Source organism: Collinsella aerofaciens, assembly GCF_040920445.1.
In the GTDB taxonomy this organism is placed as follows: domain Bacteria; phylum Actinomycetota; class Coriobacteriia; order Coriobacteriales; family Coriobacteriaceae; genus Collinsella; species Collinsella aerofaciens_BH.
Window position 1 is genome coordinate 1 of record NZ_JBCOTQ010000004.1, and the last position, 57,671, is coordinate 57,671.

The 57,671-nt window shown below is 59.0% G+C and carries 51 protein-coding genes, 1 pseudogene and 1 riboswitch (1 of these 53 running past the window's edge); of the genes and pseudogenes, 26 read left to right on the top strand and 26 right to left on the bottom strand.

Going from position 1 to position 57,671, the window contains the following annotated elements:
• The first annotated feature begins 252 nt into the window (after nt 1-252).
• On the top strand, nt 253-2,934 hold the full coding sequence (locus AB5405_RS00915) for a DEAD/DEAH box helicase (RefSeq protein WP_368137265.1): 2,682 nt from the start codon (nt 253-255) through the stop codon (nt 2,932-2,934).
• 74 nt (nt 2,935-3,008) lie between these two features.
• On the opposite strand, the gene AB5405_RS00920 is transcribed toward AB5405_RS00915, so the two are convergent.
• The 4 genes from AB5405_RS00920 to AB5405_RS00935 all read right to left on the bottom strand — a co-directional run bounded on the left by AB5405_RS00920 (nt 3,009) and on the right by AB5405_RS00935 (nt 6,071).
• The gene (locus AB5405_RS00920; protein ID WP_368137267.1) at nt 3,009-4,766 is read right to left on the bottom strand and encodes a DUF2130 domain-containing protein; all 1,758 of its coding nucleotides are present in this window, start codon (nt 4,764-4,766) and stop codon (nt 3,009-3,011) included.
• A gap of 138 nt (nt 4,767-4,904) precedes the next feature.
• Nucleotides 4,905-5,450, bottom strand: a complete 546-nt coding sequence (locus tag AB5405_RS00925) for a metallophosphoesterase (protein WP_368137269.1) — start codon at nt 5,448-5,450, stop codon at nt 4,905-4,907.
• A gap of 66 nt (nt 5,451-5,516) precedes the next feature.
• A complete protein-coding gene (locus AB5405_RS00930) occupies nt 5,517-5,696 on the bottom strand; it encodes a hypothetical protein (RefSeq protein WP_368137270.1) in 180 nt (59 codons plus the stop codon).
• An 18-nt stretch (nt 5,697-5,714) separates the two neighbouring features.
• The gene (locus AB5405_RS00935; protein WP_368137271.1) at nt 5,715-6,071 is read right to left on the bottom strand and encodes an HIRAN domain-containing protein; all 357 of its coding nucleotides are present in this window, start codon (nt 6,069-6,071) and stop codon (nt 5,715-5,717) included.
• A 121-nt stretch (nt 6,072-6,192) separates the two neighbouring features.
• On the opposite strand from AB5405_RS00935, the gene AB5405_RS00940 reads away from it, so the two are divergent.
• Complete coding sequence (locus AB5405_RS00940) at nt 6,193-6,324, top strand: hypothetical protein (RefSeq protein WP_275950430.1); 132 nt, start codon at nt 6,193-6,195, stop codon at nt 6,322-6,324.
• A gap of 139 nt (nt 6,325-6,463) precedes the next feature.
• On the opposite strand, the gene AB5405_RS00945 is transcribed toward AB5405_RS00940, so the two are convergent.
• Both AB5405_RS00945 and AB5405_RS00950 read right to left on the bottom strand, forming a co-directional pair.
• Entirely contained in the window at nt 6,464-7,843 is a 1,380-nt protein-coding gene (locus tag AB5405_RS00945; protein ID WP_368137272.1) for an aldehyde dehydrogenase, read from the bottom strand.
• A gap of 8 nt (nt 7,844-7,851) precedes the next feature.
• Nucleotides 7,852-9,072 carry an iron-containing alcohol dehydrogenase gene (locus AB5405_RS00950; protein WP_368137273.1) on the bottom strand — a complete coding sequence of 407 codons (1,221 nt, stop codon included), beginning with the start codon at nt 9,070-9,072 and terminating at the stop codon, nt 7,852-7,854.
• A gap of 256 nt (nt 9,073-9,328) precedes the next feature.
• On the opposite strand from AB5405_RS00950, the gene AB5405_RS00955 reads away from it, so the two are divergent.
• Complete coding sequence (locus AB5405_RS00955) at nt 9,329-9,889, top strand: ferritin family protein (RefSeq protein WP_022094328.1); 561 nt, start codon at nt 9,329-9,331, stop codon at nt 9,887-9,889.
• A 241-nt stretch (nt 9,890-10,130) separates the two neighbouring features.
• Here the strand turns inward: AB5405_RS00955 and AB5405_RS00960 are convergent, their stop codons facing one another.
• Together AB5405_RS00960 and pdxR are read right to left on the bottom strand one after the other, a co-directional pair.
• Complete coding sequence (locus AB5405_RS00960; protein ID WP_368137274.1) at nt 10,131-11,012, bottom strand: putative endonuclease domain-containing protein; 882 nt, start codon at nt 11,010-11,012, stop codon at nt 10,131-10,133.
• Between the two features lie 536 nt (nt 11,013-11,548).
• Nucleotides 11,549-12,988 carry a MocR-like pyridoxine biosynthesis transcription factor PdxR gene (gene pdxR, locus AB5405_RS00965; RefSeq protein WP_347478229.1) on the bottom strand — a complete coding sequence of 480 codons (1,440 nt, stop codon included), beginning with the start codon at nt 12,986-12,988 and terminating at the stop codon, nt 11,549-11,551.
• A 145-nt stretch (nt 12,989-13,133) separates the two neighbouring features.
• Here pdxR and pdxS point away from each other — a divergent pair, with 145 nt between their 5' ends.
• A complete protein-coding gene (gene pdxS / locus AB5405_RS00970) occupies nt 13,134-14,024 on the top strand; it encodes a pyridoxal 5'-phosphate synthase lyase subunit PdxS (protein WP_022094325.1) in 891 nt (296 codons plus the stop codon).
• Between the two features lie 20 nt (nt 14,025-14,044).
• Nucleotides 14,045-14,632: a pyridoxal 5'-phosphate synthase glutaminase subunit PdxT gene (gene pdxT / locus AB5405_RS00975; RefSeq protein WP_347478228.1), complete on the top strand. Its 588-nt coding sequence runs from the start codon at nt 14,045-14,047 to the stop codon at nt 14,630-14,632.
• A gap of 346 nt (nt 14,633-14,978) precedes the next feature.
• On the opposite strand, the gene AB5405_RS00980 is transcribed toward pdxT, so the two are convergent.
• Entirely contained in the window at nt 14,979-15,890 is a 912-nt protein-coding gene (locus AB5405_RS00980) for a hypothetical protein (protein ID WP_347478227.1), read from the bottom strand.
• A gap of 152 nt (nt 15,891-16,042) precedes the next feature.
• Complete coding sequence (locus AB5405_RS00985; protein WP_347478226.1) at nt 16,043-17,455, bottom strand: MFS transporter; 1,413 nt, start codon at nt 17,453-17,455, stop codon at nt 16,043-16,045.
• Nucleotides 17,456-17,659: 204 nt separating this feature from the next.
• Between AB5405_RS00985 and AB5405_RS00990 the strand changes: the two genes are divergently transcribed.
• Nucleotides 17,660-18,070 (top strand): peptide deformylase, encoded by a 411-nt coding sequence (locus AB5405_RS00990; RefSeq protein WP_368137275.1) that lies wholly within the window; start codon nt 17,660-17,662, stop codon nt 18,068-18,070.
• Nucleotides 18,071-18,144: 74 nt separating this feature from the next.
• Here AB5405_RS00990 and AB5405_RS00995 read toward each other — a convergent pair whose 3' ends face one another.
• Together AB5405_RS00995 and AB5405_RS01000 are read right to left on the bottom strand one after the other, a co-directional pair.
• On the bottom strand, nt 18,145-19,665 hold the full coding sequence (locus AB5405_RS00995) for an aminotransferase class I/II-fold pyridoxal phosphate-dependent enzyme (protein ID WP_303246687.1): 1,521 nt from the start codon (nt 19,663-19,665) through the stop codon (nt 18,145-18,147).
• 162 nt (nt 19,666-19,827) lie between these two features.
• Nucleotides 19,828-20,685, bottom strand: a complete 858-nt coding sequence (locus tag AB5405_RS01000; RefSeq protein ID WP_368137276.1) for a LysR family transcriptional regulator — start codon at nt 20,683-20,685, stop codon at nt 19,828-19,830.
• A 118-nt stretch (nt 20,686-20,803) separates the two neighbouring features.
• On the opposite strand from AB5405_RS01000, the gene AB5405_RS01005 reads away from it, so the two are divergent.
• Both AB5405_RS01005 and AB5405_RS01010 read left to right on the top strand, forming a co-directional pair.
• Nucleotides 20,804-21,715 (top strand): DMT family transporter, encoded by a 912-nt coding sequence (locus tag AB5405_RS01005; RefSeq protein WP_368137278.1) that lies wholly within the window; start codon nt 20,804-20,806, stop codon nt 21,713-21,715.
• Between the two features lie 139 nt (nt 21,716-21,854).
• Nucleotides 21,855-24,104, top strand: coding sequence for a KUP/HAK/KT family potassium transporter (locus AB5405_RS01010; RefSeq protein WP_368137279.1), 2,250 nt, complete (start codon nt 21,855-21,857; stop codon nt 24,102-24,104).
• 81 nt (nt 24,105-24,185) lie between these two features.
• Here AB5405_RS01010 and bsh read toward each other — a convergent pair whose 3' ends face one another.
• Entirely contained in the window at nt 24,186-25,151 is a 966-nt protein-coding gene (bsh, locus tag AB5405_RS01015; protein WP_138341130.1) for a choloylglycine hydrolase, read from the bottom strand.
• 244 nt (nt 25,152-25,395) lie between these two features.
• Nucleotides 25,396-25,815, bottom strand: coding sequence for a peptide deformylase (locus tag AB5405_RS01020; RefSeq protein ID WP_161115313.1), 420 nt, complete (start codon nt 25,813-25,815; stop codon nt 25,396-25,398).
• A gap of 193 nt (nt 25,816-26,008) precedes the next feature.
• Between AB5405_RS01020 and AB5405_RS01025 the strand changes: the two genes are divergently transcribed.
• Together AB5405_RS01025 and AB5405_RS01030 are read left to right on the top strand one after the other, a co-directional pair.
• Nucleotides 26,009-27,319 (top strand): NCS2 family permease, encoded by a 1,311-nt coding sequence (locus AB5405_RS01025; protein ID WP_022094378.1) that lies wholly within the window; start codon nt 26,009-26,011, stop codon nt 27,317-27,319.
• A gap of 137 nt (nt 27,320-27,456) precedes the next feature.
• Entirely contained in the window at nt 27,457-28,122 is a 666-nt protein-coding gene (locus AB5405_RS01030; protein WP_368137281.1) for an alpha/beta hydrolase, read from the top strand.
• A 237-nt stretch (nt 28,123-28,359) separates the two neighbouring features.
• Here AB5405_RS01030 and AB5405_RS01035 read toward each other — a convergent pair whose 3' ends face one another.
• The 3 genes from AB5405_RS01035 to AB5405_RS01045 all read right to left on the bottom strand — a co-directional run bounded on the left by AB5405_RS01035 (nt 28,360) and on the right by AB5405_RS01045 (nt 31,464).
• A complete protein-coding gene (locus AB5405_RS01035) occupies nt 28,360-29,493 on the bottom strand; it encodes a 5-methyltetrahydropteroyltriglutamate--homocysteine S-methyltransferase (protein WP_368137282.1) in 1,134 nt (377 codons plus the stop codon).
• 155 nt (nt 29,494-29,648) lie between these two features.
• Nucleotides 29,649-30,545, bottom strand: coding sequence for a LysR family transcriptional regulator (locus AB5405_RS01040; protein WP_055286633.1), 897 nt, complete (start codon nt 30,543-30,545; stop codon nt 29,649-29,651).
• A 10-nt stretch (nt 30,546-30,555) separates the two neighbouring features.
• A complete protein-coding gene (locus AB5405_RS01045) occupies nt 30,556-31,464 on the bottom strand; it encodes an HAD-IIB family hydrolase (protein ID WP_368137283.1) in 909 nt (302 codons plus the stop codon).
• Nucleotides 31,465-31,557: 93 nt separating this feature from the next.
• Nucleotides 31,558-31,668, top strand: a riboswitch (TPP riboswitch).
• A gap of 51 nt (nt 31,669-31,719) precedes the next feature.
• Here AB5405_RS01045 and thiM point away from each other — a divergent pair.
• From thiM to AB5405_RS01060, 3 genes are read left to right on the top strand one after another with little or no spacing between them, the layout of a single operon-like run.
• Nucleotides 31,720-32,559, top strand: a complete 840-nt coding sequence (gene thiM / locus AB5405_RS01050) for a hydroxyethylthiazole kinase (RefSeq protein WP_055310018.1) — start codon at nt 31,720-31,722, stop codon at nt 32,557-32,559.
• A 3-nt stretch (nt 32,560-32,562) separates the two neighbouring features.
• Nucleotides 32,563-32,904 (top strand): thiamine-binding protein, encoded by a 342-nt coding sequence (locus tag AB5405_RS01055; RefSeq protein WP_225093307.1) that lies wholly within the window; start codon nt 32,563-32,565, stop codon nt 32,902-32,904.
• A complete protein-coding gene (locus AB5405_RS01060) occupies nt 32,901-33,596 on the top strand; it encodes a thiamine phosphate synthase (RefSeq protein WP_006234517.1) in 696 nt (231 codons plus the stop codon). Before AB5405_RS01055 ends, AB5405_RS01060 begins: the two co-directional genes overlap by 4 nt.
• Before the next feature lie 112 nt (nt 33,597-33,708).
• On the opposite strand, the gene AB5405_RS01065 is transcribed toward AB5405_RS01060, so the two are convergent.
• Nucleotides 33,709-34,578, bottom strand: a complete 870-nt coding sequence (locus tag AB5405_RS01065; protein ID WP_192919522.1) for a patatin-like phospholipase family protein — start codon at nt 34,576-34,578, stop codon at nt 33,709-33,711.
• A gap of 128 nt (nt 34,579-34,706) precedes the next feature.
• Between AB5405_RS01065 and AB5405_RS01070 the strand changes: the two genes are divergently transcribed.
• From AB5405_RS01070 to AB5405_RS01100, 7 genes are all read left to right on the top strand, one after another.
• Complete coding sequence (locus AB5405_RS01070) at nt 34,707-35,003, top strand: EAL domain-containing protein (RefSeq protein WP_161115307.1); 297 nt, start codon at nt 34,707-34,709, stop codon at nt 35,001-35,003.
• 127 nt (nt 35,004-35,130) lie between these two features.
• The gene (locus AB5405_RS01075) at nt 35,131-36,660 is read left to right on the top strand and encodes a diguanylate cyclase domain-containing protein (protein WP_368137284.1); all 1,530 of its coding nucleotides are present in this window, start codon (nt 35,131-35,133) and stop codon (nt 36,658-36,660) included.
• Nucleotides 36,661-36,771: 111 nt separating this feature from the next.
• Nucleotides 36,772-37,395, top strand: coding sequence for a flavodoxin family protein (locus AB5405_RS01080; RefSeq protein WP_161115305.1), 624 nt, complete (start codon nt 36,772-36,774; stop codon nt 37,393-37,395).
• A gap of 17 nt (nt 37,396-37,412) precedes the next feature.
• Nucleotides 37,413-37,754 (top strand): arsenate reductase family protein, encoded by a 342-nt coding sequence (locus AB5405_RS01085; protein WP_055252194.1) that lies wholly within the window; start codon nt 37,413-37,415, stop codon nt 37,752-37,754.
• An 86-nt stretch (nt 37,755-37,840) separates the two neighbouring features.
• Complete coding sequence (locus tag AB5405_RS01090) at nt 37,841-38,971, top strand: CobW family GTP-binding protein (protein ID WP_368137285.1); 1,131 nt, start codon at nt 37,841-37,843, stop codon at nt 38,969-38,971.
• Between the two features lie 95 nt (nt 38,972-39,066).
• Complete coding sequence (locus tag AB5405_RS01095) at nt 39,067-39,666, top strand: tRNA (cytidine(34)-2'-O)-methyltransferase (protein ID WP_055252196.1); 600 nt, start codon at nt 39,067-39,069, stop codon at nt 39,664-39,666.
• Between the two features lie 144 nt (nt 39,667-39,810).
• Entirely contained in the window at nt 39,811-40,911 is a 1,101-nt protein-coding gene (locus AB5405_RS01100) for a DUF8462 domain-containing protein (protein ID WP_118388455.1), read from the top strand.
• Nucleotides 40,912-40,951: 40 nt separating this feature from the next.
• Here the strand turns inward: AB5405_RS01100 and AB5405_RS01105 are convergent, their stop codons facing one another.
• From AB5405_RS01105 to AB5405_RS01120, 4 genes are all read right to left on the bottom strand, one after another.
• A complete protein-coding gene (locus tag AB5405_RS01105) occupies nt 40,952-43,447 on the bottom strand; it encodes an excinuclease ABC subunit UvrA (RefSeq protein ID WP_368137286.1) in 2,496 nt (831 codons plus the stop codon).
• 19 nt (nt 43,448-43,466) lie between these two features.
• The gene (locus tag AB5405_RS01110) at nt 43,467-44,576 is read right to left on the bottom strand and encodes a DUF8462 domain-containing protein (protein ID WP_368137287.1); all 1,110 of its coding nucleotides are present in this window, start codon (nt 44,574-44,576) and stop codon (nt 43,467-43,469) included.
• A gap of 93 nt (nt 44,577-44,669) precedes the next feature.
• Entirely contained in the window at nt 44,670-46,673 is a 2,004-nt protein-coding gene (locus AB5405_RS01115; RefSeq protein WP_368137288.1) for a GTP-binding protein, read from the bottom strand.
• A gap of 254 nt (nt 46,674-46,927) precedes the next feature.
• On the bottom strand, nt 46,928-47,416 hold the full coding sequence (locus AB5405_RS01120; RefSeq protein WP_368137289.1) for a GNAT family N-acetyltransferase: 489 nt from the start codon (nt 47,414-47,416) through the stop codon (nt 46,928-46,930).
• 77 nt (nt 47,417-47,493) lie between these two features.
• Between AB5405_RS01120 and AB5405_RS01125 the strand changes: the two genes are divergently transcribed.
• Complete coding sequence (locus tag AB5405_RS01125) at nt 47,494-47,790, top strand: hypothetical protein (protein WP_055310006.1); 297 nt, start codon at nt 47,494-47,496, stop codon at nt 47,788-47,790.
• A 48-nt stretch (nt 47,791-47,838) separates the two neighbouring features.
• Here AB5405_RS01125 and AB5405_RS01130 read toward each other — a convergent pair whose 3' ends face one another.
• A complete protein-coding gene (locus tag AB5405_RS01130) occupies nt 47,839-48,543 on the bottom strand; it encodes a class I SAM-dependent methyltransferase (RefSeq protein ID WP_368137290.1) in 705 nt (234 codons plus the stop codon).
• A 246-nt stretch (nt 48,544-48,789) separates the two neighbouring features.
• Here AB5405_RS01130 and AB5405_RS01135 point away from each other — a divergent pair, with 246 nt between their 5' ends.
• From AB5405_RS01135 to AB5405_RS01145, 3 genes are read left to right on the top strand one after another with little or no spacing between them, the layout of a single operon-like run.
• On the top strand, nt 48,790-49,635 hold the full coding sequence (locus tag AB5405_RS01135) for a transporter substrate-binding domain-containing protein (RefSeq protein WP_368137291.1): 846 nt from the start codon (nt 48,790-48,792) through the stop codon (nt 49,633-49,635).
• A gap of 12 nt (nt 49,636-49,647) precedes the next feature.
• Complete coding sequence (locus AB5405_RS01140) at nt 49,648-52,731, top strand: mechanosensitive ion channel domain-containing protein (RefSeq protein WP_368137292.1); 3,084 nt, start codon at nt 49,648-49,650, stop codon at nt 52,729-52,731.
• Nucleotides 52,732-52,791: 60 nt separating this feature from the next.
• Nucleotides 52,792-53,190 (top strand): hypothetical protein, encoded by a 399-nt coding sequence (locus AB5405_RS01145; protein WP_368137293.1) that lies wholly within the window; start codon nt 52,792-52,794, stop codon nt 53,188-53,190.
• Nucleotides 53,191-53,378: 188 nt separating this feature from the next.
• Here the strand turns inward: AB5405_RS01145 and AB5405_RS01150 are convergent, their stop codons facing one another.
• Both AB5405_RS01150 and AB5405_RS01155 read right to left on the bottom strand, forming a co-directional pair.
• A complete protein-coding gene (locus AB5405_RS01150; RefSeq protein WP_368137294.1) occupies nt 53,379-54,314 on the bottom strand; it encodes a LysR family transcriptional regulator in 936 nt (311 codons plus the stop codon).
• 544 nt (nt 54,315-54,858) lie between these two features.
• Nucleotides 54,859-55,562, bottom strand: a pseudogene (locus tag AB5405_RS01155) (class I SAM-dependent methyltransferase).
• A gap of 440 nt (nt 55,563-56,002) precedes the next feature.
• Between AB5405_RS01155 and AB5405_RS01160 the strand changes: the two are divergent.
• The gene (locus AB5405_RS01160; RefSeq protein WP_368137295.1) at nt 56,003-56,404 is read left to right on the top strand and encodes a hypothetical protein; all 402 of its coding nucleotides are present in this window, start codon (nt 56,003-56,005) and stop codon (nt 56,402-56,404) included.
• A gap of 128 nt (nt 56,405-56,532) precedes the next feature.
• Here the strand turns inward: AB5405_RS01160 and AB5405_RS01165 are convergent, their stop codons facing one another.
• Entirely contained in the window at nt 56,533-57,348 is an 816-nt protein-coding gene (locus AB5405_RS01165; protein WP_368137297.1) for a putative RNA methyltransferase, read from the bottom strand.
• Nucleotides 57,349-57,526: 178 nt separating this feature from the next.
• On the opposite strand from AB5405_RS01165, the gene AB5405_RS01170 reads away from it, so the two are divergent.
• Nucleotides 57,527-57,671, top strand: the 5' portion of a protein-coding gene (locus AB5405_RS01170) for an MATE family efflux transporter (RefSeq protein WP_368137298.1). The gene runs 1,238 nt beyond the window's last position; 145 of the gene's 1,383 nt are visible here — the first part of the coding sequence; its start codon is at nt 57,527-57,529; the stop codon falls past the right edge of the window.

A 57,671-nucleotide genomic window follows, 5' to 3' on the forward strand; every position in this document is an offset into this window, starting at 1 on the left:
GCGACGCGGAAATCGCGCGCCGTTGCCGCGCCCCGCAGTGCCCGCTTCCCCCGAGAACAATTATCAGTGCAGGTAGAGCCCTTGCACAAAAGCCATGTGCTCGCGATATTGCAAAAAGTCTACTCACTTAGCTGGCGACCGCACCAAACAGCTGGGCAGAACGCCCATTTCCTGCATTTTCTCGCGCGCTGGCACCCCGCGCCGCCGCTACGCCATAATAGTTGGCGGACAAACGCGAGAGAAAGCAAACACATGGCACAGACCACGACAGATACCACCGCCAGCACCGTCTCCGGCGCCGGGGCTGCCAGCTCATTCTCGGGCGGCACGGGAACCGAAGCCGAGTTTGGCTCGCTCGGTGCGCTCTCCCCCACCTGGTGGGAGCCCGAGGATGGCAGTGAGCCCGAACCATGGCTCACGCCTGATCAGGCCTTCGAACGCTTCTTTGAATGGACGAGCGACCGCGGCATTGAGCTGTGGGATCACCAAGAAGAGGCCCTCATGGACCTGGCAGCCGGCGATCACGTCATTTTAGGCACACCGACCGGATCGGGTAAATCGCTCGTCGCGCTGGGCATGCTCTTTATGGGTATGGCGCAGGGTAAGCGCTGTTATTACACGGCCCCCATCAAGGCTCTGGTCAGCGAGAAGTTTTTCGACCTTGTGCAGGTGCTCGGCCGCGATAACGTCGGCATGATCACCGGCGATACGCATATCAACACCAAGGCGCCCGTCATCTGCTGCACGGCAGAGATCCTTGCCAACGACGCACTGCGCGAGGGCGAAGATGCCGATGTTGGCTGCGTCGCCATGGACGAGTTCCACTACTTTGCCGACCCTGATCGCGGTTGGGCCTGGCAGGTGCCGCTGCTCACCCTGCCTCACACGCAATTCATGCTCATGAGCGCCACGCTCGGCGATGTCACCGCGATCGCCGCCTCGCTCGAGGAACACACCGGCGCTGCTTGCGACTTGGTTGTCGACGCCCCGCGCCCTGTTCCGCTGAGCTACGACTATGTGACGACCTCCCTCGAGGGCACGGTCGAGCTCGCCATGCGCCGTGACGAGGCCCCGCTCTATATCGTGCACTTTAGCCAGGATGCCGCCCTTGCGACGGCGCAATCCCTCGCCAACTTTGGCATCGCCAGCAAGGAGCAGCGCGAGGCTATTAAGGAAGCCGCCAAAGGCACGAGCTTCTCCACGGCTTTTGGCAAGATTCTCAAGCGCCTGCTCGGATGCGGCGTCGGCGTGCACCATGCTGGCATGTTGCCGCGCTATCGCCTGCTGGTCGAGCGCTTGGCGCAGCAGGGCCTGCTGCCCGTCATCTGCGGCACCGATACGCTCGGCGTCGGCATCAACGTACCCATCCATACCGTGGTTCTCACCGCGCTCACCAAGTTCGATGGCTACAAGATGCGTCGCCTGCGCGCCCGTGAGTTCCATCAGATTGCCGGTCGTGCCGGCCGCTCGGGCTTCGACACCGAGGGCATGGTAATCGCCGAGGCACCCGAGCACGAGATCGAGAATGCAAAGCTCATGGCCAAGGCGGGCGACGACCCCAAGAAGCTCCGCAAGATTAAAAAGAAGAAGGCCCCCGAGGGCTTTGTCACCTGGAACAAGCAGACCTTTGAGCGCCTGATCGAGACACAGCCCGAGACACTCAAGCCGCGCCTGCGCATCACACACTCCATGGTGATTAGCGTGGTCGAGCAGGGCGGCGATGCCCGAGCCCGCGTACACGACCTCATCGAGACGAGCCTGCAGACTCCCGAGGAAAAGGCTAAGCTCGAGGTTCGCGCCGACGAGATCTTCGCCACGCTCATCGATTCCGGCGTCGTCGTTCGCACCGAGGCGCCGCCCGCGCCCGACGCCCCGACTGACGCCGCGCCGGACATCGACTATGCACTGACGGTCGATCTGCCCGAGGACTTTGCGCTCGACCAGCCGCTCTCGCCGTTTTTGCTTGCCGCGCTGGAACTGCTCGACCCCGAGAGTGAGACCTATACCATGGATCTGATCTCGATGGTCGAGGCTACACTCGAGGACCCCAAGCAGGTATTGCGCGCACAGGAGCGCGCCGCGCGCGACCGCGCGATGGCCGAAATGAAGGCTGATGGCGTCGAATATGAGGAACGCCTGGAGCGCATCCAGGATGTCACCTACGAAAAGCCGCTCGAGGATTTGCTCGATGCCGCTTTTGACAAGTACTGCCAGGAAGTACCCTGGGCCAACGACTATCAGCTCTCGCCCAAGAGCGTCCTGCGCGATATGCTGGAGAGCGCGAGCGATTTTAAGGGCTATATCCAAAAGCTTGGCATCGCCCGCTCCGAGGGCATTCTGCTGCGTTACCTAGCCGAGGCCTACCGTTCTCTCGATCGCACCGTTCCCATTGAGAAGCGCGATGAGCACTTGCGTGACATCATTTCGTGGCTCGGCTTTGTGGTGCGCTCGGTCGACTCGAGCCTGGTGGACGAGTGGGAGAACGCCGGCAACCCCGCTGCACTCGACGCCGCACCGCCGCAGGGCATCGACGAGGTCGTTGCGGACCGTCGCGGCTGCACGCTGTTGGTGCGCAACGCACTCTTCCGCCGCGTGACCCTTGCCGCCCGCGAGCACGTTCGCGACTTGGGCGAGCTCGATGAGGACTGGGGCATGAGCGAGGTCCGCTGGCAAAAGGCGCTCGACGCCTATCACGAGCAACACGAGGAAATCCTCACCGACGGAGATGCCCGCAGTGCCGCGATGTTTTCCATCGATGAATCCGACGAGAAGACCGATCACGTGTGGCACGTGCACCAGATTTTTGCCGACGAAGATGGCGACCACGATTTTGGCATCATGGGCGATGTCGATCTGGACGCCACGCAAGACGGCGGCGAGGTCATCTTCAAAAACTACCGCGTCGGCTTTATCGAGGACCTGCTCGAGAACTAGCCGACCATACCGGAACGAAACGGGGCCGCTGGCAACATCGCCAGCGGCCCCGCTTTTGCACTATATGCTATCCCCTACTCGGCATCCTCGACCTCATACGAATCCGCCTCGGCTGGCTCATCGTTTGTCTCCGTCGCAGCCCCGCGCGCCTCGTCAAACGCCGCCTTCATGGTCTTGTTGCCCCAGGTGAGCTTGCGAATGGTAAGATCGTCGGCCTTCTTGTTGGCCAGGCGCAGATTGTTCTCGGAGGACAGCAACGCCTCCTTGGTTTTCTGCAGATGGCTAATCGTCTTGTCGATCTCATCGATCGCCGTTTGGAACTTGCGGCTCGCGATCTCGTAGTTGCGGCCGAAGTCGTTCTTGAACTTTTCCATCTTGGCTTCGAAGTTCGTGACGTCGATATTCTGCTGTTTGTACTCCGCCAGCTCCTGCTTATAGCGCAGCGAACCCATGGCAGCGTTGCGAAGAAGCGTAATCATGGGAATAAAGAACTGCGGGCGGATCACGTACATCTTCTCGTAGCGATAGCTCACGTCCACGATGCCGGCATTGTAAAGCTCGCTCTCGGGCTCGAGCAGCGTGCAGAGCACTGCATACTCACAGCCCTTCTGGCGACGATCGTGGTCGAGCTTCTTAAAGAAGTCCTCGTTCTTGTGCTTGGTCGCAGTCTCGTCGTTCTCGTTTTTCATCTCGAACATAATCGAAATGACCTCGTTGCCGCTCGCGTCGCACTCGCGGAAGATAAAGTCCCCCTTGGTGCCCTCGGACGCATCGTTATCTTTCTCAAAGTACGCGTTAGGAAACGCCGTCATGCGTAGGCGGTTAAACTCGGTCTCGCAGTGCTGCTCGAGCGACTCGCCCACCATCTTGGTGGACAGGCGTACCTTCATGTCCTTAAGGCGCTCAATCTCTTCGTCCTTGTAGCGGATCAACTCGTCGCTCACGCGCTTGGCCTGCGCGAGCTCAAGCTCGTGGGCTGCCTTGGCCTGTTCCTCACGCGAATCGCGCACCGCCAGCTCACTCGTCAGCTTGGCACGCGCCTCATCACGCTCACGCTCCGCCGCGGCGACCGCCTCCGATAGGTTCATTTTGGCCGTCAGCTCCTGTTCGCGCAGCTGGGCACGCAGGCCCTCGGCCTCTTGCTCGGACTGAGCCTTTGCGGCGGAAAACTTCTCTTGTACCTTCGCGCGATAGTCAGCAAGCGCGCGCTCGGCCTCGCTGCGAGCGGCATCGAGCTCACGCTGCGACTCTGCCGCGGCAGCGGCAAGCGCCATCTCCTGGGCCTTGTCCGCAGCGGAGAGCTTTGCCTGTAGCTCAGCAATCTGAGCGTCGCGGGCGGACAGATCGTTTTGAGCAGCATTGCGCGCCGCTGCCTCGGCAAGTTTGGCTTCGTCATCCTTGCGTCCCAGCTGCGCGCGCAGGTTGTCAATCTCACGCTGGAGCTCTGCGTTTTCCTTCTGCGCATCCGCACGGGCCTCAACCGCCGCGCGCTGGCTTGCACTCTCGCGCTCCGTGGCAGCGCCCTCAAGCTTGGCGCGCAGCTCGGCGAGTTCAGCATCGCGCTTGGCGACTTCTTGCGCCAGCTGCTGGGCCGCAGCGTTCTTCTGCTCGACAAGCTGAGCGTTGCGCTGAGACTCTGCCTCTTGCAAGGCGGCCGTCGAACGCGAGCGCTCAAGTTCCAGCGCCTGCTCGCCCTCGCGCTGGACTGCCTTCACACGCTCATCCAGGTCGCGCGAAAACTCAGCATCGCGCACTTGTTTGACGATATCCGCATAGCCGGACGCATCGACCTTAAAAACTTCGCCGCAATGCGGGCACTTAATCTCGTTCATAGCAGCTCCTCGATGGACGCAAATTTCAACCGACTACACTCTACCGCGCCGCACGGACAAAAAAGGCGCCGCTGCCATAATGGCAACGGCGCCAGAACCACCACAAAGGTGCCTGTCCCCTTTGTGGTGGTTCGAGAATTACAGTCCAAAATAGCCGAGGATTTGATCACGACTTACAGGCTTGTAGTCATTGGCGTCGAGGCCCACATCGTAGCGGTAAATGGGGCGCTCGCGATCGCGGTTGCGTGCGTTGGTGCGGTTACCCCTGCTGTGGATATGCCCATGCAGCATAATAGCGCCACGTGCCTTGCCGTTCCAGCTGAGCATGGGGTAATGGCTCATAACCAGACGATGGCCCTTGGCATAGCCAGGAGCAATCTCCAGGTAATCGCGCACGTCTTCCCAAATCCGCGGTGCGTCGGGATCTTCCCAGTCGCCGTCATGGTTGCCACGGATGAGCGTTACGTTTTGGCATTCGATGCGCTCGCGAAGACGCACGGCATCCGCTAGGGGCAAACGATAGGTAAAGTCTCCCAGGATGTAGAGACGGTCATCCGCAGCCACGCACTCATTGATGGCATCAATGACCTTGCGGTTCATCTCCTCGACCGAGCCAAACGGCCGGTCCATGTCGTGCAAGATATTCGTATCGCCCAGGTGCAGGTCGGCGGTAAACCACATCATCGTCTATGCCCTCATTTCACAACGTGTCCAACTCGTGCTAAGTATACAGACGCAGCGATGCGGCGGTTATCCAAAGAACCCGCCGAACAGTCCGCGGCGGCGCTTGTCTTGCTTTTTCGAAGCGTCACCCTGGGTATTCTTATCCTGCCGCTTCTTACGATCCCGCTCCAACTCATCGTCATCGAGTAGCATATCCCACCCAAACGGTTCGTCTGTCAGATCGAACTGGTCGTCGTCATCAAACATGGCTGTCTCCCTAACCGATTAGCGAGCATCCACCACGTAGAGTCCAACACGCACCTGATGCCACGGGCTGCGCTCGGGGGCAACCTGCTGCACGCGCGCCTCAAATACACCCTCGTTTCCGTAATACATCATCACGGATAGCGGGCCGACCTCGTTTCCCGGAACATAGCCGAGCTTGGTGTTGCCGTAGTAGATTGCAACCGCCTCGGAATCATGGGGATTATCGCGCTCGGCACGCAGTGTCAGCTTATCGCCCACTTTAAGATCGCCTAGGACCAAAGCGCCGTCGGCATATTGAAATCCTGCGATATGAAATGACAGAAGAACACGTGAAGGCTCGTATATGGCAACTCCTCTAACGGCCGGATAAACCAACGCTTAACCTCACTGAGAAGTTTACGGGCCCGTGCGGACACGAATTCACCCGCTCGCGCCTTTCACCCAGTTGCCGCAACGCTTGCGAGACAGAACGCTTGCAGATAAGATAGGAGTACGGATGGCACCCGTTGCAGCGGGTCTTGCCAACTCCGATACACGTTTTCATCGTGAGAAGTGGCCGTCTTCGCTTACGCGGGGGCGGCTATTTCATTCGGCCGATAAACAGGCCGAGTTCGATAGCCGCGATTAACAACGCCAGTAACGAAATAACATCGCTTACGTTCATACCAATTCCCTTCTAAAGGGAGTTGGCCCATCCGCACCCCATAGCAGTAGTCTAACGTAAATGACAGGTAATAGGAACACTTGTTCGTATTACCTGTCATTTCCTAATGCACAAACATGCGCACGAATTTGTGCTTCCAGCTTGCGTAGGGCGCATACCGAAACGGCACGTCCAGCCAGGTTGACTTGTTCACGATGCTCTTCTTGTGGCTAAACGTATCGAAGCTCTCGCGGCCATGGTACTGACCCATACCGCTCGCACCCATGCCGCCAAAGCCCATATGGCTCGTAGCCAAATGCATGATCGTGTCGTTGACGCAGCCGCCGCCAAAGGGCACGTAGCGCACAAAGCGCTGCTGAGTCGCACGGTCCTGGCTAAAGATATACAGGGCCAGCGGCGTCGGACGATCCGTGATGAACGCCTCGGCCTCGTCTAGGCTCTCAAACGTCAGCACCGGCAAGATGGGGCCGAAAATCTCCTCCTGCATCACGGCGTCATCGGGGGTCACGCCGTCTAGGATCGTCGGCTCAATCTTGAGCGACGACTCGCGCGCCGTGCCTCCCAGCACAACCTTATCGGGATCGATCAGCCCGCGTACGCGCGCGAAATGCTTGGCGTTGACAATATGACCGTAGTCCTCGTTGTCGAGCGGGTGCTCGCCAAACATGCGACGGACCTCCTCCTTGATGAGGCCCAACAGCTCATCGTGCACGCGCGTATCGACCAGCAGGTAGTCGGGCGCCACGCAGGTCTGCCCCACGTTGAGCCATTTACCAAAGGCGATACGTCGTGCCGCGACCTTCAAGTTTGCCGTCGCATCCACGATGCAGGGACTCTTTCCGCCCAGCTCAAGCGTCACGGGCGTGAGGTTTTTGCTCGCGCGTTCCATGACGAGCTTGCCGACCGGAACACTACCGGTAAAGAAGATTTTGTCCCAGCATTCATCGAGCAACGCTTCGTTCTCGGCACGCCCGCCTTCGACGACCGTCACCAGGCGCGGATCAAATGCTTCCTCGCAAATCTGCCTGAGCACCGCACTCGAAGCCGGCGCATAGGCACTCGGCTTGATGACCACGGTGTTGCCTGCAGCGAGCGCGCCGGCGAGCGGCTCGAGCGTCAGCAAAAACGGATAGTTCCAGGGCGCCATGATGAGCGTGACGCCATAGGGCACGGCTTGCGTTTTGCACACACTCACGGCGTTAGCGAGGTCGCAGGGGCGCAAGCGCGGGCGGCTCCATCGGGCCACATGCGCAATCTGATGGCGAATCTCGGAAAGCGACGTGCCGATCTCGCACATATATGCCTCGTCATGCGACTTTCCCAAATCGGTCTTGAGCGCATGGGCGATATCGGCCTCGTGCGCACGAACCGCATCGCGTAAACTCACGAGCGCGCGACGTCGAGCATCGACATCAAACGTGGCGTGCGTCTTAAAGTAGGCGCGCTGGTCGCCGACGATGCGCGCAATTTCCTCGGTGTTCATGGACCCTCCTAGTTCTCGTCCTCAAACATACCACCCGCGACGACCTCGTACATACGCTCGAGCTCCAAACGGTCCATCAAAAGCGGAACGGGGTACAACGGATTGGCCTCGGAATCGGCATGCGCCGCCATCTCGGGAATGTCGGAGCGGCGAATGCCCGTCACATATTGGGGAATGTCCAAGGCGGCGTTCATGCGATCAACCCAATTGATAAAGGCCTCGGCCGCCAGGCTGTCCTGCGCGTTAGCCGGCGCGATACCGGCCATGCGGGCGAGATCGGCGAGTTTAGGAGCAGCAGCTTCGCCATAGGCGCGAAGCATGTGCGGCAGGATGATAGCGTTGGCCAAGCCGTGCGGAATCCCGTAACGCCCGCCCAAGCTGTGTGCGATGGCATGAACGTATCCAACATAGGAGCGCGTAAAGGCAACGCCCGCCTTATACGCCGCCGAAAGCATATTGCGACGCGCACGCATGTCGTCGCCATGCTCATAGGCCTCGAGCAAATTGTCGTGGATGAGCTGCACTGCCTGTCGCGCCATCTTGCGTGTATAGGGCGTGGTGCTTTGCCCGATAAAGGCCTCGACGGCATGCGTCAGGGCGTCCATGCCCGTCTGCCCCGTAATGGAGGCGGGCAGGCCGCGCGTAAACTCGGGGTCGTGGACCGCAAAACGCGGGATGAGCACAAAGTCGTTAATGGGGTACTTGTAGTGCGTCTCGTCATCGGTGATAACCGCCGCGAGCGTGACTTCGCTTCCCGTACCGGCGGTAGTGGGAACCGCAATAAGCAGCGGCAGGCGACGATGAATTCGGAGCAGGCCACGCATTTTGTTGATGGGTTTGTTTGGCTGCGCAATGCGCGCTCCCACACCCTTGGCGCAATCCATGGCCGAGCCACCGCCAAAGCCGATAATGGCCTGGCAGGCGCTCTCTCGATACAGGGACGCAGCTTCCTCCACGTTTGAGACCGTGGGGTTCGCACGCGTTTCGGCATAGACCGTAACGCCAATCCCCTGAGCCGTAAGCGCACGCTCGAGTGGCGCCGTGAGCCCCAGACGGGCAATGCCGGGATCCGTCACGATAAGGACCTTCTGGATCGAGCGCTTTTGAAGCACCGCGGGCACATCCTCGGCATGCTCTAAAATGCGCGGCTCGGTATAGGGCAGGATCGGCAATGCAATGCGAAAAACCGTCTGATATGTTCGGCACCAGGCACGACGGGCTAGATGCATAAAGGAAACTCCTTCATTTGTTGATAGGTCAACATTTGCTCGCCCGATTGTACTCAGCGGCGGTCAAAGACGGCCTGCCAATCGTTAATCAATCAACATCTTCATATCTCAAAATTGTTTTATTAAAAATCATTCCTAATAGGCTTCACATTTGGTTGCATTTATGGATAATAGAACTCGTCAAGACGCACGTCCGGAGAGGGCCCTTACGGGACCGGACGAGCGCACAATCGCCATCGATCGAAAGGATCGAATCATGAAGTTTGTTTGCCCCGTTTGCGGTTATGTGGAAGAGTTCGACGGCGACCAGCTGCCCGAGGACTTCAAGTGCCCCCAGTGCGGCGTTCCCGGTTCTCGCTTCCTGAAGCAGGAGGAGGGTCAGCTCGAGTGGGCTGCCGAGCACGTCGTGGGCGTCGCCAAGATGGAGGGCGTCTCCGAAGACATCGTTGCCGACCTGCGTGCCAACTTTGAGGGCGAGTGCTCCGAGGTCGGTATGTACCTGGCCATGGCTCGCGTCGCTCATCGCGAGGGCTATCCCGAGATCGGCCTGTACTGGGAGAAGGCTGCCCACGAGGAGGCCGAGCACGCTGCCAAGTTCGCTGAGCTTCTGGGCGAGGTCGTGACCGACTCCACCAAGAAGAACCTCGAGATGCGCGTTGAGGCTGAGAATGGCGCCACCGCCGGCAAGACCGATCTTGCCAAGCGCGCCAAGGCCGCTGGCCTCGATGCCATCCACGATACCGTGCACGAGATGGCTCGCGACGAGGCTCGCCACGGCAAGGCTTTCGCCGGCCTGCTCAAGCGCTACTTCGGCTAAGCCAGCAACCTGAGACATAACCTCTAGCTCGATGAGGCCCGGACCGCATGGTTCGGGCCTTTTTCGTGCCTCACAAACTTGTTAACTACCTGAAATAGGACCGCCTTCGGCATAGGTTTCTCGTCAAAAACTAAGTGAGTAGACTTTTTGGAACTTGCCGAGCAGACCATCCGTATTGCTTTATAAAGTCGCAGGTAAATGACTTGTTTCAAAACGGCCTGGTCGCCAAAGTGCCAAAAGTCTACTCACTTAGAACCGCAGCCGTCCACGATCGAGCTGTTTTGTGTCTAACGGGCATCTTTCCGTCAATTACTCCCAATTTTGTCCAGTCAACGAATAGTTCAGACCGAAGTAATGTCTCAGCCCTTTGCTCATCCGAGCTTTTATCACGATATTCAGCATCGAACATCCTGCATACGGCCTTAACGATCGCGCGGAATCTATCCTCATCCGATATCTGTCTGTGTGTCAGGAGAAGTACATCGTAGCCCATGGCCTGAAGGGCCGTCATGCGATCAGCGTCACGCAAGCCATCCCCTGCGCGTCCGTGCGAGGCCTTTCCCTGACATTCAATGGCCACCTGTCGCCTACCGTCCGGTGAAGAAAGAAGTAGGTCGATATATACACGGGACTTTCCCACAATCGCTCGAGCACTTGTGTTTAGCATCACTTCAACATTAAGCTCTATGCCGCAAAAACCTTCGCCTCCCAGGGATCGCGGCAATGCAAGTAGCAAATACGCCTCGACCTCAAAAGGCGATGCGGCACCCAATGGAACGAGTTGCGATACCGTCATAAATCTATTGCCGTAACGCATCCCACAAACATCTGAACAAAAACGGTCAATGTCTCCGCCCAAAACCAAAGCGTCTCGACGCCATAAATTTGAGGCGGTGCCGTCCTCTGACGGGCAGCGCGCCCAACCGAACGTTGTCGAAATCGCACCCGAATCAATTGCACGCGAAAGCTCCGCCTCAAGTGCCGCCGGCAGGGCACACACCGCAAACAAGCCACACATCTCCGCCAATACCAAAAGAAGCTGAAGATCCGTCAGATGCCGCGACATGATGAATGTCGTCAGTAGAGGAGACGTAACCAAAAACCCATGCTCCGTTTCCAGCACGGATTCCCTGGGGAGCTCACCAAGAAACAGCCGCTGCCTAATGCTGGCAGGACAAGTCCGTTTGTTTCTCGTCCGAACCAATGTATACAACGGAAAACCGAGCGCGACCGCAGCCGTCGGGTTGCGGGCGAGATCATATCGCTGCCGGTCTTCTTCCGGTCGTGGAAGCGGCGGACACAAAGCGCGGACTTGAGGAGGCAAACGCCAGTACCTAAAAGCCGATATGTCACAAAGTAGATCCTTCATAGGCACAGGAAAACACAAATTTCAACCCAGTCAGTCACACATTGGCGCGAACGCGCCAAAAATGGTGCCGAACGGACTGCCAAGTTTTCAACAGCCCTCCCCAACTGGCCAAAAGCTTGCCGAGAGCTGGACGAAGTTCTGTTGAAACCCCATTTTTTCTCATGCAGAAGCTTTGCGCGACAAGTGAGTAGACTTTTTTGAACATCCCGAGCAGCCCGGTCATCCTGCTTTTCACAACCGCAGGTAGATAGCTTGTTACAAAACCGCCTGGTCGCCAAAGTTCCAAAAGCCTACTCACTTAGGTTGCAGAGTGCTCCCGTTAGCTGCGATTCCAAGGTATTTAGCGCTTTTGGACTCAAATCGTCATACTGAACAAGAATTTGACTTAAGTTTTCAAGGACAGATGCGCCATCGGCACACCAATAACAGTCACTGATATCGACAAAAGGGATACTCGAGCGCGTGAGGGCCCGCACAAAAGAGCTTCCGCCCGCTCCACGCTCCGCAACCACGATACAGTAAAGGCCCGCGTCTGCATGCTCGATCGAGACCTCTCCTGCCGGAAATACCTTCCGCACAAGCGCCATCAGGCCATCACGCGCCTCGCGAGCACGAACGCGCACGCGGTTCACATGTCGCTCGTAATCACCCGATTCCAGCAAACGCGCCAAAGCGACCTGATCAACAGAGCTCACCGACGAGGCGTAGAAACCAAGGTTGCGCCTAAACCGCTCCATTAACTCATCGGGCAACACCATGTACGCCAAACGCAACGCCGATGAAAGGCTCTTCGAAAACGTGTTGGTGTAGATAACCGACTGGGCGGCATCGATCGACGCGAGCGCGGGAATCGGCTTCCCGGCAAGGCGAAACTCACAATCAAAGTCATCTTCGATGAGATACCGACCTGGTCGCTCGGCGGCCCAGCTCAGAAGCGCATAGCGCCGCGCAATGCTCGTCACAAGGCCGGTCGGATACTGATGGGACGGCATCAGATGAAGTACATCGGTCCCGGTTTTCTGCAGAGCGCTCAAGTCCACGCCCTCATCATCCAACGGGATATGTCGAACTTTGCAGCCCATAGCCTGATAGATGCGCGTCAGACGTAAATAGCCCGGGTCCTCAACGGCATACACCTTGTCAGCGCCAAGCAACTGAACCAACATGGTATCGAGCAGCTGGGCGCCCGCGCCGATAACAATGTTATTGGGATCGACATTCATGCCCCTTGTCCCACGCAGGTGGTGAGCAATTGCGCGTCGCAGCCGAGCGGTGCCCTGCGCCGGTGCGGGCGAAAAGATTTCGCGCTCATCTTCGGATGCCAGCGTCGCCCGTAGTGCGCTTTGCCAAAGCCGCGCCGCCTCCAAAGAGGAAGGAGAAAGTGCATCGAATAGCTCGACCTGTCCGTTGACATCATGCGCGCTGGGACCCGCAGAGGCGGCATCTCGGTCGATGCCCTCCGCAGCCGAAGCCAAAACCGGTGCATCCGGAAGCTCGCAAGCGTAGTAGCCACGACGCGGCATTGAGCAAATATAGCCCTCGGCAAGTAACTGGCTATATGCATTCTCGATGGTAATGACACTGATTCCCAGATGACTGGCAAAGGCGCGCTTAGACGGAAGATGCTCCCCCGCCGCAATACGTCCAGCAACAATATCATCTCGAATTTTCTGGTAAACATACTCATAAAGCGATGCTTCGCCGCGTTTTTCCAAATTGTAGTCAAGCATGAGCCTATCACCTGACCTTATTAAGCCATTCAATCTGGTATTAGTCTGACCTTGTTATTATCTTGAAAACTGAGTATTTCGCCATACCCAGCTCCCCGATAGGATGTTCCGTCAAGCAATGCACATGCCAACCAAGGGAGCAACCATGGCAGAACAGACCAGCAAGGCCGATCGCGTCAAACTCAATCGCGAACTCGCGCAGATGCTCAAGGGCGGCGTCATCATGGACGTCACCACGCCCGAGCAGGCACGCATCGCCGAGGAGGCAGGCGCCTGCGCCGTCATGGCACTCGAGCGCATCCCGGCCGACATCCGTGCCGCAGGCGGCGTCTCGCGCATGAGCGACCCCAAGATGATCAAGGGCATCCAGGAGGCCGTCTCCATCCCCGTTATGGCCAAGTGCCGCATCGGCCACATTGTCGAGGCGCAGGTCCTTCAGGCCATCGAGATCGATTACATCGACGAGTCCGAGGTTCTCTCCCCTGCTGATGACGTCTATCACATCGACAAGACCCAGTTTGACGTGCCGTTTGTCTGCGGCGCCCGCGATCTGGGCGAGGCGCTGCGCCGTGTTGCCGAAGGCGCCACGATGATTCGCACCAAGGGTGAGCCGGGTACGGGCGACGTCGTTCAGGCCGTGCGTCACATGCGCAAGATCCAAAAGCAGATCCGCGACGTAGTTGCCCTGCGCGACGACGAGCTCTTTGAGGCAGCCAAGCAACTGCAGGTTCCGGTCGAGCTGGTGCGCGAGGTCCATGCCACGGGTAAGCTTCCCGTCGTGAACTTTGCCGCCGGCGGCGTAGCGACCCCCGCCGACGCCGCGCTGATGATGCAGCTGGGCGCCGAAGGCGTCTTTGTCGGCTCGGGCATCTTTAAGAGCGGCGACCCCGCCAAGCGCGCAGCCGCCATCGTCAAGGCCGTGGCAAACTTCACCGATGCTAAGCTCATCGCCGAGCTTTCGGAGGACCTGGGCGAGGCCATGGTGGGCATCAACGCCGACGAAATCGAGATCATCATGGAGGAACGCGGGCGCTAGTCCAGCAGAAAGGATCGCACATGAGCGATTATGCAGACCAGACGGTCGCCGTGCTGGCGGTCCAAGGTGCTTTTGCCGAGCACGAGGCAAGACTGTCCGAGCTGGGCGCACGTTGTATTGAGCTGAGGCAGGCGGCTGATTTGAAGCAGGACTTTGACCGTCTGGTACTTCCCGGCGGCGAGTCTACCGTTCAAGGGAAGCTACTTGATGAGCTGGGCATGCTCGAGGAGCTTCGCACCCACATTGTTGAAGGCATGCCCGTCCTTGGCACCTGCGCCGGCTTGATTCTATTGGCGCGCGATCTTGCCGCACACGACGATAAGGGAACGCCGCGCCTAGCAACCATGAACGTACTCGTTGAGCGCAACGCTTATGGCAGACAGCTCGGCAGTTTTCGCACCAAGGGCCAGGTGTCCGGCATCGACGGTGAAGTGCCATTAACATTTATCCGTGCACCCCGCATCGTCGAGGTCCACGGCGACGCCAAGGCCTTAGCGAAAGTCGACGGCCGTATCGTCGCCGCCCGTCAGGGCAACCAGCTCGGCGTAACCTTCCACCCCGAACTCGACGAAGACACCCGCCTCCACGAACTGTTCCTACAAATGTAGGTATCGAAATCAACAAACGAAACGAGAGTGGACAATCTCCAGCCTTGAGCATGAATATGGGCTCAAACCGGGAGATTATCCACTCTCATGCTATGTAGTCGTTGGGGACGTTCTTAAACGACTGGTCAAACAAGAACGTCCCCAACGACTATCTTTTAGCAGATCTGGATCATGGCAATGCCGATGCTTTGGCAACGACAGCGAGCGCCTCCCAGAGCGAACAAGTTGGCATGAAAAAGGCAGGGCATAGACCTTCTGGTCATGCCCTGCCTTTTGAATGACAAATTGTCGCTCTGGGAGACGCGCAGCGTCAACTAGTTACGCGGTTCGTAGAACCGCGTAACCCCTAGAAGCGGTTGCCGCGGAAGCCGCCGCCGTTGCGGCCGCCACGATCGCCGCCGCGACCGCCGCGGTCGTTACCGCGGTTGCCGCCGAAGCCGCCACGGTTGCCACCGCGATCGCCATAGCCACCACGGTTGCCACCAAAGCCGCCGCGACCGCCACGGTCGCCGCCACGGTCACCAAAGCCGCCACGGCCGCCACGATCGCCACCGCGACCGCCGCGGTCGCCGCCACGGCCACCGCGTTCGCCAAAGCCGCCGCGACCGCCGCGGTCGCCGCCACGGCCACCGCGATCGTCACGACCGCCGCGAGGACCGCGGTCCTCGTCCAGGCCCATGGCGACGAGCGGAGCGATGACCTTATCGAGAGCGGCCATCAGCTCGGTGGCCTCCTCGTAAGAAAGCTCAGGCAGGAGCTTCTCCTTCTTGTTGGCAAGCTCGACCAGGCCCTCAGCGGCATCCTCGGCAGCGAAGACAACGATCTTGCGCATATCGCCCTCGGCGTCGTCGATGCGGCCAACCAGATCGGCAGCCTCGGCCTCGGCCATCAGGCCATCGAGCTCACGAAGGCGCATGCCCAACAGGTCGGACATTTCCTTCTGCTCCATCTTGGGCTTGAGGTCAAGGAGCTTGATGGCGCGCTCGATGTTCGCCATGCGCTCGGCCTTGGCCTCCTCCTCTTTAGAAATAGCAAAGCGACGGCTACGCAGCAGGCGGGCGGCCTTCTGCATCTTGTCCATCAGCTCTTCGTCATCGTAATCAGCGGCGGCCTCGACAACCTCGGCCTCCTCCTCGGCGGAAACCTCGTCAGCAGCCTCAACCTCGGCAGCTTCGGTCTCCACGGTCTCGACTGCCTCGACCTCGGCAGCCATGGTCTCGTTCTCGGTCTCGTTCATAATCTCTTCGTTCTCGGACATGAGACTCCTTCTTGGCCCTCTCGGGCATCATCGCCCCATTCGCGGGGCCCGTCGCGCACTCTTTGCGCTTTAAACATTCATGCCTCTCGGCAAAACGTCCATTAGTTTATGGTGTCGCCATCCAATCTAGCTGCAGAATCTATGTGCACACATTAATGCGACATGTGCGACTCGCGGCGAGCGTACACAACCGATACCACAAATCCGACCAAGGCAATTACAGCCGCCACACGCACGGCTGTCGCAAATCCAATCGCCTGGGCAACGTCGGTCGCAACGCCAGCGGCGCCGGCAGTCGCCGCAGAACTCGAAAGCAGACCGATAAACAGCGACGGGCCAAACGATGCGGCAATCATGTTCCACGTGTTGAGCAATGCTGTTCCGTGAGGATGCTCGGCGGCAGGCAGCGTCTCCAAGCCGGCCGTCTGCGAGGGGCTTAGCACCAAACCGACTCCGGCATACACCACAACGGTCAGCGCCACGACGACGCCGATGTCCATGCTTGCCGCCGTCATCGAGATGGCAGTCTGTCCCACGGCAATCAGGGCAAAGCCAATCGGTAGCAGCGGCCATGCGCCACGGGCGTCCATCACTCGTCCGCCCACAATCGAGGTCACGGCGTTGCAGGCAATCGCTGGCAAAATGAGCAAGCCCGCAACAAGTGCTGTCATTCCGTATGCGCCCTCAAAATAGAGCGGCAACAAAACGCTCATCGAAAACGTCGTCATCATCGACACCACCACAAGCAGACACGCAGGCCAAAAACGAACGCTCGCCATGGGACGCACGTTAAGCACCGGATGCTCGAGCTTGAGCTGGCGGGCCGCAAACAGGCCGAGCAGCACCATGGCGGCGAAGAGCGTCACGATGCCAGCAATCAGATTGGTCGAGAACTCGCCTACGGAATACACAAATGCCGTAATGCCGGCGGCGAGTAAAACAACCGACAGAATATCGAGCGTGGTGTTCGAGCGCTCTCCGACATTCTGAACATGCTTTACGCCCGCCGCAGCGACCGCAATGCCGCCCACCAGCGGCACTACGAACACCGCCCTCCAGCCAAACAACGTGCACATAAGACCGCTGATCACGGGTCCAAACGCCGGCCCTAGCGTAATGCAGGCACCGCCCAGGCTCAGATACAGACCGAGCTTCTCGCGCGGGGCGCAAGACAGCACCACGTTCATCATGAGCGGGAACAAGATGCCCGATCCCGCAGCCTGCAAAATACGGCTTGGCAGCAAAACGCTAAACGACGGAGCGACCAGGCACAGGACTTCACCGGCGACCATGCATCCGCATGCAAAAAACAGCAGCTTGCGCGTCGAGAAACGGCCGGACAGAAAGGCCATGATGGCCGTAAAGATCGACGTCACGATCATGTAGCCCGAAACGAGCCACTGCGCCGTGGTGGCACTCACCGAAAAGGCCGCCATAATGTCGTGCAACGCCACATTAATGATGTTCTCGTTAAACGCGGCAACAAAGGCCGCAACATACATTACGACGAGAATCGCCGAGGTCGTCGACGGTGATTGAGTTTGCTTTTGGGATTTGGTCCCCATGAAATTCCTTCCTCTTAGAACGACAATCGCATCGCCCCAGAGGAACGGTCCAGGGCGAAAATGAGCCCTAGACTTACGCCAAACGCCGCACACGACGAATCTGGCAACATGGTCCAACGTCGAAAGATTGTAACGCGGACGCGTAGCTTTCCTTCCGCGCTATTATTAAAAGTCCACGATAGCATAAGACATGAGGAGCCCGCCATGATTAAGCCCATCATGAAATCCGAGTTCTTTTTGCGCCTGCCTTCCGAAGACGCAGGGCCCGACGACGCCGTGACCGGGCAAGACCTCCTAGATACGCTCCACGAGCATGAGCACGAGTGCGTGGGGCTCGCCGCCAACATGATCGGCGTGCGCAAACGCATCATCTGCGTAAAGGACGGCAACAGGGCGCTGCTCATGTACAACCCTCAAATTCTTGAGCACGTCAATGCCTATCAGACGAGCGAAGGATGCCTCTCGCTGATCGGCGAGCGTCCCTGTACCCGCTATCGCCGCATTAAGGTTGAGTATTTGGACGAGAACTTCGTCCACCGCATCAAAAATTTCTCGGGCTACACCGCCGAGATCATCCAGCACGAAATCGACCACTGCCAAGGAATAGTTATATAGTTGCGCCAATTCAAGAAAGCTCCCTGCAGCCAAGCAACTGCAGGGAGCTCTTCATAGTGCGGAACTTCTATCCCCTACGCCTGGCGGTAGTGATCAAAGAAATCGGCGAGGTCTTCGAGCGACTCTTTGAGCACTTCCATGCGCGGCAGGTACACGATGCGGAAGTGATCGGGCTCGGCCCAGTTAAAGCCGCCGCCGCGCGTGATCAGAATCTTCTTCTCGTGCAGCAGGTCGAGGGCAAACTGCTCGTCATCGGTGATGTTGAACTTCTTAACATCCATCTTGGGGAAGATATAGAACGCCGCGCGCGGCTTGACCACCGAGATGCCATCGATCTTGTTGAGTGCCTCATACACAAAGTTGCGCTGCTCGTAGACACGACCGCCGGGACGGATGTAGTCGTTGACCGACTGATGGCCACCGAGCGCCGTCTGGACGATCGACTGGGCCGGCACGTTGGAGCACAGGCGCATGTTAGAGAGCATGTTGATACCCATAATGAAGTCGCTCATGCAGCGCTGGTTGCCCGAAAGCACCATCCAGCCAATACGATAGCCCGCGATCATGTGCGACTTGGAAAGGCCGCTAAAGGTAACGCAGGGCAGATCGGGAGCGAGCGAGGCAATCGAGACGTGCTCGTAGCCGTCCATGCACAGACGGTCGTAGATCTCATCGGCAAAGATCATCAGCTGATGCCTGCGCGCAACCTCGACGATGCCCTCGAGCACCTCGCGCGGGTAGACCGAGCCCGTGGGGTTGTTGGGGTTGATGATGACGAGGGCCTTGGTCGCGCTCGTGATCTTGGACTCCATATCCTCCAGGTCGGGATACCAATCCGCCTGCTCATCGCATAGATAGTGCACGGGATGACCGCCGGCGAGGGTTGCGCACGCCGTCCAGAGCGGATAGTCGGGGCTGGGGATCAAAATCTCGTCGCCATTGTCGAGCAGCGCGTTCATCGAAAGCTGAATGAGTTCGGACACGCCGTTGCCCGTGTAGATATGCTCCATCTGAACATTGGGCAGGCCCTTGATCTGCGAATACTGCATGATCGCCTTGCGCGCAGAGAACAGGCCGCGCGAATTGGAATAGCCTTCGCAGTCGGGCAGCTGCTGGCGCATGTCCTTGATAACCTCGTCGGGCGTGCGAAAACCGAAGGGCGCCGGGTTGCCGATATTGAGCTTGAGGATGCGCTCGCCCTCGTCCTCCATACGGGCAGCCTCGTCGACGACGGGACCGCGCACATCATACAAGACGTTATCAAGCTTGGTGGATTTAGAAAAAGTACGCATGGTGGTGCTCCTTGGAATTTGAGCTGAGAGACTAGGTTCGGATTTGGCAACGTTATGGGACGAGGACGTCTCGACTTGATCGGCGTCACTGGCGAGCAGCCAGGAAACATCGACCTCCAAAATACGGGCGAGCAGCTCTGCCACATCGCGCCGCGGGATCGTCTTGCCGCTCACATATTGGCTCATCTGACTCTTGCCGAGTTTTTTGCCGAGCATCTCCGATGCGCGGATTACATCCGACTGGCGAACGTCGCGATCGGACATGGTCTGTCGCAGGCGATCGCTAAACGTCTCTTGGGCCATTAGAACCTCCTTGCTGGCAAAGTTCAATTTATAGAACACAAATTGAACCTGAGTTCAATTTAGGCAGCAGTATAGCGCGGCGCATTATCCGAAAGTTCAATTTCATAAGAAAATGTACCGAACCCCGAGAATTGTCCCAAAGTAGACAACAGGTACGCGCTTTTAGAGATATTCAAGGAAACGAGCCGCCGCAAGCGAAACGTCAGCGGTGCGGTATATGGCGTTGATCTGCCGATGAGGATGTCCCTCGAGCGGGCGCACGGCAACATCGAACTGGCAGCGGCGCAAGATGAGCGCCGGAAGAATGCTCACGCCCAGACCGTCCTCGACCATGGCCATAATCGCATAATCATCCCAGGTCGACAGCTTAGAGCGTACCGCCAGGCCCGCGCGGCGAAACAGCGGCGTAATCTCGTCGTCGCTACCGCGTTCCAGCAGAATAAACTGCTCGTTGGCCAAATCGGCAAGGGAAACGACCTCCGCGGTAGCAAGCGAGGAGTCCGCTGGCACCACGGCCATCAACTCATCTTGCACCAACGGCCGCGACGCCATGCCGGCGCCGCGTGGTTCGCGCGGAATAAAGCCCAGGTCGCAGCGACCTTCCGCCACCCATTGCTCAATCTCGGAGTAATCACCCATCAGCAGCTCGTAATCGACGTCCGGGTGATCGGCGCGAAAGTGCGCAATCACCGGCGGCAGCACGTGGGTCGCCACGCTCGAAAACGTACCGATGCAGATTTTGCCGCGCATGAGCCCACGCATCTCATCCACCCGTCGCTGCAAACGAACAAATTCCTCGCACAACGCCTCGACCGCCGGCATAACTTGCCGCCCATCGGCAGAAAGCACTACGCCCTCGCGGCTTCTATCGAGCACTTTAAAGCCCCAGTCGGCCTCGAGATCGGCCACCATACGGCTCACGCCCGACTGCGAATAGCTCAGCCGCTCGGCGGCGCGCGTAAAACTTCCGGCGCGCACGGTCTCAAGCAGCACCTGCATCTTTTGAATATTCGTTTCCACGGCACCCCTCCACATATGCATGAGCTTTTGTCATGTTATCTATGAATTATATTCGCTTTTCTTCTATAGCCAGTTCACCCATAGTGAACATGCTCGGATATAGAGGGGATGTCAGCGTATGAACAACGGACTGTTTACGTACTTAGCAGCATTGCTGTTGTTTGGCTCCAACGGCATCATCGCCGCCGCCATCGCGCTGCCGAGCTCCGATATCGTGCTCCTGCGCACGTTTTTGGGCGCACTCTCGCTTGTCACCATCCTCGCCATCACCCAACGCCATAAGTTGCAGGCGCCATCTCGCCCCCGCGAAGCCGCAGCCCTCCTCCTCTCGGGAGCCGCGCTGGGCGCCAGCTGGATTTTTCTGTTCCGAGCCTACCAGACGATCGGCGTCGGCGTTTCCTCGCTGCTGTACTACTGCGGCCCCATCATCGTCATGGTCCTCTCCCCACTCATCTTTGGCGAAAAGCTGACCGGCGGCAAAATCGCCGGGTTTATCGCCGTCGCCTGCGGCGCTTTTCTCATTGCAGCGCAAGGTCTAGGCGGCAATATGCCCATTGCGGGTATCGCCTGCGGCATCGCCTCGGCATTTTGCTATGCGCTGATGGTCATCGCCAGCAAGGGTGCGCCACACATCGAAGGCCTCGAAAACTCCACGCTCCAGGTGAGCGCCGCCTTTGTGACCGCGCTGGTCCTCACGCTCATCACGCAGGGCGCCCCCTCATTCCTGTCCGTCGGCGTCGCCGCCGGTATTGATTGGCGCGCCGTCGTCATGCTCGGCGTCGTCAACACCGGCATTGGCTGCCTGCTCTATTTTAGTGCTGTCGCCAAGCTGCCCGTCCAGACTGTCGCGGTCGTCGGCTACCTCGAGCCGCTTTCGGCCGTCGTGTTCTCGGCCGTCCTTTTAGGCGAAGCCATAACGCCGGTCCGTCTGATGGGTGCCGCACTTATCATCGGCGGCGCGATCTTTTGCGAACTCGCCGGCAAACGCGCAGGTGCCAAGACCGGCATCGCTCAGGCAGCACGCGCCTAACAGCCCCTGCTTTGAAATGCCACCTGCGTACATGAATAATCCCCAGATGGGGATTATTGTCTAAAACACCCCGATGTGCCAAACTGCTCTTATATGTATAAAGATGGCATAAAGGTCTGCTGCCCTTTGCAGGGGCCGGATGTCTAAGGGAGTCCACGTGGCACACAACAAACTGGAGGCAAGCCCCCAAGACCAGCGTGGTCAAGGCGGGCATGGAGCCATTCCCCTCTCCGCTGGCATGCTGCTCGTAACGCTCGGCGTCGTCTACGGTGACATCGGCACGAGCCCCATGTACACCATGAAATCAATCGTTGCCAACAACGGCGGCATCGGTACCGTCAGCGAGGACATGATCCTGGGCGCGCTTTCGCTCGTCATCTGGACCATGACGCTCGTGACCACGGTCAAGTACGTGGTTATCGCCATGAAGGCCGATAACCACAACGAGGGCGGCATCTTCGCCCTGTTTAGCTTGGTGCGCAAAGTGGCGCCGTGGCTGATCCTTCCCGCCATGATCGGCGGCGCGGCGCTGCTCGCCGACGGCATCCTCACCCCCGCCGTCACGGTTACCACGGCCATCGAGGGCTTGCGCACTATCGAGTGGGGCCATGCGCTTTTGGGTGACGGCCAGACCAACGTCATCATCATCACCATCATCATTATCTGTGGCCTGTTTGCCATGCAGCGCGCCGGCACCTCGTCGATCGGCAAGCTGTTCGGGCCGCTCATGACGCTGTGGTTCCTGTTCTTGGCTGGCGCCGGCCTGTTCAACATGCTCGGCAACCTGTCCATCCTACGCGCGCTCAACCCCATCCGCGGCATCATGTTCCTGTTCTCGCCCATCAACCACTCGGGCATCATGGTGCTCGGCTTCGTCTTCCTGTCGACGACCGGCGCCGAGGCGCTCTATTCGGACATGGGTCACGTGGGCAAGGCTAACATCTATGCATCCTGGCCGTTTGTTAAGGCGGCCCTTATCCTCAACTATCTGGGTCAGGGAGCTTGGCTACTCGCCAATAACTCCAACCCCCAGATGCTCGCGATGGATATCGTTAACCCGTTCTATATGATGCTTCCCGAGCCCCTGCGCCCCTTTGCCATTGTGCTTTCGGCCGTGGCGGCCATCATCGCCTCGCAGGCGCTCATCACCGGCTCGTTCTCGCTGGTATCCGAGGCAACGCGCCTCAACCTTATGCCGCACCTGCGCATCCACTACCCCAGCGACACCAAGGGTCAGCTCTATATTCCGCTCGTCAACAACATCATGTGGGTCGGCTGCATCTTCATCGTGCTGCTGTTCCAGAACTCCGAGCGCATGGAAAGCGCCTATGGCCTCGCCATCACCGTGACCATGCTCATGACCACCACGCTGCTGACGAGCTATATCGCCGGCATCCTCAAGCACAAGCTGGGCGCCTGCATCTTTGCCCTGCTCTTTGGTGCCATTGAGTTGTGCTTCTTCGCTTCGTGCCTCACCATGTTCTTTGACGGCGGCTACGTCATGATCTTCCTGGCCGCACTGCTGTTCGGCCTTATGTATGTGTGGCGTCGCGGCACCGCCATCGAGCGCACGCAGACGATTCTGCTGCCCGTCTCCAAGTACATCGACCAGCTCAACCGCCTGCGCAATGACGAGACCTACCCCGTGCTCGCCGACAATCTGGTGTTCCTCACCAACAGCCCCGACCCGCTCACGCTCGACCGCGACGTGCTCTATTCCATCTTGGACAAGCATCCCAAGCGCGCCAAGGCATATTGGTTCATCAACGTACACGTTACCGACGAGCCCTATACGCACGAGTATTCCGTTGAGACCTTTGGCACAGACTTCCTGTTCCGCGTGCGCTTGGACCTGGGCTTTAAGGTCAATCAGCGCATCAACGCCTACCTGCGCCAGATCGTTGGCGACCTGATGGCCTCGGGTGAGTTGCCGCCGCAGCACCACACCTACTCCATCTACGAGACGCGCGGCAACGTGGGCGACTTCCGTTTTTGCATGCTGCGCAAGATGCTTGCCCCCGAAACGGACATCAACCGCAATGACCACCGCGTGATGGCCATCAAGTACGCCGTCCGCCGCGCTTGCGGAAGCCCGGCGCGCTGGTACGGTCTCGAGAACTCTGCCATCATCATCGAGTACGTGCCGCTGTTTGCCCGCATGCGCCCGGCCGTTAAGCTCGTGCGCACCCAGGTGCCGCTCGAGGTTCAGATTGAAGAGGCCGAGGAAATGGAAGTCGACATCTTCTCGGACGACTTGGTCAACGGCAACGAGGCCGGTAGGGACATGAACGTCGATCCCACCGAGCTGCTCGAGAGCGTCGCCGATACGCCCGAGCAACAGCAACTCGACGGACTCGAGAGCACCCAGCTCAACGACGCCAACTTCTAACACGCCACCAGCCATTGACGACAACGGCTCCGCATCTCATAAAAGGTGCGGAGCCGTTTTATGTCGCAACGGACCGGTGAGCTACGAACGACGCGGCTCGGGAACCACGAGCCTATCGGGGCTCGCGCCCTCGGCATCCATCAGGCTCACGTAGCGAATCGACGGATCCCCATACATCGCGTAGTAATAATTGCCCGTGCGCGCGCTAAAGCATCCGGTGTAGATAGTCTTCTCGAACTTGCCATCGCCCATCCTGGACGCTCCCTCGATCATCACCACGCCCTCGAGCGAGCGGAACATGCGAACGACGTTTTCGGTCTCGCTCTCCTTTTGCGGGTAATTGGCATTGAGGTACGCCGCCTTTACAAAACGGCTCGGCGAATAGCAATCGCCCGGAATGCCGCGCATGCCGGCACCGGCTCCATAGGGCTTAAGCTCGGCGCCACGCCATGTCGCTGTCTGCGGAAAATCGCTTGTGGCGGTGATATAGGTGCGCAGGTTTTCCATGTGCCACGGGAAGGTCGGCTGGTTGGCAAGGGTGTCGACCGGATCGTCGTATACATGCAGGCCGTCAGCCATCATCTCGACCACGATGCTGCGCTGGCTGTCGCCGATAATCCAATGGAGCAGCGACACGCCCAGCCCCTCTCCGGCAGATTTGGCGACAATCACCGTGTCGCGCAGCGCGGCCTCGACCTCATCAACCGTCGAGAACGTCGCTGCCACCCACAGGGGGAACTCATAGGCCGCGATATTGGTCTTGCCGTCGACAGGGTCCTCGGCATACTCGGCATAACCCGGGAAATTGAGACCCGCCACGGCGAGGCCCGCATCGTTGCCGCAATCGAAGAACATAGGGTAGTTCTTGTAATCGATGCACATACCGATCACCGCGTGCGCCGCTGTCGCGTCGTCGATAAACGAATACGGAATGTGAAACCCGCGCGGCATCACGCGAACCTGTTGGCCGTAGTCAAAGCTCCAGTCGAGATTGCGGCCCAGATACATGTGGCCAGAATTATCGGTAAATCGAATACTCGTACACATAGCGCCTCCTAGCTTTACGTTCTTGCTAATTTCATTGTCTCCAAACAAAAAGGCGCTAAACACAAAAGCCCGGACATGACAACAATGTCATGCCCGGGCTATTCAAGCAGGATAAACTCAACCAAGTTAACCCCGCAGGTCGTCTAAGGGGTCAAAGTGCCGCAGATTGCCACGAAAGAGGAGCGAAGCGTGCTTAAGGTACGCGAGCGACGATTGAGCGGCAAGGTGCGGTGCTTTGGTCCCCTTAGACCAACTTTCCAAGACAGTGATCGATCATATGCTGGATCATCTGCGCCTCAAAGCCCGCGTAGTCGCGGCGGCACTCCTTCATCTTGCCGTCGACAATCTGATCAAAGGCAACCTTGCACTTGATATAGCGCGTGGACTTGGTGACCCCCTCGTGCGTCAGGCAGCTCTCCTCCATCTTGCTGGCGCCCAGGCCAAACACCAGACGGGGGTTGTAGAGCACGTGGGGCTCGCCGGCATCGTCCAGGTAGACGCAAACCTTCTTGGTAACGCCAATCTGGTTAGCGGCAAGGCAGCCGGCATCGTCGAGCGACTTGATGGTATCGATCAGATCCTGAGCAACCGACTCGTCCTCGACGGTCGCAACCTCGCAACGCTGGGACAGGATAGCCTCGTCGTGGCAAAGCTCTTTAATCATACGTTCCTCCATAGGGGTCGTTGTAACCGCTTAAGTATACGGTACCCACACATTTTCATGCGAAAAATACCGTCCGTCTGCTACAAAGCGCCGAACATCAACATGCGAGGAACAACAGCGTCGTAAAGGGGCTATAGTGGGAGCGTTCGTGTCAATCGGCCTAAACTCGGGGCCGAACAAGGAAAGGGTATGCATGGACGAACTTTTTCACGTCAGTGAGCGCAAGTCCACAATCGGGACCGAACTTCGCGCTGGACTGACAACATTCCTGGCGATGGCCTACATCATCGCCGTCAACCCCGCGGTGCTCTCGGGCGCTGGCATCGATGCGGGAGCGCTCGCCTGCGCCACCTGCCTGGGCGCCGGCATCATGACCATCTGCATGGGCATCTTCGCCAACCGCCCGCTCGCCTGCGCGTCGGGCTTAGGCGTCAACGCGATGATCGCTGGAATCACCACCACCGTCTGCGGCGGTGACTGGCACGTGGCCATGAGCGTCATCTTCCTTGAGGGCGTCGTCATCTTGCTGCTCGTGCTTTGTGGCCTGCGCGAGGCCATCATGGACGCCATCCCGGTTGTCCTGCGTCACGCCATCTCGGTGGGTCTGGGCCTGTTCATCGCCATGATTGGCCTGTGCGATGCCGGCATTATCACCGCTGGCGCCGGTACACTCGTCGGTCTGGGCGACATCACCTCCCCCACCTTCATCGTCGGCATCATCTCCATCCTGGTGACGGTCGCCCTCGCCTGCCGCAACGTCCCCGGCTCGCTGCTCATCGGCATCGTCGTCGCCGTCATCGCCGGTATCCCCCTAGGTGTGACCCAGGCCCCGACCGGCATCATCGCCCCGCTCGACTTCTCGAGCATCGGTGGCCCTATCGCCGACGCCGGCGGCGTGCCCGCCATCGTCAAGGTCCTTACCGACCCCGCGCTCCTCGTCATCTCGTTCTCGCTGCTCATGAGTGACTTCTTCGACACCATGGGCACCGCGATGGCCGTGGCCAAGCAGGGCGAGTTCCTCACCGACGACGGCAACGTCGAGAATATCAAGGAGATCTTGATCGTCGACTCCGCCGCCGCTGCTGTGGGCGGTTTCATGGGCGTCTCCTCCATCACCACCTTCGTCGAGTCCACCTCTGGCGCTGCCGACGGTGGCCGCACGGGTCTCACCTCCGTCACCACCGGCGTGCTGTTCATTCTCGCCGCGTTCTTCTCCCCCATCGTCACCATCGTTTCCAGCGCCGCCACCTGCGGTGCTCTGGTCTACGTCGGCTACCTCATGATGAGCGAGGCCTCCGAGATCGACTGGTCCGACGTGTCGCAGGGTTTCCCGGCGTTCATGATTGTCGCCGGCGTGCCCTTCACCTACTCCATCTCTGCCGGCATTGGCCTGGGCTTTATCGCCTACGTGGTCGTCGCGCTCTTTAAGGGCGAGGCCTCCAAGATCAAGCCGCTCATGTGGATCGCAGCCCTCGCCTTCCTCGTCTACTTCTTCGTGGCGTAACGGCATAGTCTGCTAAAGCAAAACAACAAGGCGCGGAATCGCATCGAGCGGCTCCGCGCCTTTCTTTTAGCGTCTGCCCCCGTGTCAGCGTGCGACAATTGAGGCTGTCAATATCACAACACCGAGAGAAGCCTGCCTTGGAAGCGCATCATAAGCAGATAACCGTTTATTCAGAGTGTGCGGAAGGCGCGCCCGTCATCTATCTCCCCGTGATTATGGGCAACGGTAGTGAAGTCTACGAGCGCTGCCGAGAGCTCGACTGCCCGCTGTTCACCCTTGTCGCCATTGGAGGGCTCGATTGGAATCGCGAGCTGAGCCCCTGGGAAAGCGACGGAACTATACGAGATGCCGAGCCCTTTGGCGGACAGGCTGCTGGTTTTCTTGACGAGTTGTTGAAGCAGATAATCCCCCAGGCCGAATCATCGCTCCCGCAACCGCCCGCCTGGCGCGGCGTTGCCGGCTACTCGTTGGCGGGTCTTTTTGCACTGTGGGCACTTTGGCAAACAGATGTCTTTGAGCGCGTGGCGAGTGCATCGGGGTCGCTGTGGTTCCCCGGCTTTATCGACTACGCGCGCGAGCGCACGATGACGGCTACGCCCGACGCCGCCTATCTGTCGCTCGGTAAAAAGGAAACCAAGACGCCCAACCGCATGATGCGGCACGTACTCGACGATACGCGCGCGATGGAAAAGCTGTTTATCGAGCGCGACATCCCAACAACGCTGGAGCTCAACCCCGGCAATCATTTTGCCCAAACTGACCTGCGCATGGCGCGCGGCATCCACTGGATACTGACGCATTAAAAATGGCGTCCACGCGTACATACGCATGGACGCCATTTTTAATTTGGCTGAACGCAGCTACTATTCAGCAGTCTCCTCGAGTTCAGATACGGTGGGCGTCGAGAACTGGGGCATGGATGTCCTTTCATGATGGAAGGGCGATCAGGCATATCGGATAACCTGCCCGAACGATACGATCCGAACCATTGTACGCGATACGCAATGCCTCGCACGCGCCGCCACCTGCAAACGCTAGCGTTACTTCCAAACGCGCTCGGCAATGCGCTTGACCAGCGCGATCTTCGCCCATTGCTCGTCCTCGGTCAGCTTGTTGCCAATCTCGCAGCTGGCAAAGCCGCACTGGGGCGACAGGTACAGATTCTCGAGCGGCACGTACTTAGCGGCTTCGCGGATGCGCTCGACGATAACATCCTCGTTCTCGAGCTCTGCCGCCTTGGTGGTTACCAAGCCCAGCACGACCTTCTTGCCGGGAGCGACGTACTTGAGCGGCTCAAAGCCGCCGGCGCGCGGCGTGTCGAACTCCAGATAGAACGCATCGACATTCTCATGTGCGAACAGATACGGAGCGATAGAGTCGTAGCCGCCTTCAAAAGCGTAGGTGGAGTGGTAGTTGCCGCGGCACACGTGCGTGTTGATGACCAAATCGTCGGGCTTGCCCTCGATGGCGGCGTTGTTGAGCGCCACGCCCAGCTCGCTTACCTTTTGCAGGTCGACCGGGCTCATGCCGGTTTTGGCGACAAAATCGGTATCGCAGTAGATGCCCCAGGTGCAGTCATCAAACTGGATGTTGCGGCAGCCTGCTGCGTACAGGTCGGCGATCACCGTGCGATAAGCGGCTGCAATGGCGTCGGCAAGTTCCTCATCGGTCTTATAGACAGCGCGCAGGCTCTCCTGCTGGCCATCGCAGCGATCGAGCGTGACCTCAGAGAACGTCTGGATCGGCGCCGGAATGGTCTGGCGTGCGACCTGGCCCTCCTCCTCAAGCGCCTTGACGAACTTAAAATGCTCGACGAACGGGTGGTTCTCGCCGCTAATGGGACCGGTAACCACGGCGGTGTCGGCCGTCGTCTCCTCGTCATGGAACATATAACCCGTGCGTGAGGTGCGGCGCTCAATGCCGTTAAGGCCCCACATAAAATCGAGGTGCCAGTAGCTGCGGCGGAACTCGCCATCGGTGATCACCTGCAGGCCGGCGGCCTTCTGCTTGGCCACCAAATCGCGAATGGCATCGTCCTCGACGGCCTTAAGGCCGGAAGCGTCGAGTTTACCCGCGACATAGGCGGCACGGGCGTCCTTTACAGCCTGCGGACGAAGAAAGCTGCCGACGATATCGGCGCGAAACGGCGCGTTCGGTTGAATCGAAGTGCTCATAGATATCTCCCTTTGCATTGGTTGCTTTACTGGGACAGAGTATGAGCGCTCATATGACCATCGTAAAATATACGTTTATAACAGTTTGATATAGATGTTTCCTATATCAGTCTGGACTGTCATAAAGAGACTTGAACCGTGCGGAGCACAGCAGCCTAGATATGCTGACGAATCGCGTCGATATAGGCCCGACCGTAGCGCGTAAGCGTCGTGTTCTTGCGCGTGATGATGCCAATCTCCATGTACTCGTCCACGTCGAGCGGAATCGAGATAATGCCGGGGCCGTTGAGCTCGTGGCTGATCACGCCCGAGCATACCGTGTAGCCGTTGAGGCCCATGGCCAAATTGAACAACGTCGCACGGTCGCGCACGCGGATATTTTTGCGACGCTCGAACGTCGAGGTCAGCTCCTCGGAATAGTAAAACGAGTTGTAGCTGCCCTGCTCGTAGGACAGGAACGGGTAGTCTTCCAGATCCTCGAGCGTCACGCTGGAGCGGTCCGCCAGCGGATGGTCGGCGCAGACGAAGACATGCGGCGTGGCGCAGAAGAGTCCTTCGAACACGAGCTCGTTGGCCACCAGCATGCGCTCGATGACCTCGCGGTTATGCTCGGATAAGTACAGGATGCCCAGTTCGCTTTTCATATGCGCGACATCCTCGATAATCTCGTGAGTCTGCTCCTCGCGCAGGGTGAAGTCGTAACGCGCGGCATCGAACTCGCGGATCACGTCGACAAACGCGTTGACGGCAAAGGAATAATGCTGGCAGCTCACACTAAAGTGCGGCACCTGCTCGGATGCGCCCTTGTACTTGCCCTCGAGCAGGTCGGCCTGGTCGAGTACCTGGCGCGCATAGCCCAAGAAGGTCTCGCCTTCCTCGGACACAATGACGCCCTTGTTGGTGCGCTCAAAGATGTGCACACCCATCTCGTTTTCGAGATCGCGAATCGACGCGGTAATCGAAGGCTGCGACACAAAGAGACGGCGCGAGGCCTCGGTAATGCTGCCGCATTCGGCAACTTTGACGACATATCTGAGCTGCTGGAGCTTCATGGCTGTCTCCTTAGCTGTTCGCGAAATTCGCGTCGGCTGCACCCTCCTGACGCATAAACGGCGGCATCTCCCCCGTCGCGGCGCAGGCGGCAATCTGATGCAGAGCCCCGGCGACCGCATCATCTGCCGCGGCGCCGATATGCCAGCGCGCGGCAGCCGTGACGGCCTCATTGGCATTGGCGACTGCAACGGAGTTGGGAACGGCATCGATCATGGGCAGATCGTTATCGGAATCGCCAAATACGGCCACCTCGTCGGGCGTCAGGCCCAAGGCGCGCGCCAGCTCCAGCGCAGCGCAGCCCTTGTCCCAACCATCCGGAAGGATGTCGAACAGGCGCACTCGGTTGTTGGGAAACACAAGCGAGAGTTCCGGCACCTCAACGGCAACGCGCTCGCGTAGCTCCGCGAGCTCCTCACGCGAACGGGCACTCCAGATATTCGCCTTAAACACCGGCGCGCCATCGACGACGGGACGACACGGGGCCTCTTCGCCTTTGAGCCACGCATTGCCGCCCGACTCCATAGCGCGACGCACACGCTCGGGATTGCTCGTCACGCAATAGGCATCGTTGCCCCAAAAGTCATCGCCCAGGCTGTAGACTTTTAGAAACATATCGTCGGTCTCTTGCTCCAGATAGTCAGCCAAACGCATCAGAGCATCGTTGTCGATTGCGCGCGAAGCGACTACTTCGCCGTCGACAAACATCACCTGGCCGTTACAGAACGCACCGGTCGAAAAACACTCGGAACGGTTTTTGAACATCCAGCCCATCGCGGACGGCTGACGACCCGAAACCGGCCCAAAGTGCAGACCCGCCGCCTGCATGGCATGAACACCCTCAATGGCGTAGTCGCTGGCGCCGTCATGCCCGGCTGGAATCAGTGTATCGTCCATATCGGTCAGCACAAGTTTAATCATAAGGCCCCCATTCGTATCGGTCCTACCTATTGTAACGACCTGCCAAAATAAACCTGTCCCTTTTTGGCAGGTGCGCTAGTATAGGGAACAACAGATTCGATGCGGGAGTGCCGGCGGTGCAAACCACAAGGCTGAGAGGGCATGGGGCCCAATCCTTTGAACCTGTCAGTTAATGCTGGCGTAGGGAGCATGCCGCCTTTACAGGGGCGCTGTCTATGCACAGCGCCCCTTTTCTATGCCAAGGAGGCATGTGCAGTGATTGATTCGGAACAGCTTAAGCAACATATGGTCAAGGCCGTAGAGGAAATTCGCGCCACCAATCCGATGGCCGGCTCCATCACCAACACGGTGACGATCGACTTTGTCGCCAACGCACAGCTCGCCGTGGGCGGATCGGCCGCCATGGTCTATCTGCCCGACGAGGGCGAAGCGCTCGTTGCCGGCGGCGGCGCCATCTATCTCAACATGGGCACGCTCTTCCCTATCTACGAGCAGACGATTCCCCGCGCGGCGAAGGCGGCACACGACGCCGGCAAGCCCTGGGTGCTCGATCCGGTGGGCCTGGGTATCGGCAGCCTGCGCACCCAGCTGGTAAACGAGCTCAAGCAGTACAAGCCCGCCATCGTGCGCGGCAACGCCTCCGAGATTATCGCACTCGCCGGCCTGTGGGGTCTTGAGGGCGAGGCGGCTGATCTGAGCCGCGTGCGTGGTGTCGATACCACCGACACGGTCGACGCCGCCCGCGATGCCGCCGTGGCGCTCGCTCGCCACACCGGTGGCGCCGTTGTGGTCTCGGGCGAAGTCGACCTAATCACCGACGGCACGACGGTGGCCAAGTCTCACGGCGGCAGCCCGCTCATGTCCAAGATCACCGGCTGCGGCTGCTCGCAGGGCGGCGTGCTGGCCGTGTATGCCTGCGCCGCCGACCCGTTTACGGCAGCCGTCTGCGGCACCGCCGTCTACAACGTGGCCGGCACGCGTGCCGCCGCTGTCGCCGACGCCCCGGCAAGCTTTAAGGTCGCCTTTATCGACGAGCTCTACCGCGCAACCGCCCAAGACATCGCCGATAACCGACTCGAGCTCGAGGAGGCATAGGCCATGTCCGAGCCCGCAACCAATGCCGGCATGAACACGCTCGTCGCCGTGGCCATCGCCCCGTGCGGCACCGGCGATGAGCTATCCGCCGAGGTCGCCGAGGTCGTGCGTGTCATTCGCGAGAGCGGCCTGCCCAACCGCACCACCTCCATGTTCACCGAAATCGAGGGCGACTGGGACGAGGTCATGCAGGTCGTGCGCGACGCAACCTTTGTGTTGGCGAGCAAGGGCATCCGCACCGAAGTCGTGCTCAAAGCCGATATTCGACCCGGATTTACCGACACCATGACCGGCAAACTCGAGCGCATGGAAGCACAGATCAAAAAGCAGGAGGAAGCACGATGAGCATCCGCGACAACCTTGATATCTCGGCCTATCTGGTACTCGGCCCCGAAAACACGCTCGGGCGCCCCGTGGGCGATGTGGTGGCCCAGGCGCTCGACGCCGGCTTTACCTGCATCCAGGTGCGCTCCAAGGTGGCAAGCGCCCGCGAGATCATTGCGCTGACCGGCGACGCCGCGCAGGCAATCGCTCAGGCCGGCAAGACCGGTCAGGTCGCCTTGCTGATCGACGACCGTCTGGACTGTGTGCTTGCCGCGCGCGAGCAGGGTATTGCTGTCGACGGTGTGCACGTGGGCCAAAGCGATATTCCCGTCGAGGTCTGTCGCAAGTTGCTGGGCCCCGACGCCATCGTGGGCCTTTCGGCCCGTTGCGAGGAGATGCTCGAGTACGTCAAGACCGCCGATATGAGTTTGGTCGACTACCTTGGCATCGGCCCACTCCACGAGACCGAGACCAAGCGCGACTGCGGACGCGCGGCCGACGGCTCTATCATCACCAAGAGCTTTGAGGACCTGGCCGCGCTCCATGCGGCAAGCCCCGTGCCCATCGTGGTGGGCGGCGGCGTCAAGACGGCCGACCTTCCGCAGCTCAAGGCTACCGGCGTCGACGGCTTCTTTGTGGTGAGTGCCGTCTGCAGCGCCGATGACCCCTACGCCGCGGCCAAGGAGCTCGTAGACACCTGGCAGCAGGCATAGGCATAAGCCGAGCAGTTGCTCCGCGGCCCCATAACTTCAGCAATGGAAAGCGCATCCCAGTTTGGACGTCCATTCTGGGATGCGCTTTCCGCTGAGCACGCGGCAGTTTGCCCTACTCTGCCAGATATGCCTCCAGTGCCGGCAAGGTCGCCTCCGCATCGCGGCGACCAATCTGGTAGATGCGTTCAAGTTCATCGGGCTCGCGACACAGCGACGGCACCTTCACCGATTCGCTCGGCCGCACCACAAAGATCTCGCCGGCAGCCTCGCGACGTGCCAGGTCATCGAGCGTGGTATTGTAGACCTCATGCCGATGCTCAAGCGCTGCGACAAACTCCGGATAGTGACGGAACACGCGTCGCAGCATGGGCATCACGCTGTTGGGCTGCTTCACAAAGCCCGCTGGCTGCGTGAGTACCACGATATTGCGGTCATACCCCTGCGCAAACAGCCATGCGCTGGGAATAGAATCAGCCACGCCACCATCCAGATACTTATGCCCGTCAATAGCAACGGGACGCGTCGCCACGGGAATTGCCGACGACGCCCGGATCCACTCGATATCGCGCTCGTCGCCATACGGCAGATCGTGATAGACGGCCTTGCCCGTCTCGATATCGGTACACACGCACGTAAACCGCATGGGGCAGGCGCGATATGTCTCCAAATCGATGGGATCGCGCTCGATGGGCACCTCGTGATAGGCAAAATCGGCATTGAACATGTCGCCGGTTCGCAACCAGCTCGTCACGCTCGCATAGCGCTTATCGGCACAATAGGCTTTGTTGTAGCGAATGGCGCGGCCGATCTGGCGCGATTTAAAGTTGTAGCCAAACGCCGCGCCCGCCGAGACACCCACCATATGGTCGCAAGTTAAGCCATGCTCCATCCATACGTCGAGCACGCCCGCCGTATACATGCCGCGGTAGCCGCCTCCCTCGAGTGCCAGCCCCACCGTGCGCGTCGTATTTGACTGTGCCATGCGACCATCTCCGTCCCCGCAAATTCAAACGGAACAAGTATACCCGTCAACATATATCGTCTCAGTCGCATTTTCATCGAACATCGCATCGTCGCGCCACCGCCTGTCGAACAATAGCCGCCCACAGCATGTGCACCCATATCCCCGCACTCGAGGAAAGCGGCTTTATGGTGACGCTCGACAAGCACATTTGGCAGATTGCGCCCGTCGACGGCGATCAAGGCCGCAGCACGCAGATCATTTCATCGATGCTCGAGATGGCGCAGTCGCTCCATCTGCCCGTCGTGGTCGAAGGCGTCGAGACAAATGAGCAGGCGAACGTGCTACGGCAAATGGGCGCCCGCGACGCTCAAGGCTTCCTCTACTACCGCCCCATGCCAGCGAAGGATTTTGAGGCATTGCTCGATGGTGGCAATAACAACTGATACGCTCGCGCGCAAAACACCACCGCCGAAGGGGGAATTTGCCTCCATTAGTTAACTTATATCCCCAATTCAAACCGAATTGGGGATATAATACAAACCGTTGTTCTGCCCAAGGAGGTTATCCATCATGAACGAGTCGTACCGCATGGGCGAGCAATCGATTATTACCTATCTTCAGCGACTTGCGAATGGCATCTCGACCGCCGAACTCGATGTTGCCGCGCTGCCTGCTGAGCTACGCGCCGTTGGCGAGCAACTGCAAAAGACGCATGCCATCCTGCAACAAGAGCGCCGGTTGCTTGAGAGCAACGCCTATATCGACCCGCTCACCAACTTGGGCAACCGCGGCGGACTCGACCGTCACGTCGAGCAGCTCTGGCGCAAAGGCGACCCTTTCACCTGCGCCTATATTGACATCGACCATCTCAAGCATTGCAACGATAGGTTTGGCCATGCCGAAGGCAATCGCTATATTCTGAGCATCTGCCACACGCTCTCCGAAACCATGGAGCACGATGAGATGCTGTTCCGTATCGGTGGAGACGAGTTTGTGCTTATCTCGCTCTCCGCAAACGAGACTGAACTCGAGCAGCGCTTGGAGCAGGTACGTGCCGGGCTGATCGAGGCGAGCTCAGGTGGCAAGGCGCCCATGATCGCCAGCTTTAGCTTTGGCTGCTCGCGCGTCGATCCACTTGCCGGCGACACGCGTCGCCAGATGACGATGGATGCCGATCGCAAGATGTATCGCTATAAGCTTATGCATCGTGTGCAGCAACCGAAAGACAATGACGTGCCGCAACGCCCAATCGTCGATCAGCTTCCTTGCAACGACCGGGTGTTCCAAGCGATCTCCATGAGCTCCGAGACGCGCTATCCGTTCATCCTTAACCTCGATACGGGCGAATCACAATGGTCGGTTAACGCCGTGCGCGATTTTGACCTGCCCTCCCAGCACCCTTTTAACTCACTCGACATGTGGCTCGCCCGCGTCCACCCCGAGGACCGCGACAACGTACGCGCCGAGCTCGACATGGTGATAAACGGCATGTGGCACTTCCACTACATGCAGTACCGCGTTATGGATGCTACCGGAGCGTACGCGCTTTGCGACTGCACGGGCTACCGCTTGGACGGCACCGATACCGAGCCTAACATGTACGTGGGCATTATCATCAACCGCAGCCTGGCGGATACGACTGACTCGGTAACGGGCCTGGGCGATGTCCACGCCCTGGTCAGCGCCATTGGCGAAATGCGCCGCGTGGCGCGCGAGGCAGGCTTTATTGCCATTAAGGTTGACGATATCGCCGAGGTCAACGCCCGCTTTGGCTTTGATGCGGGCGACCGCGTGCTCGCCGAAAGCGCAGCGTGCCTCATGGATTGTTCGCGCGGCAAGGGTCGCCTGTTCCGCTCGACGGGGCCAACGTTCGTGGCACTCTTCGATGAGCTCGGCCCCGAGGCAATCGACGAGATCGCAAGCGACATCGAACGGTTCCTGGGTTCTCCCGTGCTCATCGGCTCGCTTGAATATCAGCCGCCCATTCGCGTGGCCACGCTCCATCTGGACGCTGTCGATCGACAGCCCGTTTCCATTTTGAACGAGCTCAAAGCGTTGCTTAAAGAGGCACCGCAAGTACCGGGCACCAAGCTGGACTAGCGTTGTGGGGCGCGATGTGAAACACAAGCCGTTTCACATCGCGCCCCACGTCATCTACCCTCTCGTGCGATAATCCTCCGCAGAAGTCACCGACAGCAGAGGGAGTTTGTGATGAAGGTTCTTTTGGTCAATGGCAGCCCCAAGGCAAACGGCAACACTGCCCGCGCACTCGCCGAGATCGCAGAGCAACTTGATGCCGAAGGCATTGATACCGAGGTGTTTCAGCTGGGCGCCAAGCCCATTCGCGACTGCATCGGTTGCGGTCAGTGCGGCAAGCTTGGCGGACGCTGCACCTTTGACGACGACGTGGTGAACGAGCTCATCGCTGCAGCCGAGCAGGCAGATGGCTTTGTCTTTGGCTCGCCTGTCTACTACGCGCACCCCAGCGGCCGCATTCTCTCGGCACTCGATCGCGCATTTTATGCCGGCAGCAAAGCCTTTGCACACAAGCCGGGCGCTGCCGTCGCCGTTGCCCGTCGCGGCGGCACGTCGACCACCTTCGACGTGCTCAATAAGTACTTCACCATCAACCAGATGCCCGTGGTTGCTTCCACGTACTGGAACAACGTGTTTGGCGCCATGCCGGGCGAGGCCGCCCAGGACGCCGAGGGCCTGGCCACCATGCGCAACATCGGCAAGAACATGGCCTGGCTCCTGCATTGTATCGAGGCAGGACAGGCCGCCGGCATCGAAGCACCCGAAGCCGATCGCGAGCGCACCAACTTCATCAGGTAGAACGGCGGAACAAATACATGAACGTGCAAATTTTTGGCACCAAGAAGTCCTTCGACACCAAGAAGGCACAGCGTTATTTTAAGGAGCGCCGCATTAAGGTGCAGTTTATCGACCTTAAGGAAAAGGAGATGAGCAAGGGCGAGCTCACGAGCGTGATGCAGGCGGTCGGCGGCATCGACAAGCTGCTCAACCCCAAAGCCAAGGACGAGGAGACGCTCGCGCTCATCCAGCACCTCACCCCTAGCCAGCGCTTCGATAAACTGCTCGAGAATCAGCAGGTTCTAGCCGAGCCCATCGTGCGCAACGGCAAAAAGGCCACCGTCGGTTATTGCCCCGATGTGTGGGGAGCCTGGGAGTAGCCTGTGTTATTTGCCGGCGCGTGGGTATAAGAGCAGGCGTTTGGCATAAGATTTAACTGTAAGCCATGTCTAACAAAGGAGGGCACATGCCCAACAAACCCGTGAAGATCATCATGCTTACCGGATACCTCGGTGCCGGCAAGACCACGCTGCTCAACCACATCCTCGCTAACGACGGCGGCATCCGCGCCGCCGTGATCGTCAACGATATCGGCGAGATCAACGTCGACGCCAGCCTCATCGCCGACGGCGGCCTTTCCGAGACCGACGACCTCATCCCGCTCACCAACGGCTGCATCTGCTGCACGCTTTCGGACGACCTTGCTAACCAGCTGCAGGGCATCGCCGATTCGGGCGACTTCGACTACATCATCATCGAGGCTTCGGGCATTTGCGAGCCTATCCCCATCGCCTACACCATCTCGAGCTTCTGCGACGAGGCCAAGGTGGGCGGCGAGCCCAAGCTCGCGCTCGACAACATCGTGGCCGTGGTCGATTGCGCCCGCATGTACGACGAGTTCAACGGCGGTCGCGACCTGCTGGCCGAGGATATCGACGAGGACGACATCGAAAGCCTGCTCATCCAGCAGATCGAGTTCTGCTCCACGCTGATCCTCAACAAGACCGATACCGTGACGCCCGAGCAGATCGCCGAGCTCAAGGCCATCGTGCGCAGCCTGCAGAAGGACGCCGTGATTGTCGAGGCCCAAAACGGTGAGGTTCCCATGGAGGAGCTGCTCGACACCGACCGCTTCGACTTTATGCGCGCCTACAACTCCGCCGCCTGGATCGAGGCCATGGAGCATCCCGAGGAGCACGACGACCCCGAGGTGCTCGAGTACGACATCGAGACCTTTGTGTACTCGCGCCGCAAGCCGTTTGACCTGCAGAAGTTCACCTATTTTGTTGAGCAGGAGTGGCCCGACGAGGTCATCCGCGTCAAGGGTCCGCTGTGGCAGACCGGCGATCCGGACATGTGCTACATGTTTGAGCAGGCCGGCCACCAGATGCGCCTGATGGAGAACGGCCTGTTTGTCGATTCGGCGCCCGAGGGCGAGAAGCAGAAGATCATCGACGAGAACCCCGAGATCATGCAGATTTGGGACGACGAGACGGGCGACCGCATGACGAGCCTGTGCATCATCGGCCGTCACATGGACAAGGATGCGCTCATCGCCTCCCTCGATGCCTGCCTGACCGACTGGCACCGCGCCTAGGTTTATCCAAGCGGGCATTTTTCCGCCTATGTAACCGCCAAACCACCACGAAGGTGCTCTTCGTGGTGGTTTTTCGTTCTGAGCCAAGGAGATTCATGTTCAACATTGTGCTGTATGCGCCCGAGATTCCGGCCAATACGGGCAATATCGGCCGTACCTGCGTGGTCACCGGCGCCCGCCTGCATCTGGTGGAGCCGCTGGGCTTCTCGCTCGACGACAAAACGGTACGTCGCGCCGGCCTGGGCTACTGGCAAAACTTGGACGTGACGACCTATGCCGGCTGGGAGGATTTCCTTGCACGCAACGGTCTCTCCCCTGCCGACGAGCGCCTACATCTGCTGACCAAAAAGGCACGCCGCACCTATGCGCAGAGTACCTACCACGACGGCGACTACTTGGTCTTTGGCAGCGAGAGCTCGGGCATTCCCGAGCCACTGCTCGCCGCGGCGCCCGAGCGCTGCGAGCGCATCCCTATGCTGCGCGATTGCGACTCGCTCGATAACGCCGAGGCTTGGGAAGCCCACGAGGAATCGCTCGGACATACCGAGGACAGCCACGAGGCTATCCTTCAACAGGACATCTGCGGCAACTTCGTCAACCCGGACGACTACCGCATCAGCGCCCTCAACCTCTCCAACAGCGCCGCCATCGTCCTCTACGAAGCCCTGCGCCAAACAGGCTTTCCGGGAATGTGACAAAGGAACTGTCCCTTTGTCACATTCAAGCGCCGCGCCGATGGCGCACACGCCTAATTGATGCTCTAGATAAAAAGCCCTCACTTTTAATCAGAATTAACTAAAGTAAAATGAAGTTAAACGGCGCTGTGAAAGGAGAGCTTTGTGGAATATCTCGAGAACCCGTTTACCCCTAGCTTTGGCGAGGTTCCTGCCCATCTCGCTGGCAGACAACAGATTATTCGGGATTTGGACCGTGCCTTCTTGAGCCAGCGCAGGCGCCCAGAATTGACCTCGATCTTCTCAGGCGCACGTGGAACCGGTAAAACCGCTCTCATGTCGTCGCTCGCGACAAGGGCGGAATCCCACGGCTGGATTGCCGTAAAGACAACCGCGCTCCCGGGAATGCTTGAGGAAATCGAGTTCGGGGCGAAACGTGCTGCCGGCCATCTTATCGACCCGTCTAACAACTTCGAAGTCACCGGTCTCGGAATTGCACCGCTCGGCAGCATCGAGGTCAATCGCGTTCACGATGCCTCAACCTGGCGTTATCGCATGAGCGACATCATCGACCAGCTCAACGAGGCTGGCACCGGTCTGCTCGTTACGGTTGACGAGGTGGACCCGACACTCGACGAGATGATTCAGCTCGCAGCGTCGTATCAGCACTTTGTGACCGATGGAAAACGCGTCGCCCTGCTCATGGCGGGACTTCCCAACAACGTATCGACGCTACTAAACCACAAGACGGTCTCGTTTCTTCGCCGCGCCCAACAATATCATCTGGGTCGCATTGCCGACTATGACGTGCGCGAAGCCTTGATTCGCACAATTCAGGAAAACGATCGCCTGGCAGATGCTGAGGGAATCGATAGAGCCGTTCGCTCGATCTCTGGTTTTCCCTTCCTATTGCAACTCGTAGGCTACCGTGCCTGGGATCTCACAAGCGATTCGAAGGAAATCTCGTCACGCGACTTTGACCTGGGAATCAAAATCGCGCGCGACGAGATGGACGACCGAATTCTCGCGGCAACCTATCGGGAACTCACTGCAGAAGACAAGCGATTCCTCATCGCCATGCTCGATGACGAGGAAGAGTCCACCACCGCCGACCTTGTCGAGCGCCTTAAGCGTTCGCCGCAGCAGGTCTCCCGCTACCGACGCCGCATGATAGACGCCGGCATCATTGGGGAACGTGGGCGCGGAATCGTCGCTTTTGAATTGCCATTCTTCCGCGACTATCTCGCCGCTCAATGCGTGAAATAGAATTCAATGTGACAAAGGGGCAGTCCCTTTGTCACATCGCCTATAGGTAGCGGCCGGTAATGCTCTTGGAGCAGGCCGCGATATCCGCCGGCGTGCCGGCGCAGACGATTTGCCCGCCGGCGTCGCCACCGCCTGGGCCCATGTCAATCACATAATCGGCGTTACGGATAAGGTCGAGATCGTGTTCAATCACGATAACCGTGGCGCCCTTGGCAACAAGGCCGTCGAACACGCTCAGCAACACCTGAACATCGAGCGGATGTAGTCCAATCGTGGGCTCGTCGAACACAAATACGGCATCATCCTGCACGCGGCCCATCTCGCTCGCGAGCTTAAGGCGCTGTGCCTCACCGCCCGAAAGCGCCGGTGTGGGCTCGCCAAGCGTAAGATAACCCAGGCCCAGGTCGTGCAAGGTCTGCAAGCGCGCCTGGACTTTCTTGAGTCCCACCGTGGCGTCGAGGGCCTCGTCCACGCTCATGTCCATGAGCTGCGGCAACGTAAGCAAGCTCCCGTCCTTGCCCTCGCGATGGATATGCGAAGCTGCGTCTGCATAACGTGAGCCGCGACATGCCGGGCAGACGATCTCGACATCGGGCAAAAACTGCACGTCGAGCGATATCGATCCCGTGCCATCACATGTAGGGCAGCGCAAGGCGCCGGTATTGTAGCTAAAGGCACCCGCCTTGTAGCCGGCCGCCTTGGCCTCGAGCGTACGGGCGAAGGCGCGACGCAGCTCGTCATGGATGTCGGCATAGGTCGCTACCGTCGAGCGAACATTGGCGCCGATGGGCGTGGCGTCAATCAGGTTTGCGCGGCCAATGCCCTCGGCATCGACCCAACACACGTGCCCCGGCAAGCGCTCGCCAGCTGCCTGCGCCTTAAGCGCCGGGATGAGCGTCTCGAGCACCAACGTCGTCTTGCCCGAACCCGAAACACCCGTAACCGCGACCAAGCGACCGCGCGGAATATCGACTTCGAGCGGCTTGACGGTATGGATGGTATCGGTCGCCATGCGGATATGGCCCTGGTCGAACATTTCGTCGTCAGTCACCTGCGGACGCAAGCGCTTGGGCTCGGCGCGCAAAAACGGCGCGATACGGCTGTCCTGCGATTGCTCGACCTCGTCCACCGTGCCCGCGGCGATTACACTGCCGCCGCCTGCTCCGGCAACGGGGCCCATCTCGACCAGATAATCAGCCTCCACCAGCACACGTGTATCGTGGTCGACAACAACCACGGTATTGCCGTCATCCACCAGGTCGCGCATTACGCCCACCAAGCCGTCGACATTGGCAGGATGCAAGCCAATTGAGGGCTCGTCCAGCACATAGAGCACGCCTGTCGATCGGTTGCGCACCACGCGGGCGAGTTGCACGCGCTGGCGCTCACCCGTGGAGAGCGTGGCACCGGCGCGATCGAGCAAAAGGTAATCGAGACCCAGGTCGACCAGACGACGAGCCGTGCTCAAAAACGAATCGCAGATATCCGTCGCCATGGGCCGCATCTCGGCCGGCAAGGATGCGGGCACCCCGCGCACCCACTCGATCGCATCACCAAGCGTCATGGCCGCGGCCTGAGCCAGATTGATACCGCGCACCTGGGGCTGGCGCGCAGCCTCGGAGAGACGCGTGCCGGCGCAGTCACGGCATGGTCCCTCGTGCAAAAAGCGAGCCACACGCTTAAGCCCCTTATCGTCCTTAACCTTGGCGAGTGCATTCTCGACGGTATAGACGGCGTTGTAATAGGTAAAGTCGAGCGGCGTGGCGCCCTCGCCGTTTTTGGGAACGTAGAGAATGTGCTTCTTAACCGCCGGGCCGTGAAACACGATGTCGCGCTCTTGAGGCGTGAGCTGGTTAAACGGCACGTCGGTGCGCACGCCCATCTCGCCGGCCACCTGCTTCATCAGGTCCCACATGAGCGTGCCCCAGGGAAGCACCGCACCCTCGTTGATGGTCTTTGACTCGTCGGGCACCAGGCTCGCCTCGTCTACCTCGCGCATGACACCGGTGCCGCCGCAGGTAGGGCACGCACCGCCGCTATTGAAAGCCAAATCCTCGGCACTCGGCGCGTAGAACTCGCGGCCGCATGTCGGACACGTGAGCGACAGGCCCGCAGCCACGTTAAGGCTCGGCTCCACACGCGCCCCGCAATGCGGGCACACGTGATGGGCGCAACGGCTAAAGAGTAGACGCAGGCTATTGTTGAGCTCGGTCATGGTACCAAAGGTCGAGCGCACGCCCGGTACGCTGGGGCGCTGATGTAATGCGAGCGCCGCTGGCACGTGCAGCACCTCGTCCACCTGGGCGTGCTCGGCCTGCGTCAGACGACGGCGGGTATAGGTGCTGAGCGCCTCCAGATAGCGGCGCGAGCCCTCGGCATAAAGAACCCCGAGTGCCAGCGAACTCTTGCCCGAGCCCGACACGCCGGCAATACCCACGAGCCTTCCCAGCGGGATATCAATATCGATGTCCTTGAGGTTATGGACACGTGCGCCACGCACCTCGATAGCCTGCGGGCTCATCTTCTGTTCCGTCACCTTTATCACCCTACTCGTGTCATAAAATGCGATCGCGGATATACTCGCCCAGCATGGGCACGGTAAACCGGACGAGACCGTATCCGGCAGCCTCGATGACGCGCTCGCGAATCAGGCTTGCGCGATATTTGCTCGCCCAGCTTTGGGTGCGGTCGCAGCGCTCAATGATGTCCGCCATGCGCGTCGGTTTGCCCCCGTCAGCCGCCATAGCCTCGATAAATAGGCGCTGTGGACTGCGCAGCCCGTAATACAGAGGAGCGTCGACCGCTTCATAGAACTCGGAGACGGCATCGGCGTAGCCAGCCTCGACATCGCACACTTCAATGACCTGCGAGCCACGCCGGACAGCAGAGCGCCACATGTAATAGCCCACCAGCTGAACCATATAGGGATGCCCCATGCTCTTGCGCGCCGCAAGGTCCGCCGTCTCCGCATCAACGTAAAGACCAGCGTCTTTGACCGTCTGGATATACGAATCGCGCACTTTGGGCAAAGAAATTGCCCCCAGCGTACGCTGCTGGGCGCGGCGCAAAAACGTCACGCTCGGCTCTTCGAGCAGATCGTCAACCATACTGGGTAAGCCGGCGAACACCAGCGCAAGACCGCGCTGGTCGCTATCGGACAAGCCCGTGGCATCCTGATCTCCGAGCACCTGCTGATAGAGAACGGCAAGAGCCGCCAGTTCCTCGATAGACGCAGATTGCGCCTCGTCAATCGCAAACAGTATGCCCTTGCCCGGACTGAGCCTCTTGAGGCGCTCGTTGACCAGCCCTCGCAACGTTTCGCCCTTTGCTCGCGCCGCCTCGACCGACATCCGGCCAAACGACGGACCGAATTCCATTGACGTCACAACGGGCTTATTCGAGCGAAGCGCATCGGCCAGGCGGTCGCATAGGCCAAGCGAGGCGGAATCGGAGACAACCGCCCATCCGCGCTCGCTGGCTAAACGCTGCAGCTCCCGCAGGAGAACTGTCTTGCCGCAGCCGCGGTTTCCCGTAATGAGCATGAGCCTGCCCGGCGCTCCGGCGCCGTTATCGAGCCCTTCCTCAAAATCCTCAATGACTGACTCGCGACCGATGAGTATCGGGGGCCGCTTGCCGGCCGTTGGCTTAAAGGGATTTGGATTCATGTCGGACTCCTCGGATTGGCAAACGCTGCCCATAGTTATACCAACTTATACCGAGTTATACCAGCAGCAGGTGACAAAGAGGCCGCCCTTCTATCACCTATGGCAGAAGAACTCGACGTCTGCTGCTCGCCAGGGGCGGAAGGTGGCGGGATCGATCTTTACGTGCGCCGCGGCGGGCACGTCGTACCATTTGACCGTGTAACCGGCGCCGTGAGAGCAAAAGACCGAATCGGGCGTGTTGGGCAGATCGGCCTCTGGCTCATAGGCGGCAGTCTCGATGACGCGCTCGGCATCATGACAAGCCGCATAGCCGGCGAACTCCAGGTACAGATGTCCGCGACCGCTCGTGTAGGCAGCCACCTCCAGCGCGTAATCCTGCACCTCAGATGCCGGCACGCGACCCACAAGCTTCGCCCGGTCCCCCGCCATCGCCGGCGGCTCGTACTCGGCACCCATGCGCGTGGCATCCGAGAGCGCCCGGCCCACGCACTCCCCCGGCACCTCGAGCTCAAAGTGGTACCACGGCTCCAACAGCACCGCCGCGCCGGCCTCACGCGCCTGCATGAGCCCCTGGCGAATCGCGCGGTACGTGGCCTGGCGAAAGTCGCCGCCCTCGGTGTGTTTGGCATGCGCACGGCCGCCCGTGAGCGTAATGCGCACATCGGCGATGGGCGAGCCGGTCAGCACACCCAGGTGATCGCGCTCCATGGCGTTGGTGAGCGCCAGACGTTGCCAGTTAAGATCGAGCTCGTCGGTCGAGGTCACGGTGCCAAACTGCACGCCCGAACCCGCTGGCAACGGCTCCAGACGCAGATGCACCTCGGCATAGTGGCGCAGCGGCTCAAAGTGGCCCACGCCCTCGACCGGCTGCGAAATAGTCTCCTTATAGAGAATGCCGCCGGGCTCAAACGCAATCGAAAGGCCAAAGCGATCGGCCAACACCCGCTGCACGACCTCGAGTTGCACGGCGCCCATCAGCTGCAGGTGAATCTGCTCAAGATGAGTGTTCCAGCTTACGCCGAGCATGGGGTCTTCGTCCGCCAACTCAGTCAGTGCTTTGAACACCGCATGGACATCGTGTTCGCCCGGAAGCACCGTATAGGTGAGGACCGGAGCGATGACGGGCGCATCGCACGCGGGCTCCGCGCCCAGGGCGTCCCCTGGGCGAACGTGCGCAAGACCCGTCACGGCACAAATACCGCCAGCAGCAACTTCTTGGGCAAGCTCATACTTCTCGCCGTTATAGATGCGTACCTGATCGACCTTTTGCTCCCATGCCTCGGCACCGGAACGTCCGCCAATCGCCTGCTTGGCATGTAGCGTGCCGCCGGTCACTTTAACCCAAGCCAAGCGCTCGCCGCGATCCCCGCGGCTGACACGATAGACGCGCGCGGCAAACTCCGGGAGCCACGCCTGTTCACGCATCAGCGCGCATATGCCATCCAGCAGCTCGTCCACGCCTTGGTCTTTGAGCGCCGAGCCGGCAAAACAGGGAAAGAGTTTGCGCTCGGCAACCATGCGCGACAGCGTTGCGACAGAAAGCTCACCCGCCTCAAGAAACTCCTCGAGCGCTTCTTCGTCTAACGCGGCAGCGTCTTCCTGAACGCCACCACCCGTCAGCAGTTCGTTGGCATCCAGGCAGCCCTCGGAAAGACGTTGCCCAAGTTGTGCCAGCAAAACATCGCGGCCGGGATTCTCCAAATCGATTTTGTTGATATAGATGAACGTCGGGATGTCATAGCGTGCAAGCAGGCGCCACAGGGTTTCGGTGTGCCCCTGCACGCCGTCGTTGGCGCCCACAACTAAAATCGCGTAGTCCAGCGCGCGCAATGTGCGCTCCGCCTCGGCCGAAAAATCGACATGCCCTGGTGCATCTACGAGCATGACATGGGTATCGCCATGGTCGAGCACGGCCTGCGACGAGAAAATCGTGATGCCGCGCTCGCGCTCAATCTCGTTCGTATCCAGATGCGAATCACCATCGTCCACGCGGCCGCGCTTGCGAATGCGACCCGCGTTGAACAGCATGGCCTCGGCCAGCGTGGTCTTGCCGGCATCGACATGCGCCAAGATTCCAACGACCGCTTGCTTCGACATGGCTCTCCTCTTATTGCAAGCCCATCACACGCGGCAACGGGCGTCCTCGTTCCACACTGGATGATACAATTTACGGGCCGGCGGGCGAAGCGGGCCCTATCCCCCGACCGAGCTCATCGCCCCGCGTTGCCGCGCGGCGATTTTCGTAGGTTCGCGCCTTGCGAAAGCCGGCTTGCAAAACAGCGCAGCGAACGAAAATGGCCCCGGGTGGGACCATTTTCGTTCGCGCGAATTATTGATATGAGGCGTCGCTCTTACGCCTCGCGCAGCCAATCAAACGCGACGCGCGGCGTACCGTCCGACACATATACGATACCGGCGCGCTTAAACCCGGCCTTGGCGATGGCGCCCTGCATAGGCAGGTTATCTTGGTGCGTGTCGATACGCAGATGGTCGATACGCTCCTTGGCAAAGGCAAACATCGCAGCCGCGATACCGTGCGCGGTGCCGTCGGACGCCACGCGGTGCAGCACAGCATACGGAGTGTCGCTGCGCCATTGGCCGTCCTCAATTACGTCATAGCGCTCGTCCGGACCCGGTAAAAAGGCAAACGTCGCCACCACGCGACCGTCGACTTCACACACGTAACTACCACCGGCAGCGATATCGGCAGCCAGCTGCTCGGCAGAAGGCGTGCCCTCGGGCCACTGCGTGGCGTTGCCATGCGCACGCATAAAGGCACGGGCGGCGTCATAGATGGCCATGACGGCGGGAATGTCAGTATCGAGGGTTTTTCTGATCATCACGCGGCAACCTCACGTTTATTGGTATCACTTTGATTGGGCAATGATACCAGCGTTTGGAGAGAGGCGCGAAGCAGATGGGAAGCAAAAAGCGAGCCGCCTGGTCAAAGGCCAAAAGCGAGTTTTTGGGCGCTGCTACCGGCGGCGATATGAGCGACCTGTTTGCGCGCGAGGACGAGCGCCGCGACGCCCTGGACGCCGAGCGCGATGAAGCCTGGCGTTACAAGTCGTGCGAACGCAAAAACCGTTACGACACACGCGCCGAGGCCGAGGCAGTTATGGCCGACTGCGAAAACCGCGGGCGGCGTGGTTTGGCCTGCTACAAATGCGAATACTGCGGCGGCTGGCACCTGACGTCGCACCCTTGGAAATAGGCGCCGCATCGGCACGGCATTGACGGAGCGCCAGCCATCGCACGCAAGCTACGGGCGCGGCGGCACCAAAACATCGTAACGAACGGCCTTGCCCGCAAGTTGATAGCTCGGCTTAACGCCGGCAAGCAGCGGGCCCTTCACCGGCCGTTTGATAACGACTTTGCGCGGATGCACCGCAAGCGCTGCCTGGACCAGCGCCTCCTCATCGGCGCACGGCTGCTCCAAGTGATGCAGCAGCTGGAACTTCTTTTTCACCGCCGCGCTCTTGGTGCGCTCGGGAAACATGGGGTCCAGGTACACCGCATCGGGAGCGGCAAGCTCGCCCCGCCCGATCAGCTCAGCTGTATGGCGAAGGCCGGCAATGCTGTCCTCGCCCGCATGAAGGCGCATGCGAGCCACGGCAGCCGCAAGCGCCGGATCATCTGCCGCGCGATCCAGGGCATCCTTGAGGAGCGCCGCGATCACGCAATCCTGCTCATACAGATCGACGGTAAAGCCCGCGGCCGCCAGCAGCAGCGAATCCTCGCCAAAGCCCGCCGTGGCATCAATCGCCCATGGCCGCTCGATGCCTTTTGCGCGCGCAGCCTTTACCAGCAACTCTTGTTGCAGACGGCCCTGTTTAAGCCGCGGAAGCATGCGGGTGAAATCGGCGCGCAGCTCCATCGTGCCGTCGGTGAGCGTGAGGCCCTCGGACTTCCCGATCAGCTCAAGCCCCGCGGCCCGAGCAACAGAAAAGGGATCGACGACGCCCATGGGTACTCCTTAACAAGCAAAACGAATACGTGAGCGCCGTTTATACCAGCACCCAACCGTCCGCTATTGTCCCACATGCGACAAGGCCCACCGCCCATCGCAGAATGCGGGCATCTATTTAGCGGTAAAGTACCAAATCCTGTCAGGTATTGCCCTCCACCTCAACTCTCCGTTTACCTACCGCTTCGTGACCATTCCATTCTTGCCCGTCCGTATCATTAAAGGACTGAACATTCGTCGTGAGGAATGCAAATGGACCATTCAGTCACACGCCGAAAGGCCTGCCGGTTGGCAATCTCGGCAGCCGGAGCCACACTGGCAGCTGTGGTACTGCCAGCCTGCTCGAACAGTAATTCCGACATGTCCGGCAAGGCCAGGCTGAACGTAGGCGTCCGCTCGGATATCGTCGGGTTTAGTGAGCGTAATCCCAACAACGGCAAATACTACGGATTCGAAATCGACCTCGCTAACGAGTTGGCAAGCCGTCTTGGCTATGGAGGCTGTTCGTTTACATCCGTAACGCCCGAGACACGCGAAGAAATGCTTTCGTCGGAAAAAGTCGATTGCCTGATCGCGTGCTACTCGATAAGCGACGAACGCAAAAAGCTGTTTGACTTCTCTGCCGCCTATTACACCGACTCGGTAATTCTTGTTGTCGAAAATACATCGCTCATTCAATCCTTCTCCCAGCTTAAGGGCGGAACAATTGGCACGGTATCCGGAACAAACGCTGCACCTCAACTTGCCGCGAAGTTTTTGGAGCTGGGGCTTTCGGACGGCATCCCCCAGCAGCAGGATGCCAAGAGCGGCAACATTGACTACGACACATGGCATCTGAGCCAATATGCAAGCTACGCTGAGCTTTCCTGCGCATTGGAAGCCGGCGACGTCGACGCCATGGCGACCGATGGCGCAATTGCCAAAACCTATCTCGATGGCGAGCGTACCGTCCTGCCCGATTTTGGCATCAACCCACAGCGCTACGCCGTCGCAACGCAGAAGGGCTCTGAACTTTCACCCAAGGTTGCCGCCGAAGTACGCTCAATGCTCAAAGACAAAACAATCGATACGCTCATCGAGAAATGGAACTAAGGAAGTCCACCCATGTCCAAGCGACTAAAACAGAAGTCCGTGGCGCTTGCCATTGCCGTAGCCGTCTGCACGTTAGCGATGGGACTCCTACTCGCCTCGATGCAAACGCGTCTATCGCAAGAGGATTACGCTTTGGAATTCGATCGGGTTGCCGCCGAACTCCCCGATCTCGTTAAAACGGCCCAGTCGGAAACAAAAGACAACACCCAAACATTTGACGACCTGTATCGCACGCGTGCCGCAAGCATCGCATTTATGGCGGCCAACGATGCCGGTTATGAAGCGACCGATGCCAAAATGACCGAGTTCAAGGACCTGCTCAAGGTCGATAACGTTCTCATTGCCCGACGTGACGGCTCCATCGTCGCCAAAGCGGCTGACACCAAAGCCGATTTTAGCCGCGCCCGCTTCAACCAGCTACGTCAGTGCTTCGAGACCGGCAAGCCCTCCGATCCCGTTGAGGTCGATCTTCCCGATCAAGACTGGCTCATGCGATACTATGCCGCCAAAATCGATGACGACACCATGGTCATCGTAGAGCAAAATCCCCAAGAGCTGCACGCCCTTGTCAAGGACACCGGCTCGGCCGAGAGCATACTCAAGAACATCTCGCTCGGCAGCCACGGATATGTCCTCGCCGTATCGGCAAAAACGCACCTGATCACCTACCATCCCGATCAGAACATGATAGGTACCGATGCACTCGACAACGGCATCGACGTGGGCAATCTTGAGGACGGCAAGACATTCGTCACTTCCGTCAAAAACACAAGCCTGTATTGTCGCGTCAAGTTGGTCGATGACACCTATTACATTCTCGCCATTCCCGAAAGCGATACCGCCTCCGCGCGCAACATCACCGTAGGCGTCATCCTCTTTGCCTTCATAGCAGTCGTCGCCGCCGTGGCACTCTATGACCTGTTTGTTCTAGCGGATGACGAACATGACGACCACGACCATCACGAATGCGTCAAGATCGGTCGCGGCCTTCGGTTTAGCCCCTCCGTGGGCAGGCGCGCAACAGCCTTGTCCATTGCAGGACTCGTCTTACTTTTGGCAGTAACCTTCTATATGCAAACGCTCTTTGCCCTTTCGAGCCAGGCGACGGTCAACCGGGAGCGCTTAGAGCAGATTGATCAAACGCTCAAAAATAATGCGCTGCGCGAGGATGAGCTTACGAAGCAATATAGCGAGCACTATGCCACTACCTGCCACATTATCGCTTACATCGTTGAGCACAATCCAGAGCTCGCCACGCGAGCCGACCTGCACAGCATGGCAAAAACGCTCAACATCGAGTCAATTTATCTCTACGACGGCGACGGCAATATGACGAGCTCGAGCACGTCGCAGCGATCCTACAGCCTTTCGACCAAGTACGGTGACTCCTCCTACGAGTTCCGCTCGCTTTTGGGCGGCAAGGATGAATATATACAGCCTCTCTCTATCAACAGAACCACCGGCGAGACATATCAGTACATCGGAGTCGCACTCTACGATCAAGATGGCATTGCAGACGGAATCGTGCAGATTGCCGTGCGCCCCATGCGCTTAGAAGAAATGCTCAAGAGCACCAAGATCGACGCAGTGCTCGATGGCATCAAGGCGGGTGCCGGAGGCTTCGCCTTTGCAATCGAGAAAAAAGACGGTACCGTCGCATATCATCCCAACGACCTTCTTTTTGGGAAAAAAGCATCCGAAATAGGACTGACTGACGAGCAGCTTGCAGACGGCTTTAGTGACTTCGTCTACATCGACAACCAAAAACTCTACGCCTCCTGCTTGGAGACTGGCGACTATTACGTTTACGTCGCGGCACCCGAAGACTCCTTTATGCACCAGCGCGTTCCACTCACCATCGTAACTGGAATTGTCGCCGCCATTTGCTTTGCCCTTATCTACCCGTTGCTGACACTCGACACCCTAAAAGTCGAAGAAAAGCGTTCGAAGCACGAAGACGATTTCGCGACAAGACGGCAAAACATCACCGTCACGACGTCCGACGGCCGTGTCAAGCACAGCGAAAGCGCCATTAGCCGATGGCTCAACATCTCCTTTAAATGGGAGGACAAAACCCCCGAGCAAAAACTCGGCACAGTCCTTAAATGGTTTATCGGCATCGCGGTGTTTATCGTCTTTTTGGCCGTCTTGTTTAAAGACGCCCTGTTTGGCCCGCGTTCGGTATTTACCTATATCCTGGGTAACGACTGGCAGCACGGTCTCAACATATTCGCGCTCACCGCTTCAATCATGTACGCCTGTGTGGCTCTCACAGTGTGCGCAATCGCGCAGGCACTTCTTCGCATGTTGTCCAATGTACTTGGAGCGCGCGGCGAGACGATATGTCGACTTCTCTCGAGCCTGGCAAAATACGGGACTCTCATCGCTATGCTCTATTGGTGCCTCGGTGTTTTGGGCGTCGATACCGCAACGCTTTTAGCCTCGGCAGGTATCATCACGCTCGCCGTCTCCTTTGGAGCCAAAGACCTCATCACGGATATCTTATGCGGGCTCTTTATTATCTTTGAAGGCGAGTTCCGCGTTGGAGACGTCATCTCGGTTGGCGGCAATACCGGCACCGTTATGGAGATTGGTGTGCGAACCACAAAGATCAATGACGGCAACGGCAATGTTCTGCTCCTACGCAACAGCTCGATTTCGAATGTCACCAACATGACCAAACTTAATTCTTTTGCCAGCATAGACATCACCATCCCGGTGGGAGAATCTCTACCCTATGTCGAAAAGGTGCTTAAAGACGAGCTCAAAAGCGTGCATGACCGCGTTCCCGCCATTATCGATGGCCCCTTCTACAAGGGCGTGGTTGACCTTAGCAGCACCGCTATGACCATTCGCGTCGTCGCCACCTGCAAGGAGACCGATCGCGGCAGCGTTATGCGTTCTTTGCGCCGTGAGGTAAAGCTCATGCTTTCCCGCCGCGACATCGCCCCCTATCAACTCGTTTTCGATCATTGCGATGCCGACGAGTCCGCTCCAAGGGCAGCTACCGCCGAAGAACTCGCCGAAGCGGACGAGTTTAGCGAAGAACAGAAACTCGCTTCGCAAGACCTGGGTAACGAACCTACCAATCAGTAATTCATGGCACCGGGCAACACCCGCACGGTGCCATTAAGGCTCAAGGGAAAGGAACCGAACATGAGCAACAACCGTAAAGTCCTAAAGGTCATGTCCATCATCTATCTATTGGGAGGTATTTTTAGCATCGCCGCGGGCGCGTTGGCACTCACTGCGGCTTCGGGCGACGCCAGCGGCGATCTCTCGGTTTACAGCGTTGTCGTCATCGTGATGGGCATCGTCGAAATCATCGCTGCCGTGTTGGGCATCCGCGCCTCAAATAACCCCAGCAAGATTGGTGTCGTTTGGGTCTGGGCTATCATCTGCCTGGTATGCGCCGTTGTGAGTCTGCTGCTTTCCGAGCCCTTCTTGGGCGGAGTCGGCACCAGCGCTACCGATGTCACCGCCGTGGTCGTAAGTGCCGTGTACTTCGTTTTCGCCAACCGCGTTAAAAAGGAAAGCCAGGATCGCCTGAGCTAGGGTATCTGACCCGCCTGCACAGATTGCTGTATATGAAAGCCGCCCTCCGTTTCTCGAGCAGACAAGAAACGGAGGGCGGCTTGCTGTGGATAGTCTTTGCATTCACTCGATTGCCACGGCACGGCACAATCGACAGCATAATGCCAGACACAACCGAGCCGGCAGCGGCAAGCGCGTCAACGGATGTGCTAGCGAGCAGCAGACCCGTTGGTACAGCCCACCATGCGAATCAAGTAGTTCTCTACGACGTGATAAGCTTGGGACTTTTCATCTTTAAGGGAAACTAAGCACACCGGAACCGTCAGGGCCCCTTCGCCCACTATGGGAACAATCTCAAACCCACTAGCGACCTGACCGGGAACGGGAAGAATGGCATTTAAGAAATAGCCGCGCTCGACCGCCAAAAACGCCCCAACTTGAGCGGGGCTATCGATAACGCGCGTCTCACCTAGGACATCGCGGCTTTTGTACTGCCAAAAAATCGAGTTGTTAAAGCTATCGAACGCAGTCGACTGTCCAACCGGATAGGAACTCAGATCAGCCACAGTCACAAAGGGCCTCTTGCCGAGTGGATGGTCGGCGGCGACGAAAATACCCGTGGGCAGGGTTCCCAGTTGTTCGCAGTCATCATTGGTATTGTCATATGTACCCACCGTAAGCAAGGCATCGAGGCCTCCCTGCTCGAGCTCCTGCTGGGCAACTCCGGGATGCACAGTGCAAAACTTCACCCGCACGCGCACACCACGCATGATAAGCGCAGATAGCCCCTTATATAGCTTATCCTCGTTATCGAATGCGGGGGCGCACAGGCCAATCGAGAGTTCCGGTATCGTTTGCGGACCAGAGGCCGACGAGACGGTCAGGTCGCATCCAGACGGGTCAAAGTTTTCAACCTCGCGATATGCTTCGACGGCAGGGCGAGCCTTGGCATAAAAGCTGCGACCGGCCTGAGTCGGCCTGACACCGCTACTTCCACGCTCAAAAAACTGAACGTTAAAAAACTGCTCGAGCTCGCTAATTGACTTGGAAATGGCCTGAACAGTCACGTTGCGCTGGTGCGCCGCAGCAGTAAAACTCTTCGTCTCGAATACGGCGACAAAATAGCCGACCTGCTTGATATTCACCATTCGCCCCTAAAAAAATGCACAGTTTAATCCAGTTAAACAAAAACCTAGCACAGCGCAAGCGCCATCCCCGTCATGAGCGGAGCATTCAACTATTGGATGAACGTACACAGCACCTTGTTGAATTACAATATGCTTCGCGACATGCGTCATGCGTGCGCATCAAATACGTCATGTCCACTTCGGTGCCTTTGTCATCGTGGTCTACGACCTGTTCTTTGTTCAGCAGGCACACGCCGTTAAGGTCGAGAACAAGGACCGCCTGTAAGCGCCCACTTCTCACAACCTCTGCTATCAAGCAGCTAAAAAGGGCCGATCGCGTAGCAACGCGGTCGGCCCTTTACGTTTGCCCAGATAAAACCTGGCAAAATAAACCTGTCCCTTTTTGGCAGAGGCCGTTATGGCCGACTGCGAAAACCGCGGGCGGCGCGGTTTGGCCTGCTACAAATGCGAATACTGCGGTGGCTGGCACCTGACGTCGCACCCATGGAAATAGGCGCCGCATCGGCACGGCATTGACGGAGCGCCAGCCATCGCACGCAAGCTACGGGCGCGGCGGCACCAAAACATCGTAACGAACGGCCTTGCCCGCAAGTTGATAGCTCGGCTTAACGCCGGCAAGCAGCGGGCCCTTCACCGGCCGCTTGATAACGACCTTGCGCGGGTGCACCGCAAGCGCGGCTTCGACCAGCGTCTCCTCATCGGTACATGGCCGTTCCAGATGGTGCAAGAGCTGGAACTTCTTTTGACCGCCGCACTTTTGGTGCGCTCGGGAAACATGGGGTCCAGGTACACCGCATCGGGAGCCGCGAGCTCGCCCTGACCGATCAGCTCAGCTGTATGGCGAAGGCCGGCAATGCTGTCCTCGCCCGCATGTAAGCGCATGCGCGCCACGGCTGTCGCAAGCGCCGGATCATCTGCCGCGCGATCCAGGGCATCCTTGAGGAGCGCCGCGATCACGCAATCCTGCTCATACAGATCGACGGTAAAGCCCGCGGCCGCCAGCAGCAGCGAATCCTCGCCAAAGCCCGCCGTGGCATCAATCGCCCATGGCCGCTCGATGCCTTTTGCGCGCGCAGCCTTTACCAGCAACTCTTGTTGCAGACGGCCCTGTTTAAGCCGCGGAAGCATGCGGGTGAAATCGGCGCGCAGCTCCATCGTGCCGTCGGTGAGCGTGAGGCCCTCGGACTTCCCGATCAGCTCAAGCCCCGCGGCCCGAGCAACAGAAAAGGGATCGACGACGCCCATGGGTACTCCTTAACAAGCAAAACGAATACGTGAGTGCCGTTTATGTCGGCACCCAACCGTCCGCTATTGTCCCACATGCGACATGGCCCACAGCATCGCAATGCAAAGCACCGCCATCAATCCCGTGCACACGGCAGCGATCACAGAATCATCCATGCGCCTTCCCAGCGACCGCGGCTCACGCACTTGCCCTGCTCCGTACATCATGACTCCTCCTTGAGACCAGCTCCTTGTTACGGCCTCATCATCGCAGCGCCGCGCATACGCTGCCATCGATTTGACTTACGCCCAGCTTTCCTTTTTGAAAGGTTGGGTTTGGCTGCGCGGGCTCAATGCGCTTTCAAACGCATGCATCGCCGCGTTGAACTACAATGTGCTTCACCATATGTGCAGTACATTGGGTGCGCCAAGTTGGCGTACTCGTATCGAAAGGACCGGCCATGAGCTTCACTCGCAAGACTCTCAAAATCCTTGCTCTCATCTACTTTGTTTTGGGCATCGCCAGCCTCGTCACCGCCGGCGTCGGTATCGCCACGGGCGGTCTCGATTCCACGTACGGTTCGTACGCCACGCCCGCAGCGGTCGTGCTTATCGCCAAGGGTCTCGTCGACCTTGCCGCAGGCGTCGCCGGTATCAAGGGCGCCAACAAGCCTTCGCAGGTGGACGGCGCGTTTAAGCTCGGTATTGTTGCCGCGGTCGCCACGCTTGCCCAAGCGGTGCTCACGCTTCCCGCGTTTGGCGGCGACGCCATCAACTTTGGCGCCTTTGTCATCGTGGTGTACGACCTGTTCTTTGTTCAGCAGGCGCACGCCGTTAAGGCCGAGAACAAGGACCGCCTGTAAGCGCTCGCTTCTCATAACCTCTGCAGTCAAGCAACTAAAAAGGGCCGATCGCGCATCTCCGCGGTCGGCCCTTTACGTTTGCCCAGATAAAACCTACCAAAATAAACCTGTCCCTATTTGGCAGGTTGTTAGCTGTGGCGGTACTCGGCGATGATGAAGTCGATGTCGGTTTGAAGGGTATCCAAATTTGCCAGGCGCTCTTTGTCGGCAGGGCGCGTGCGGTAGTAATACGGCGTCATCTGGAACACCGCCTCGATGTCGGCCTGGGTCTGAAGCGTAATATTCGCAGACACCCGCTGCGTTCCGGCCAACTCGAGCTCGGTGGTCTTCGGCAGCTTCTCATCGTTAAGATACGGCGTGTCGTAGAGTACCTCCTTGAGCCCAAACAGATGACGGGCGCCCGGCACCACGGTGTAGAGCGAGCCCTCTGGCGCCAGCACGCGGGCAAACTCACGCTCGTTAAAGGGAGCGAAGAGCTCGGTCACCATATCGAAGGCGCCATCAGCCACGGGGATATCCTTCATGTTGGCCACGAAATAGGTCGCGTCGCCGCGCTTGGCGGCAAGGCGCACCATCTCTTTGCCCAGGTCGAAACCGTAAGCATCCACCCCCGGCACCGCGCCCATGGCGCTGGTGTAGTAGCCCTCGCCGCAGCAAATATCGAGCAGCGTCATGGGGCCGTTCGTAGACGCAGCGCACCCAGCCGCCCGCTCACGCACCAGCTCGACCATTGCATCGCGCAACGGCGCATAGTAGCCACGGTTTAGAAAGTCACGACGACTACGCGCCTGCGACTTAGGATCGCCCATAGAGTCGCCGCTCTTGGACGAGCGCAGTAGGTACAGATAGCCCTCGCGCGCACGGTCAAACCGGTGTCCGCCCGCGCATGCAGCACCACGCTCGTCGTCCACCAGCGGCTCATGGCAAACGGGACACAACAACATGGCAACTCCTTAGCGCGAACAACACAACGCCCACCATTGTCGCACGCCTCCCCCACCTAGTCATTGGGGACGTACGTAAATGACTAGCCGTTTAAGAACGTCCCCAATGACTAGGCGAATAGGAGTATCATCGTCTGCGCAAATAAGCATTGAAGCGCATATAAGAGATTGAGAGCGTATGGCTGATACCGCATCTAAGCACATTGACATGACCACCGGATCGCTATGGCGCAATATTCCCCTGTTCGCCTTCCCCGTGGCCGCCACGAGCATCTTGGAGCAGCTGTCGAACCTCATCGCCACGGTCATCATCGGTAACTTCT

Coding starts and splice junctions, on each gene's coding strand:
- AB5405_RS00925 (WP_368137269.1), bottom strand. CDS start 5,450: ATGATGTGGTTTACCGCCGACCTGCACCTGGGCGATACGAATATCTTG.
- AB5405_RS01010 (WP_368137279.1), top strand. CDS start 21,855: ATGTCTAAGGGAGTCCACGTGGCACACAACAAACTGGAGGCAAGCCCC.
- AB5405_RS01120 (WP_368137289.1), bottom strand. CDS start 47,416: ATGATCAGAAAAACCCTCGATACTGACATTCCCGCCGTCATGGCCATC.
- AB5405_RS00930 (WP_368137270.1), bottom strand. CDS start 5,696: ATGTTTGATGACGACGACCAGTTCGATCTGACAGACGAACCGTTTGGG.
- AB5405_RS01080 (WP_161115305.1), top strand. CDS start 36,772: ATGAAGGTTCTTTTGGTCAATGGCAGCCCCAAGGCAAACGGCAACACT.
- AB5405_RS01020 (WP_161115313.1), bottom strand. CDS start 25,815: ATGATTAAAGAGCTTTGCCACGACGAGGCTATCCTGTCCCAGCGTTGC.
- AB5405_RS00945 (WP_368137272.1), bottom strand. CDS start 7,843: ATGAACACCGAGGAAATTGCGCGCATCGTCGGCGACCAGCGCGCCTAC.
- AB5405_RS00990 (WP_368137275.1), top strand. CDS start 17,660: ATGATTAAGCCCATCATGAAATCCGAGTTCTTTTTGCGCCTGCCTTCC.
- AB5405_RS00985 (WP_347478226.1), bottom strand. CDS start 17,455: ATGGGGACCAAATCCCAAAAGCAAACTCAATCACCGTCGACGACCTCG.
- AB5405_RS01005 (WP_368137278.1), top strand. CDS start 20,804: ATGAACAACGGACTGTTTACGTACTTAGCAGCATTGCTGTTGTTTGGC.
- AB5405_RS01075 (WP_368137284.1), top strand. CDS start 35,131: ATGAACGAGTCGTACCGCATGGGCGAGCAATCGATTATTACCTATCTT.
- AB5405_RS01045 (WP_368137283.1), bottom strand. CDS start 31,464: ATGATTAAACTTGTGCTGACCGATATGGACGATACACTGATTCCAGCC.
- AB5405_RS01070 (WP_161115307.1), top strand. CDS start 34,707: ATGTGCACCCATATCCCCGCACTCGAGGAAAGCGGCTTTATGGTGACG.
- AB5405_RS01145 (WP_368137293.1), top strand. CDS start 52,792: ATGAGCAACAACCGTAAAGTCCTAAAGGTCATGTCCATCATCTATCTA.
- AB5405_RS01160 (WP_368137295.1), top strand. CDS start 56,003: ATGAGCTTCACTCGCAAGACTCTCAAAATCCTTGCTCTCATCTACTTT.
- pdxT (WP_347478228.1), top strand. CDS start 14,045: ATGAGCGATTATGCAGACCAGACGGTCGCCGTGCTGGCGGTCCAAGGT.
- AB5405_RS01135 (WP_368137291.1), top strand. CDS start 48,790: ATGCAAATGGACCATTCAGTCACACGCCGAAAGGCCTGCCGGTTGGCA.
- AB5405_RS01125 (WP_055310006.1), top strand. CDS start 47,494: ATGGGAAGCAAAAAGCGAGCCGCCTGGTCAAAGGCCAAAAGCGAGTTT.
- AB5405_RS00955 (WP_022094328.1), top strand. CDS start 9,329: ATGAAGTTTGTTTGCCCCGTTTGCGGTTATGTGGAAGAGTTCGACGGC.
- pdxS (WP_022094325.1), top strand. CDS start 13,134: ATGGCAGAACAGACCAGCAAGGCCGATCGCGTCAAACTCAATCGCGAA.
- AB5405_RS01085 (WP_055252194.1), top strand. CDS start 37,413: ATGAACGTGCAAATTTTTGGCACCAAGAAGTCCTTCGACACCAAGAAG.
- AB5405_RS01130 (WP_368137290.1), bottom strand. CDS start 48,543: ATGGGCGTCGTCGATCCCTTTTCTGTTGCTCGGGCCGCGGGGCTTGAG.
- AB5405_RS01055 (WP_225093307.1), top strand. CDS start 32,563: ATGTCCGAGCCCGCAACCAATGCCGGCATGAACACGCTCGTCGCCGTG.
- AB5405_RS01165 (WP_368137297.1), bottom strand. CDS start 57,348: ATGTTGTTGTGTCCCGTTTGCCATGAGCCGCTGGTGGACGACGAGCGT.
- AB5405_RS01060 (WP_006234517.1), top strand. CDS start 32,901: ATGAGCATCCGCGACAACCTTGATATCTCGGCCTATCTGGTACTCGGC.
- pdxR (WP_347478229.1), bottom strand. CDS start 12,988: ATGCTTGACTACAATTTGGAAAAACGCGGCGAAGCATCGCTTTATGAG.
- AB5405_RS00915 (WP_368137265.1), top strand. CDS start 253: ATGGCACAGACCACGACAGATACCACCGCCAGCACCGTCTCCGGCGCC.
- AB5405_RS01110 (WP_368137287.1), bottom strand. CDS start 44,576: ATGAATCCAAATCCCTTTAAGCCAACGGCCGGCAAGCGGCCCCCGATA.
- AB5405_RS01115 (WP_368137288.1), bottom strand. CDS start 46,673: ATGTCGAAGCAAGCGGTCGTTGGAATCTTGGCGCATGTCGATGCCGGC.
- AB5405_RS00995 (WP_303246687.1), bottom strand. CDS start 19,665: ATGGCCCAAGAGACGTTTAGCGATCGCCTGCGACAGACCATGTCCGAT.
- AB5405_RS01095 (WP_055252196.1), top strand. CDS start 39,067: ATGTTCAACATTGTGCTGTATGCGCCCGAGATTCCGGCCAATACGGGC.
- AB5405_RS01065 (WP_192919522.1), bottom strand. CDS start 34,578: ATGGCACAGTCAAATACGACGCGCACGGTGGGGCTGGCACTCGAGGGA.
- AB5405_RS00980 (WP_347478227.1), bottom strand. CDS start 15,890: ATGTCCGAGAACGAAGAGATTATGAACGAGACCGAGAACGAGACCATG.
- AB5405_RS01035 (WP_368137282.1), bottom strand. CDS start 29,493: ATGAGCACTTCGATTCAACCGAACGCGCCGTTTCGCGCCGATATCGTC.
- AB5405_RS00940 (WP_275950430.1), top strand. CDS start 6,193: ATGGCACCCGTTGCAGCGGGTCTTGCCAACTCCGATACACGTTTTCAT.
- AB5405_RS01040 (WP_055286633.1), bottom strand. CDS start 30,545: ATGAAGCTCCAGCAGCTCAGATATGTCGTCAAAGTTGCCGAATGCGGC.
- AB5405_RS01025 (WP_022094378.1), top strand. CDS start 26,009: ATGGACGAACTTTTTCACGTCAGTGAGCGCAAGTCCACAATCGGGACC.
- AB5405_RS01140 (WP_368137292.1), top strand. CDS start 49,648: ATGTCCAAGCGACTAAAACAGAAGTCCGTGGCGCTTGCCATTGCCGTA.
- AB5405_RS01090 (WP_368137285.1), top strand. CDS start 37,841: ATGCCCAACAAACCCGTGAAGATCATCATGCTTACCGGATACCTCGGT.
- bsh (WP_138341130.1), bottom strand. CDS start 25,151: ATGTGTACGAGTATTCGATTTACCGATAATTCTGGCCACATGTATCTG.
- AB5405_RS00950 (WP_368137273.1), bottom strand. CDS start 9,072: ATGCATCTAGCCCGTCGTGCCTGGTGCCGAACATATCAGACGGTTTTT.
- AB5405_RS00920 (WP_368137267.1), bottom strand. CDS start 4,766: ATGAACGAGATTAAGTGCCCGCATTGCGGCGAAGTTTTTAAGGTCGAT.